Origin of the sequence: Aeromonas australiensis (genome assembly GCF_000819725.1) — a bacterium.
Classification (GTDB): domain Bacteria; phylum Pseudomonadota; class Gammaproteobacteria; order Enterobacterales; family Aeromonadaceae; genus Aeromonas; species Aeromonas australiensis.
In genome coordinates this window covers 1-46,426 of the sequence record NZ_CDDH01000111.1, presented here as the reverse complement: position 1 = coordinate 46,426, position 46,426 = coordinate 1, and the positions used below count along the sequence as shown (strand labels likewise).

Sequence of the window (46,426 nt, the reverse complement as noted above, 5' to 3'; positions counted from 1 at the left end):
GTTTGTCAGCAGTCTGAGACGCCCTTGAGGCGTCTTTTCTTTTCTCAATCGTTTGCGCTACACATCTTCTTTTTTCGAACAGCTTTTTCGCCACCTTGCCCCTGTCATATGTGACAGGGGCATTTTTGCCATCCCGCACTAGGCTCTCTTATGCCAATTGAGCCTGCTGTCAACAGCGGCTCGTGGCTGGGGGGAGGGCTGATCCAGTTACAGATAGCTGCACAAACAGGTCCATAGTTATCGCGCCAACCGGCAGTGATGACACCCCGGTGGAGACCGGAAACCACTTGAATCAACGGGGCGCAGCCCGAACGGCCAAACGAGTCGGGACCATAGAGCACGGAGAGTTTGATATGTCAGAACAAGCAGTGTTGGTGGGTGGATGGACCGCATATCACAAGCTGACCGCCGAAGATCAGGCGGTATTTGATCAGGCGCTGAAAGGATTTGTCGGGGTGCAATATGTACCCTTTGAAGTCTCCACTCAAGTGGTGGCTGGCACCAACTACCGCTTCAAGTGCAAGAGCACTGTGCCGCTCGCCCAGCCGATCCATGGCGAAGCCGTGGTGCAGATCTTCCAGTCTCTGGATGGCTCGGCCCATATCACCTCCATCACCCCGATCTGATCGGGTTGCGGGCAAGGCGGGGAGGGGGAGATCTCCTAACCAGTTGGCTCTAACAACTAGCAATAGAAAAGACGCCCGAGGGCGTCTTTTCATTTTCCAATTGTTTGCGAGAAAATTTTGCTGTTGGTGCAGGGGATGGAGGCCATGTTGCCAACGTTGTCGTGATGAGTGCCCGAGTCGAACGGCAGAGCGCCATCTATCGCGTCCACATAGGGTGGCAGGCTGTGGTTTCTCTGGGCAGGGGAGGGAGTACGAGCTCTGTTCATCAGGATCCGTTTGGAGTAATTGCTTCGGATGCCTCCCGCTTTGATTCTCCATCTTGATGCAAGAGGGTGATGCGAGCTGCTGATACGCACCCAAGATGGGGTAATTTCTTGATCTGGCTTGGGAAACGCCCACCTTTCTCTTTTTCTTGCCTCTCACGCTCGCTAGGATAGTAGTCTGGATATGGTCTCTTTGGAGTCGCCTATGAACCAGATCAGAGATACCACATGGGTCAAAGGCAGCAAACTGGAGGCTGTCGGGCGGTAGCTTGGGTGTAATTCGGCTCTGGCGCCAGCACTGTGATGCCACAGCGGATAGAAGCGTATATGGTCTGACACCAGTGACTGTTTGCTAATGTCATGATTTAAAATGATTTTTTTAGGTGGTTATGAAGATGACGCGGAGTTATACGGAAGGCTCTGATATTGGATGAGTACCGCTTTCCATCTAATCACTGTTAACTCTCTTAAGCTAGTGCAAGGAATCACCAGTGTCGTTTGAACAAACATCAGAGAATAATCCATATAACATCACGAAACGCCAGCATTACCACATGCAGGCAATCCTCAAGAAGTTTGCCGTGAGCGATCAAATACAGATCACATCTAAATCAGATAAGCAATCTCGCTTTACTGACTCTATGGATCAATGTTTTATGGGGCGTCGAGCTTGGTCAGAAGAGTGCGAAAAACATATTAGTCATCCCATTGAGAGGAGGTTTCTAGCTCAAGTCAGGCGAATCGAAAACGCCGAGAGCATTTGTGACCATAAAGCTATTTCTGAGTATCATTTGCTATGGTATTTGCGCTATCACTTCTCGAAGAATGAGGTTGAAGATTATGACCTCTTTAAGAACCTCCAATGTGGCAGCTTGGATCGAGAAGTTGAGGAGTTAGTTGAGTCATGGGGAAAAGTGCCAGTAAGATCAGGAGGGAAAATTGCTGGTCGATTCAAGGCCACAATTGATATAAAGGAATTGTTGATCAGTAATGAACATGTCTATAGAAAATATAAATGGCAGGTCGTAAAGTCTAGTTTGAGAAACTTCATTTCTGCAGACTGCTATGGTGAAACTTTAACTATGGCTGTAACACCAAAAATATTTCTTATTGGTGGTGAAAATATCAATGAGGCAGTTTGTTTAGCAACGAGTGACGAGGTGGAAGAGCTAAATGAAAAAACAATAAAATGTGCTAGAGAGTTTTATTTTGGAATTAACTAAAAAGAGTTAATAATCGCACTAGCTAGGATGTTCGCAAGCTAGCATCTATTACGCGGGTGTTAGGTACAACAAGATCGAGGTTTCAATGGCTCACGAAGTATTCCTAAATCTGAATGAAAAAATTGTTCTTCACAAGGACGTTGAAGTTGAAGTAAAAGCCGACGGTGCGAAACTCGGCACACTTCTTATCAGCAAAGGAAATATAGAGTGGCTCCCTGTAGGGAATTCAGTAAACAAGCATCGCCTTACTTGGAAGAAATTCGCTGAACTGATGGAAACCCAAGGCAAACCAGCCAGGGTTAAGAAAGGCAGTGCCTAACTGTACAGATCTAGTTATCACCTGACACCGGCCTCAAACCGGTGTCTTGTTTACGCTACTTTAGTGCGCACTTCCTTCGGTATCAATTTCAGACCCTTCTTGAACATGCGGTAGGGGGTCTGACCCTCCATCATCCTGCCCTGATGTGGCCGCTGGGTGTTGTAGTGTTCCAGCCGACATTCCGCACCTGATTTAGGAATAAATTTGCCGATAGCGCTCACCCAATACCTCCAAAATGATCTGCTGGTCTCCTGTTAGCTCCGTTACTTGTGGCGGAGCGTCTCCCAGTCGATATTCATGGATGCCACCAAAGCGCAAAAAGATCCAACGGGCCGTCGGCTGCTGGGTCGGCTTCTTTTTCATATCCGCCACGCTGCGGTTTTGCTCCACTAATCCTTGCCGGATACGATGCTCCAACGCGGCGTAAATCATCAGGCTACAGGTCATAGAGATACCTAGGACACCCATCTTTTTGGTTCGGGCTATGCTACGCCTTGCTCAAAAAGGTGGGTGTCCCAGATTTGTTCACAAACTGCCGAATGAGATATCAAATAGCGGATAGTCGACTTTGGCGCTTTGCCTATCCTCGTGGATCAGGATGAAATGTTCCTTGATGCTGTCGATATCCATGCTTATGTCACTCAAAAAGTGAGCATAAGATCACACCACGATCTTCGGAGTCAACAACTGGAGAAATTTGAACAAAAAACATTCATGATCTTGCCTTGGGAGCCACAGAAGATGCTCTTCAAGCAGCTAATAATTTTCATGAATGGTTGAGGCATAGCATGCTGGTGTGTCAGGCACATGTAATCTCGTCACCAACCTTGTACTCGATTTCGTTAAGTCGGATTCCTGCACTCAAACACCATGTAATCAAAAGCTTTCTAGGAATGGATGAGGCCAGTACATGGGTGGCAGAAAAATTGGCGAGTGAGACCAATGAGTGTAACAGCGGACGATAGTCGCTTGTGCTGAACATGTTGTTTGGACACGGACATAATATCTATAGATGAATGGACTTAAGTCATGAAGGAAGGAGCACTATATCGATAATTTTTCGAACGATGCTTTGCATGAAAAATAGCACATGTGACCGCTTGACGATGTGAGCACAACACTGATATATATCTCGCAATTTTAACAACCATGGATGCATTAACTCCACCGTGAACAGTCAACCGTCATCTGTCCCCCCCGATTATATCAAGTGTAACTTAACTTTGTTGTGGAGGACGTGGTGATAGAACCAATCCTCTCCCTCCTGCTGGGGATCTTGATCATCCTCGCAATCATCGCAGCCAATGGCTACTTCGTAGCTCAAGAATTCGCCTACATGGCGGTTGACCGCACGAGGCTTGCAGCTCGGGCTGCGGAAGGTGATTTGGCGGCAAAGCGAGCGTTAGCCGTTACTAAACGTACCAGCTTTATGTTGTCTGGAGCGCAGCTGGGGATCACAGTTACAGGTCTTATCATCGGCTTTGTTGCCGAACCACTTATAGGTAAGTCGCTCGGGGCCATTCTTGGTGGAATAGGTATACCTACTGAGGTTGGTGTAACAATAGGCACTGTACTGGCCCTGGTCGCTGCAACAATCATCCAGATGATTTTCGGTGAGCTGTTCCCGAAAAATCTCGCAATTGCGAACTCAGAGCCACTGGCTCGGGGATTGGCTAACTCAACCCTGATTTACCTTACTGTGTTTGGATGGCTTATCGGTTTCTTCGATAAATCAGCCAACTTATTGCTGAAAGCACTGCGCATTGAGCCAGTCCATGACCTAGATGTCAGCGTGTCAGCTGACGACCTTCCCCATATCATTGCAGATTCTCGTGATAGCGGAGATCTCCCTGTTGAGCTCTCACTGATGATGGATCGGATCCTGGACTTCCCACAGCGTGATGTTGAGCATGCAATGATCCCGCGTTCACAGGTGGATTGGCTCAGCCCGACAACCACACTAGGTGAACTGCGCGAGATGATGGCCCAGGGTCATACTCGTTACCCAGTCGTTGATGATGATACGCCAGTCGGCGTTGTACATCTGGCTGACGTACTTTCAAACCTGTCTAAAGGTGGTGCTGATCTACCTGTATCAGCAGTGATGAGAGACGCCTCTGTTGTCCCTACCTTGATGCCATTACCAGATGCACTCGGCCAGTTGCTCCGCACCAATAACCAACTTGCATGCGTTATCGATGAGTATGGTGGTTTCGCGGGTGTTCTAACTCTGGAAGACCTGGCAGAAGAGATTGTCGGTGAGATTACAGATGAACATGATCTGGAACTTGGAGATCCGGTTACTCAAAGTGAAGAAAATGTCTGGTTGATGGATGGTGATGTTCACCTGGATGAAGCCGAGCGAGCCATTGGTTATGAGCTTCCCCGCAATGATGTTGAAACTGTGGCTGGGATGCTTATTGCCGAGCTCGGGGCACTACCGGTTAAAGGTGACTCTGTGACTATCGTATTGCCTGTAGATCCTGCTGAGCTGGTTGCAGATGAACCGCTCCAGAGGAAGTTGATCGTGGATGTTATAGAAGTCGAGCGATACGTCCCAACGGAAGTCCGTGTACGGTTGGTCGAAGAAGCAATGAATGAGGATGACCGATGAACGACCCACTGCTCGTAACCTTAGCAACCGTTGCTTTAATCGTACTCAGCGGCCTATTTGTGATAATCGAATTTGCTCTTCTCGGCGCTCGCAGGCACCGTTTGGAGGAGCTGGCAGTGAATAGTCGCTCAGCCAGAGCCGCATTGCGTGGTATGAACGATTTAACGTTAATGCTTGCTGGCGCACAGCTAGGCATCACGTTTTGTACTTTCGCGTTGGGTGCGATCACCAAGCCTGCCGTTGATAACTGGCTCGAACCACTGCTCTCCGCTTGGGGAATGCCTGTATGGATTGCAGGTGGCGCATCATTTGCAATCGCGCTTTTTGCTGTCACATTTTTGCACTTGGTGATCGGTGAAATGGCACCAAAATCCTGGGCTATCGCACACCCAGAAAGGTCTGCCTTAGCGATTGGTATCATGGCTCAAGCCTATATATGGCCATTACGTCCTTTGATGCGTTGGGTAAATAGCTTGGCAAACCGTCTTGTGAAAGCCGCTGGTGTCGAGCCAGTTGAGAGCGCTGCTGTGGGGGGGCAGGATATCGCCACCATACGCCAACTGGTTGAGCATTCAGCCAAGACGGGAACACTCGAACCTCAAGTTCAGCAGCAGATCTCCAGCCTCATAGATCTGGGGACTGTTCAGGTGAAGACTCTGCTTGCGGAAAACAGCGAACCTACATATGTCAATGTGGGAGCGAAGGTTGCCGATGTTCGTAATGCTGCGCAGAAATCGGGTCATCTACGAATCCTTCTTCTAGGTGCAACTGAATCAACACCGTTAGTAGTACACCTAAGGGATACTCTGATGGAAAGTGATGACCGTCCTGCATACGAAATCGCACGTCCAGCATTCATCCTTGATGCCAAGACGCCTGTCTATGAGTCACTAGCCCGCATGCGCAAATCAAGCGTTCAGTTTGCGGTTGTGATGGATGGCCTAGATATGTGCGGCGTAGTAACCCTCAACGATATTTTGAAGAAGGTTTTGCCTGCTGCATCCTCATAGAAGAATGTTCACAAGTTAAATTAGTCTCTGCTAGTTTAGCTTTTTCATAGCATCTGATATGTTTACATCAACAACCCTCTTTTAATGCTTACAGTTATGTAAGTCGAGAAAGAGGGTCGTTCGGTTACATGAATCCTCTGCTTTATGTGGAGTACCCACGCATTATGAACAGATGATTAACAGCAGGGACAATGGAGCAATCTGAATGGCAAAGTTTGGGATGTTCATAATATTAATGATGGCATTTCTATTCGTAATGCAAATCCCACGTTTGAATAACACTCCCAATGAAAAACCTCTAATTCAAGATGGCACAAAGAAAAAGCATATAGCTCCCGAAGATATTACGAGTGAAAAGATGCTATACACGTACATTACAGCTAACATTATTTATTGGGAGGGCCATATTTGGCACTTGGTAAACAAGCCAGATGAGCATCATGGAACTATAGAGTCGCTAAAAGAAATAAATGAAGCATTTAACGAAGTAAGTTATCCAGAGTGCTTGAACCCTATAGATAATTTATTGAAAAAGCATTCAAGTGAGACAATAAAAAATCTGTCAAATCAGCATATTCAGGATTTTGAAGTTGCTGTGAGTCGTGCAATCAGAGAGAAGATTGAACTAAAGCCAAAATTAATGGAGACCCTCGTATCTTGCCAGCTAAAGTTACCATCATTGCTCTGATATGAAGTAATATGTAGCCATATTAGCACCATTTCATAACTGCATGACAAACGAAAAATATCATTCATAATTTGGATTTTCAATGGACTACTTTCAATCAGTTTTTCTAGCCTTAGTTCAAGGATTAACAGAGTTCCTTCCTATATCCAGTTCGGCTCACTTAATATTACCAGCAAAAATATTTGGTTGGGATGATCAAGGTCTTGCATTTGATGTAGCAGTACATGTGGGTACGTTAGCTGCTGTCATAATTTATTTCAGAAAAGATGTCTTATCCCTCTTACACGGCCTCATATTACATGGCAAGGGAGAACGAACAGAAGATGGCCGCATAGCCTTATTGTTGATCTTGGCGACAATCCCAGCTACGTTGCTTGGCTTTCTTGGAAAGGATATTGTTGCAGGTGCTGCACGAAGTACACTTGTCATAGCAGTGACAACCATTACATTTGGATTACTGCTTTGGTATGCAGATAGAACATCATCCTTACAAAGAAAATTAGACAGTCTCAATTACAAAGACGCTATTAAAGTTGGCCTTGCTCAAGCTGTAGCATTGATACCAGGAACATCTCGTTCAGGTATTACCATGACTATGTTGCTTTTGCTTGGTTTTGATAGAAAAACAGCGGCTAAGTTCTCATTCCTGCTTTCAATTCCAATTATTACACTTGCAGGTATATATTTGAGCTATCAACTTATTGTGAGCTCAATTCAGATTGATATCATTGAATTACTTATTGGGATGCTCGTAAGTTTTGTATCAGCGTATCTGTGCATTCACTATTTTTTGAAAGTGATTGAAAAAATGGGCATGCTTCCATTTGTTGTGTATAGATTGTGCCTCGGCGTGGTCTTGCTGTTTTTCTTCGTTTGAATATGGAGGTTAAATGAAGGCAACATCACTAGAGAATAAAGCATTTCTCCTGACGCTCATTATTGTGAGTTGTTTCTTTATCTGGATCTTGCTGCCTTTCTTTTCTGCTGTGTTTTGGGCATGCATCATCGGCGTCCTGTTCGTTCCTGTAAAAGAGTTAATATCGGAGAGAACCGCTCTAGGTAAAAATATATCCTCATTGCTCACTTTGCTGATATGCATTGTTATCCTAGTTGTGCCATTACTCTTCATTGGATGGTCTTTTGGTAAAGAGATAAACAGTCTCTATAGAACGATGCAGGAAGGGAGAGTCAACTTTGGTGAGTATTTAGATACGATCAAGGTATCCTTCCCTGGGCTACAGGACTTCATGGCCTCCATTGGTGTTGATTACGAAGATATTAGAAATCAACTGACCAATGCAGCAGTGTTTGCTACAAGATTCATCGCTCAGCATGCATTTGTACTTGGACAGGGTGCCTTCAAAGTCATCCTGGATGTATGCATTATGCTATACATCGCATTCTTCATGATTAGGGATGGGAGATATCTAGTTCAGAAAGCTATTGAGACGCTACCGCTAGGTGATGACCGAGAGAAGCTCATGCTTGAAAAATTCTCAGAGGTAGCCAGGGCTACGCTTAAGGGGAATTTTGCTGTCGCTTCGCTGCAAGGCTTTCTTGGTGGATTAATCTTTGCAGTTCTAGGCATACAAGGCCCTGTGATATGGGGTGTGGTCATGACTCTGCTTTCATTAATTCCTGTTGTGGGGGCAGGACTAATATGGGGGCCAGTTGCAATATATCTATTTGCCTCTGGGAATATTATGGATGCAGTCATCTTGACCACATTTGGTGCATTCGTCATTGGCTTGGTAGATAACATTATTAGACCTATATTGGTTGGTCGTGATACCAAAATACCTGATTACTTAGTGCTTCTTTCTACATTAGGGGGCATTGTAGCATTTGGTCTTAATGGTTTTGTTTTGGGGCCAGTTATCACCGCCTTATTCATCACTACGTGGTCAATATTTGGTGATGACATAAGTTTTAGAAAAGAATTCAATGACAGTAACTAAGTGCTTAGAGTAACGCATTGGGCTCCTTTAAGATAAGGGAGCCCAAACATAAGGAGTTTGGGATGCAATTCTATAAACGCATGCTAGTGGTGTTGAGCTCAGATATCAATGATGTGTCTGTATCAGCATTAGGTCAGGCTATTAAAATCGCTAAAGCAAATAACTCAAAAATTACGATACTAAAAATCATTCCACACTTCTCGTCCTTCCTGATAAGCAGTACGGACGAAAACATTATAAAAAACAACTTTATTGTAGGGGAAAAGTCTGAACTGCTTAGATTATCAGGCTTATTCGGAAATGAGGTGGATATAGATACGGTGCTGTCAATTGGTGATCACGATATCGAAATAAAACGACAACTGAGTAAATATGAGTATGGATTGATAATTCAGTTTGTTGATGGGGATTCCTGGTTTAATCAAATTATAAGTGATGAACATTACAATTATATCCTCAGTGCGTCCAACCCACTTTTACTGGTAAATAGCAGAGCGAAACGCTTGTTTGATAAAGTTATTGTGATGGCCCTTGATGCTAAAACCTTTGAGAGCATAGAGCTGGTATTGCCTATATTAAGTCTCTCGAATAAACCATCAGAAATTTGCATTGCAACAATAAAATTAAATGCTGTCATCCAAGATGAAAGCATCGAATCCAAGTTGAAAGCAATAGCAACAGAGTTTCATGTTATAAATAGCTATCACGAAAGAGAAGTATTAAAGCTGATCTCATCATTAGAGAGTGATGTGCTCGTGATAAGTGGAGGTGAATCTTCCATTCCTCTCGAAAAAATAATTCAAAAGGTACTATCTGAGTCAGACTGTTCAGTTCTTGTCATGAAACCATCATTCCGCACCTAATTTTTGCATTTTAAATGGTGATGACGTTCACACAAGCAGAATTTAATTGAGAAAACCAGCGAGTGAAAAATGGGACACCCACCTTTCTGAGCGCCGCGTAGCGGTCAATAGTGCCGTAGGGTGCAATAAAATTGCACCTCTACTTTTGTTTCTCATACCTTGCCCAAAAGCCGCTCTGCAAACGGTGCGCTGCGCTTATTGCACCCTATGTGTTTCGTCAATTCGATGGGGCGGTGTTGCTGAGCGCCATGCCCCGTCACCAAGGCAACAAAAGGGGCGAACTGCGTCCCGAATTCTTTATAATGCCCCCCTTTCAAATCGCCGGACCCGGGTTCGGCGCGCGCTGATGGCTGGCTACGTCATCAGGCAGATCATCAGGATTGAGAAACGGTTATGCATACTCTGGAACAGCTGCGCGCAGGTGAACTGTGCGGTGCCCGCCATCTGAAGCTCTCTGAAAACCTGACGGAGTTCCCCACCGAGATTTTGAGCCTGAAAGAGACGCTGGAGGTGCTGGATCTCACCGGCAACCAGCTAAGCGCGCTCCCCGACGAGCTGGCCGGGTTTGGCAAACTGCGCATTATCTTCTGCTCCGAGAACCGCTTTACCGAGCTGCCCGAGGTGTTGGGGCGTTGCCCGGCGCTCACCATGGTGGGTTTTAAGGCCAACCGGATTGCTACCGTCTCGGCCAGGGCGCTGCCCGCCGGTTTGCGCTGGCTGATCCTGACCGATAACGCAATTGAGCAGCTGCCCGATGAGCTGGGCCAGTGCGACGCCCTGCAAAAGTTGATGCTGGCGGGCAACCGCCTGCGCGAGTTGCCGGCCAGCCTTGCCAACTGTCGCAATCTGGAGTTGTTGCGTATCGCTGCCAACCGCATCGAACGTTTCCCCGAGTGGCTGCTCTCGCTGCCTCGCCTTTCATGGCTTGCCTACTCCGGCAACCCCTTTAGCGAAGGGGAAGAGGCGCGGGCCATCGATGATGCCCATGTCGCGCCCCTTGCTTGGGAGACGCTGGCGCTGGGCGAGCTGCTGGGGCAGGGAGCATCCGGCGTTATCCATCGCGCCACCCTTGGTAATACTGCTGATGAAGTGACTCAGGCCAGCGACAGAGGCGATGGCAGTCAGGTGGCGGTCAAGCTGTTCAAGGGGGCGGTGACCAGCGACGGGCTGCCCCGCTGCGAGATGGCGGCATCGCTGGCGGCAGGCACTCATCCCAACCTTATCAAGGTGATAGGCAAGGTGACGGATCACCCCTCCGGCATTCCGGCGCTGGTGATGGAGTTGATCGACCCGGCCTTTGCCAATCTGGCCGGGCCGCCGAGCCTGGACTCCTGCACCCGGGATGTCTATCCCGAGGGGCTGCACCTGAGTGTGCCAGATGCACTGGCGATGGCCCATGGCATCGCCTCGGTGGCGGGCCATCTGCACCGCGCGGGCATCATGCACGGGGATCTCTACGGTCACAATATTCTGTTTACCCGCGGGCCTGACACGCCGGCTCGCGCCCTGCTGGGGGATTTTGGTGCCGCTTCCTTATATGAACGCAACAGCGATGAACGCAGCGAGCGCGAGCGGGCTGTGGGCCTTGAACGACTGGAAGTGCGCGCCTTTGGTTGCCTGCTGGAAGAGCTGTTGGCCCATTGCGATACGCAAGACTCAACGCTTGATGGGTTGCATCAGCTCAAAGCGGCCTGCCTCTCGGAACTCCCCGCCGAACGCCCTGATTTTGCTTATATCGAGCGCCAGCTGGCGGCCGCTCGCGCCACGTTGTCGTGACCTTTCTGGCGTTGGCAGGCACGGTTTGGCCTGCCAATGCCATTCCTTTCATTGATTCATTCATTGCCATACACCCATGACGTTTTTGCATGGGTTGGTATGCCTTGTCCGTTATAAACGCAGCCAATTGCGAACATTGCGACAGCGAGGCGCACGGCAAGGTGACGTCCCGTCATTCGCCCGATAACACCCAGAGGCTGCGCGGCAAAAAGGGGAGGGCAGAGGGTTGCGCGGTGCCGGTTAAGTTGTGATATTGAGGCATCTTTAGTACAGAAGGGTAATAACGATGGAAGCTGCGTTTTGGCATCAGCGTTGGGAAGAGAACCGGATTGGCTTTCATCAGGCGGACTTCAACCACTGGCTGCAATCCTGGTGGGCGGCCCAGCAAGCGGACGAGCCGGTGCTGGTTCCCCTGTGCGGCAAGTCTCGCGACATGCTCTGGCTGAGCGCTCAGGGTCATCCGGTCGACGGTTTCGAGCTATCGAGCCTTGCCGTCAGTCAGTTCTTCAGTGAAAACCAGCTTGCCGCGACCGTGAGCGAGGTGGGCCCTTATCAGTGTCATCAGGTGGACAGCCTGCACATTTTTCAGGGAGATTTTTTCGCCGCCCCCACGCTGGGTCGCCGTTACCGGCTGGTCTATGATCGCGCGGCACTGATCGCCCTGCCGACCGCGATGCGTCGCCAGTATGCGGCTCTGATCAGTTCGCTGGTCGAGACCGGTGGCCAGATCCTGCTGGTGACCCTCGAATATCAGCCGGAGCAGCAGAGTCAGCCCCCCTTCTCGGTGGGGGAGATGGAGGTGCGAGCCCTGTTCGAGCGGGATTTTCGCATCGAGGTGCTGGGGCGGGCTGCCGAGGTGGATCATCCGCGGGTGCTGGCGGGTCAGCTCTCCTACTTCGATGAGGTGGCCTACCGGCTGGTTCGCCGTGACTGAGTCATCATGCATGTCGCAATAAGCCAAGAGAAAGCGTGATCCAACCCGACAAATCTGTGGGCTGTGCGCACTTCGCTACCTCCTTTGACGTAGATCAACGTGACTGGCGGGGGGAGTGCCTAATATGAGGCTGTTTCTCAATCACTGTTGGCATTGCAACGCAAGTATCGGGTTTATCCCGCTTGCTGATCAGCAACTCAGTGTCTGATTTTCACGCTCATGTTCACTTTTGGCGGCTTTGGTCGCAATTGTTATGGTTTTTCCAGCCGACCCTGATGGGTCGGCTTTTTATTGCCTGCGATTTGCCGTGGGCAGGAAAAAGGGGGGCGAGGCCTGATCAGGCCTCGAAGGTGGCGGCATTGAGCCGAAATGCCTTGGGGTCATCGATAAACTGACCGGTGATCCGCTCGTCATGTTCGTGGCCCTGACCATAGCTGCAGAGGATCAGCCGATCGGAGGTGCGCGAGCGCAGTTGGGTGATAAAGCGCACCAGGTCGGCGCGGCTCAACTTGCCCACCTCATCGCAGACCCGTTCCCGCTGATCAAACCCCAGATCCTTGTTGCCGATGCTCACCCACAGCCGCTGACCGCGACTGCGCAGGTTGGCATCTCGCTCGCTCAGCTGGGCTTGCAGCCCCGCCTTGCTCTCCTGCCACTGCTGCTCGGTAAATTCGAGCATGGCGAGCGGGAAGATATCGATAAATTCCTCCACCGCATCGAGCAGGATCTGCGGCCCCGCTACTGGCGACTGAATGTAGAAGATGAGGCCCGGGTGGCGATTAAGGGGCAGGTTGCCGGCGCCCACCACATAACCGAGCTGCTGGCGGGTGCGCAGTTCATGGAAGAAGGTGGAGGACATAATGTGGTTGGCCAGGGTAAAGCAGGCGAGATCCCGCGCCCGGGTGGTGCGGGACTGGTAGTAGACCAGCAGTGCCGAGTCTTCGTGATCGCAACCCTGCTCGCGAATAAGGGTGCCCCTGTCCTGAATGGAGATGAGCGGGCGGCGGGTCTCGCTGCTCGGCTTGCTGCTGGTGCCATTGATGTCGCTCAGGTGGCGCTCCATCAGGGCGGCCAGCTCCAGCGCTTCGGTGGCAGTCCAGTCGCCGTGCACCAGCGCCTCGACATGCACCTCGCCAAACAGTTGGGCCACGAAGCCGGGCATCTCGGAGAGCTCGACGGTGCGCAGGTGGCGCAGCAGCTGTTCGAACGGCGGGTTGTTCGGTTGCAGCAAACTGGTGAGCTGGTTAAAGAGCTGGGAGATGGGGCGCGCCTTGGACTGGTTGTCCCAGTTGCGGATCAGCGCCTCCTTGATTTCGCTAAAGCGAGCTGGGTTCGGGTAACCCAGGGTGCGGTTGCTGAGGATCATGTCGAGCAACAGCGGCTGCTTGTCGGCAAAGCCGCTCAGGTTGATGGTAAAGCCCCCCTGATGGGCATAGATCTGGTAGCCCAATCCCGCCAGCTCCGCCGGATAGGTGAGGGCGTTGAGATGGTCGGCCAACAGCTCCACGGCGAGGCGCGCCATGGCGATATTGCGCGGATTTTTGACCGCATGCTCGCTGTCGATGGAGATGTAGAGATTGCCCTTGGGCACGCTGAACAGGTGCTCATGGAGGTGCCAGAGGCGAAAACCGGGGCGCTCGATAAGGCAGGCGGGCATGTCGGCGGTAAGCTCTGGTGTGCGCGGATCGAGCCTACTGCTGATAAAGGGGTTGGGCTTGGGCAGCGCCAGTGCCGAGTCCGGTTCGCTCTGCTGCCAGCGAATTTTCTCGGCCTCGGTAATGGTCGTCACGCTGTAGGGGGTCTGATACCAGCGGGCCAGTCGATCGGTCGCCACTTCCGGCGCAGTGATGGTGATACGCAGGTTGTACGGGGTGAGTTTGGCGAGGAAGCGGCGGATCAGCCCCTCGTCATATTCGCGCATCATGTAGTCGCCGTAGAGCAGATCCTCAGGTTTGTAGCTAAAGAGGTTGAGCACCAGTCCCGACACCGTATCGAGGGGGCGGCCGCGCTCCTGAAAACGGAACGCCGATTCGAGCACGGTCCGCTTTTCGTCATAGCGCCAGCTCTGCAGCCCTTCGCGGCCAATCAGTTTCAGATAGCCAAACAGGGCGGCGAGGATGTCGTCCACATGTTCAAGGCCCAGAGGGGTGAGGCCGAAGTTGACGCCAAAATCCTTGAAGTTGGCGCCGCTGATGCCACCGCCCGCCGAGAGCTGGTTGACCCAGCCTTTCGCCTTGAGCAGGGAGAGCAGGCTGCCATCCCCCTCGTAGCCAATCAGATGGCTCAGGAAGGTGAGGGGCTTTTTGTCGTAAAACTCGTCCACATTGGGCAGGGGGAAGCAGAGCGACAGCTTGCGGGTCTCCTTGACCGGATTGATGTGGATGCGCACGCCGAGATCATCGAGCCGGTAGAGCGGCATGGTGAGGGTCGGGGTTCCCAAATTGCGATTCAAAATGGGAGCAAAGTAGCGACAGCACCACTGCAACTGGGTGTCGATGGATTGTGGCGAGATCATCACCAGCGCCATGCGATCCGCGCTGTAGTGGCTTTCGTAAAAACGGATAAGGTCGGCGCGCAGATCCCGTCCCGGCAGATCGGCCAGGGTATCGAGGTTGCCCACCGAGAACTTGGAAAAGGGGTGCGCCGGGTTGACCGTCTCTTTATGCACCTGATAGCTGCGGCGCATGTCGTCCTGCAGCTTGAGGCGATACTCGGAGTCGACCGCGTTGCGCTCCTTGTCCACCCACTCCGGATCAAAGGTGGGACAGATAAAGAACTGGGAGAAGCGATCCAGCCCAGCTTCGAAGAAGCCGTTGTCGATCTCGAAGAAGAAGTTGGTGAATTCGGTGCCGGTCCAGGCGTTGTTGCTGCCGCCATGACGGCTCATAAATTGCTGGTACTCACCAGGCTTGGGGTAGGTGCAGGTGCCGAGAAACAGCATGTGCTCCAGAAAATGGGCCATTCCCTGACGGTCGGCGGGATCGTCAAAATGGCCGGTATTGACCGCCAGCGAGGCGGCAGATTTGTCGGTGTCGGGATCACAAATCAACAAGACCCTGAGCCGGTTGGCCAGCTCCAGAAAATGGTATTGCCGATGGTCATTGGGACTGGCATATGGGCTCATTGGCGTGTGACTCACGTTGGATTTATTTGAATTTAAACATGATTATCGACCCCGCTATCCCGTCAGGCAAACCCTTTTCTGAGAGGTAGCGCAATTGTTTCCACACCCGTGGCGGGGTAAGATCCCCCGGCTATCAAAACAGGCCCGTTGGGCGAGGTTGTAATGAAGATCTATATCATGCGTCATGGCCAGGCTGGCATGAATGCGAAAACAGATGAACAGCGTCCATTGACCGAGCAGGGTATTGAAGAGTCTATCCAGATGGCCCGCTGGCTGGCGCCTCAGCTGATTGGCCCGCTGGATCGGGTGATCCACAGCAACTATCTGCGGGCACGTCAGACTTGGCAAGCCATATGCAGTGAATTACCTGACGCAGCAGCTGTTGAAGAGAGTGGTGACATTACCCCTTACGGCGATCCCGCTTTCGTGGCCAGCTACCTCACCACTTTGGCGCAGCAACATGACCAGATCCTGATGGTCAGCCATCTGCCGCTGGTGGGTTATCTGGTGCAAAGCCTCTGCCCGGCAGCAGGAGCACCCATGTTCGCTACCTCGGGCATCGCCTGTATCGAGTGGCTCGATGGCAAAGGAGCCTTGCTCTGGCTCGAAGGGCCGCATACAATAGGCTAAAAGTTAATAAAAAGTTATAGATTGAATTTTTTGGGAAGAGATGGGCGAGTTTTCCGGATTTTTATAAATATTTTACGGAATTAATTCGCAGAAGCTGCTGTCATACGGATACAACTGCAAGAGGTTGCAAACGATGAGAGTGTTCAAGAAGTACCTGCCACTGATGGTGGCAAAGCATGTCAAAACCTTCTTTAAAGGTCGGATTTACATTCATGGTCGGGGGCGGTTTGATTTCCAATCCGGTTTGTTGCTTATGCCGAATCCGGCGGATATTCCCCACCGCCAGACAGTCATCGAGGTCAACGAGCTGATCTCCAGACTGCACATGGATGCCGCGTGATGCGCTTCTGAACCTGTTTCTGCACTGATATGCCCGCACTTATGCTTGCACTTATGCCCGCACTTTGCGGGCATATTTGTTTCTGGCGGCTGGCGCCACTGCTTGCCTATTAAGGCTTGCTCCTTTGTTTATCTCCCATCGCCCCCTATACTGGCCCGCTGTTGTCTCTTCGGTCTGGATCCTCTCATGCCCCTTGCTTTTATGTTTCCCTTCTCCTGCATTGCCATCTGGGCGGGCAATGGCATCGTCAGCAAATTGGCGGTCGGCGTGTTATCCCCCGCGGCCATGGCCTGGTCGCGCTGGGTGGTGGCTGCGTTGGTATTAAGCCCGTTTCTGGCCCGTCGGTTATGGCGTGCGCGTGCCCGCATTCGTGCCGGCTTTTGGCAGATCGCCATGCTGGCGCTCCTTGGCATGGTGCTCAACCAGACCTTTGGTTACTACGCTGCACAGACCATGGGCGCCACCGAGATGGGGTTGATGATGGGATTGACGCCACTGTTAACTGTGTTGCTCAGCATCTGGCTATTGCGCGAGCGGCCCACCTGGGGTGCCGTGCTGGGGGCGCTGCTCTCCATCCTTGGCTTGTCTATCTTGCTGGGGCAGGGAGATCCGACCCGGCTGTTTACCCAGGGTATTCATATTGGTTCTGTCTATATGCTGCTTTCTGCAGCCACCTATGCCCTTTATAGTGTGCTGCTCAAGAAGTGGGATCTGGGGCTCGATAACTGGTCGCTGCTATACGGTCAGGTGCTCTGCAGTGTGGTGATCCTGACCCCCTTTTTTCTGCTGGTGGATGGTCAATTGCCCGAGGGCCGCGCGCTCTGGCTGATCTTCTATGCCGGGATCCCCGCGTCAGCACTCTGTCCCTGGCTCTGGATGCAGGGGATCACCCTGCTCGGCGCTAATCGTACCGCTATTTTTATGAACCTGTTGCCAGTGATGACGGCTGGCCTTGCCATCACCCTGCTGGGAGAGCAGTTGACCAGTTATCACCTGATTGGCGGGGGATTGACCCTGCTCGGGGTCTTGCTGGCGCAGCTGCTGATCAAGCCTATGGTGCTGACGCGCCGAGCAAGAGGAGCTATGGTGCCTTGTCCTGAGAAGTGAGTCGATTCACGGCTAAAGCAAGGCTACCAGTAAAAAAGCGCCTGCGTTACTGCAGGCGCTTTCATAGGGTCAACGAGCGTTGGCGTGATGGTTTACTGTGCGATCAGATAGAGATCCTTGCTATACACCACATCTTGCGGATTGTGGTGTGGATACCCCTTGACGAAGGGCTTGAGCAGCCGCGATTTGACCGAGAAATAGATAGGCGCGATGGGGGCATCGGCGTCGATCACGGCTTCTGCCTGCTGGTAAAGGGCATTGCGCTCAGCCGGGTCGAGTGCATCGTGAGCCTTGGCCAGCAAGGCATCATACTCTTTGTTAAACCATTTGCCGCTGTTGGCGCTGCTGCTGGATGTCATGATATCGAGGAAGGTCGAGGCATCGTTATAGTCCCCGTTCCAACCATAACGGCTTACCCCGAAATCCCCCTCATTGAGTGCAGACACCATGGTCTTCCACTCCATATTGTTAAGTTTGGCGGTGACCCCGAGGTTGTGCTTCCACATAGAGGAGATAGCCAGCGCTATCTTCTTGTGGCTCTCATTGGTGTTGTAGAGGATATCTACCGTCAGGGGCTTGCCCGGGCCATAGCCTGCTTCTTGCAACAAGGCTTTGGCCTGTTTGATCCGCTCATCACGACTGAGCAGCTGACTGGCCGGTTTTTTTAATTCAAAACCGTCCACGATGGGCGGGGTGAAGCTATATGCGGCGATTTGTCCCTGTCCCAGGATCTTGTCGGTAATGGTTTCCCGGTCGATCGCCAGTGAGAGCGCCTTGCGTACTTTCGGGTCATCGAACGGTTTGCGCTGGGTATTGAAGACATAGTAGTAGCTGGCCAGGGTGGGGACGCTAACCAGCTCGTCCGGGCTCTGGTTCTTGAGCTGTTTGTACTGCTCAAGGGGGTAGGTGGTGTAGTGCAACTCACCAGTGCGGTAGCGATTATAGGCTGCTGTTTCTGAGGTGATCTCCAGATAGACCACCTTGTTGATCACGGTATTGTCATTATCCCAGTAATGGGGATTACGCTCGGAGGCCAGCCGCTCGTTGGGGGTCCACTCCTTGAGCACGAACGCACCATTGGAGACGATATTGCCGGGCTTCACCCACTCCTTGCCAAATTTTTCAATGGTGGCCCTGGGGGCCGGAAAGGTGGTGTAGTGGGAGAGGGTCTTCAGGAAGAAGGGAACTGGCGTTTTCAAGGTCACCTGCAGGGTGTGGTCATCAAGCGCCTTGATGCCCAACGCATCCGGACTCATCTTGCCCTGGGTCACCTCGCTGGCATTGGCAATTCCCATCAATTCGATAAACCAGGCGTAGTTGGAGGCGGTCTTGGGGTCGGCCGCCCGTTGCCAGCCGTAGACATAATCGGCGGCGGTGACCGGCTCGCCGTTAGACCACTTGGCCTCGGGCCTCAGTTTAAAGGTGTAGATGGTACCGGTGTTGTCTACTTCGTAGCTGACGGCGCCAGCGGGCTGGGTCTTGCCTTTGCCATCCAGTACATAGAGTCCTTCAAACAGATCGTTGACAATGGCGCTCCCGGCGCTCTCTTCCACCAGCTGGGGGTCGATGGTGGCGGGTTCGGCACCGATATTGGTTACATAGATTTGTTGGGCGTCCGGCAACAGTTTGGTGCCAGCAGGGACCTGGGCAGCCCAGGCGGGAAGGGTAAACAGTCCGGCTACCATGCCGGCAATGAGAGTCTTTTTCATTGATAATCCTTGAGTTTTATTTGCTTCCAAAGCGAAATCAGTGTGCTGGATTGGTGAGCGGATCTCAAGAGGCAATGGCTGGGGGATGAGCAGTCCCACCAGACTCCATTTTCACTGTTCACAGGCCAGTCAGGGCGTGGTTTGCAGCAGATTATTACCACGAATTAAGATGCGAAAAGTTATCGAATGAAGCCCGTTAAAGCGCGCCGGTTACCATCAATCCGGGTGGGGGTGTCTATTTATTAAACCGCTTAATTCGCTGCAAAAACAAAAAACAGGCGTTACATTAGGTTACAAATCAAGGCCGCCGGTGATCGGCATTTTTTTTGCTGACGCCTGCAAACGTTTTCAATGCCAACGGATGCGATCTAAAGGAACAAAAATGCGAAACATGATCACCATGGGTGAGTTCATCGTCAAAAAGCAGGCGGAGTATCCTACCGCGACCGGCGAGCTGACCTCGCTGCTCAGCTCGATCCGCCTGGCTGCCAAGGTGGTGAACCGGGAGATCAACAAGGCGGGGCTGGCCGATATTATCGGTTCCATGGGCGCTGAAAACGTGCAGGGGGAAGTTCAGCAAAAGCTGGACGTCTACGCCAACGAGCGTTTCAAGGCTGCGCTGGAAGCCCGTGGTGAGGTGTGCGGCATGGCCTCTGAAGAGGAAGAGGACTTCGTGGCCTTCGACTCACCACTCTCCCAGAACTCCAAGTACGTGGTACTGATCGACCCGCTCGATGGCTCCTCCAATATCGATGTCAATGTCTCGGTTGGCACCATCTTCTCCATCTACCGTCGGGTCAGCCCACAGGGCTCTGCCGTCACGATTGAGGACTTCCTGCAGCCTGGTAATCGGCAGGTAGCCGCCGGTTACGTGGTCTATGGCTCTTCCACCATGCTGGTCTACACCACCGGCTTTGGCGTCAATGGCTTTACCTACGATCCCTCCATCGGTTGTTTCTGCCTCTCCCACGAGAACATCCGCATTCCGGAAGAGGGCAAGATCTACTCCATCAACGAGGGCAACTACATCAAGTTCCCGGACGGAGTGAAGAAGTACCTCAAATATTGCCAGGAGCGCGACGAAGCCACTCACAGGCCCTACACCTCCCGCTATATCGGCTCCCTGGTCTCCGATTTCCATCGCAATCTGCTCAAGGGGGGGATCTACATCTATCCGTCCGGCACCAACTCCCCGAACGGCAAGCTGCGCCTGCTTTATGAGTGCAACCCCATGGCGTTTCTGGTGGAGCAGGCTGGTGGCAAGGCCTCCGATGGCTTTGGCCGGATCATGGATATCCAGCCCACCGCGCTGCACCAGCGTACCCCTTATTTCGTTGGCTCGACCAAGATGGTGGAGCGCGCCGAGGCCTTTATGCGGGAGTTTTCCTCCCATGAAGATCCCGCCAAGGCCTGATAGTCAGAGGGGTAGGTTGGTGCTGAGCGCAGCGAAGCCCAACATTTACCTGTGCGGTGTCCTCTCCCCCTGGGATAGGGCAGGGTAAGGGGAATGGTCTTCAGTGCCTCCCTCATCCCCGACCCTTCTCCCACAATGGGGGGAAGGGAGACGCTAGTCACCAGCCAACATAAACAGAACGGGAGCCGATTTGGCTCCCGTTTTGGTTGGCGTTATCTGTTTGGCTCGCCGCTAGCACGGCAAACACTCACAGGCTGTTGTTGGCCAGATCTGCCAGCAAACCATCCACCAGTTTCAGGCGCATGGCGCGATCCTGGGTCGGCACCTGGAAACGCAGCCGGGTCGGCCCGTCCATCTTGTAGACCCGTGGCTGGCTGGAGAGCAGTTTGACCAGATAGGCCGGATTGACACGGGTCTCCTGGGTGAAGTCGAGATAGCCACCGCGCTCGCTCATCTCCACCCGGCGAATGCCAAGGGCAGTGGCACGCTGACGGAAGGCCGCCAGCTCCAGCAGGGTTTTGGTCGCCTCAGGCAAGAGACCAAAGCGGTCGATCAGCTCCACTTTCAGCTCGCGCAGCTCCTGCTCGTCCGCCGCACTGGCGATCCGCTTGTACATGGAGAGGCGCATATTGACGTCCGGAATATAGTCGTCCGGCAGCAGTGCAGGCAGGCGCAGCTCCACCTCGGTGTGCTGGCTCATCAGCTGCTCCAGCGATGGCTCCTTGCCATTTTTCAGCGCCTCGACCGCCTGCTCCAGCATCTCCATGTAGAGGGTGAAGCCGACCGATTCGATCTGGCCGCTCTGATCGTCGCCGAGTAGTTCGCCTGCGCCACGGATCTCCAGATCGTGGGTCGCCAGCGCAAAACCGGCGCCGAGATCTTCGAGGGATGCAATGGCCTCGAGGCGTTTGGCCGCATCCTTGGTCATCAGCTTGGGATGGGGGGTGAGCAGGTAGGCATAGGCCTGGTGGTGGGAGCGGCCAACCCGGCCTCGCAGCTGGTGCAGTTGGGCGAGCCCTAGGTGATCCGCCCGATCCATGATGATGGTGTTGGCGCTCGGTACGTCGATGCCGGTCTCGATGATGGTGGTACAGACCAGCAGGTTGAAGCGCTGGTGGTAGAAGTCCGACATCACTCGCTCAAGCTCACGCTCGCGCATCTGGCCATGGGCGATACCGATGCGAGCCTCGGGTACCAGCTCCGCCAGATCGGCGGCGCACTGCTCGATGCTCTCCACGTCATTGTGCAGGTAATAGACCTGCCCGCCGCGCTTCAATTCCCGCAGTACCGCTTCACGGGTCACGGCCGGCTCTTGCTGGCGCACGAAGGTCTTGATGGCGAGCCGCTTGGCAGGCGGGGTGGCGATGATCGAGAGGTCCCGCATGCCGGACATCGCCATGTTGAGGGTGCGCGGAATGGGGGTGGCGGTGAGGGTAAGAATGTCCACATCGGCCCGCAGCGCCTTGATCTTCTCCTTCTGGCGCACCCCGAAGCGATGCTCTTCATCGACGATGAGCAGGCCGAGATCCTTGAAGGTGAGCTCGGCGCCGAGCAGCTTGTGGGTGCCGATGATGATGTCCACCTTGCCCTCGGCAAGCTCTTTCATCACCGCGGTCTGCTCCTTGGCGGAGCGGAAGCGGCTCAGTACCTCGACCCGCACTGGCCAGTTGGCGAAGCGGTCGCGGAAGTTGTCGTAGTGCTGCTGCGCCAGCAGGGTGGTGGGTACCAGCACGGCCACCTGTTTGCCGCCGTGAACCGCGACGAAGGCGGCACGCATCGCCACTTCGGTCTTGCCAAAGCCGACATCGCCACACACCAGGCGGTCCATGCTCTTGGCTTGGCACATGTCCCCCAGCACCGCGTTGATGGCATTGAGCTGATCCTCCGTCTCCTCAAACGGGAAACCGGCGGCAAACTGGCGATAGGCCTCTTTGTCGTGCTTGAAGGCAAAACCGGCGCGAGCGGCGCGATGAGCGTAGACATCCAGCAACTCGGCTGCCACGTCGCGCACCTTCTCCGCCGCCTTGCGCCGCGCCTTGCTCCAGGCCTCACCGCCGAGCTTGTGGCTCGGCGGATTATCCGAACCGGTATAACGGCTGATCAGGTGCAAGCTGGTAACCGGTACGAACAGCTTGTCGCCACCGGCATATTCGAGGGTGAGGAACTCGGTCGGCAGGCCGCCGGCGTCGATGGTCTCGAGCCCCAGATAGCGGCCTACCCCGTGATCCAGATGGACCACCGGTTGGCCCTGGGTCAACTCGCCCAGATTGCGGATCACCGCATCCGAGCTTAAGTTCTTGTTCTTCTCCCGCGCCCGCTTGCTGCGGATCTTGCCGCCAAGCAGTTCGGTTTCGGTGATGAGAGCCAGCTCATCTTGTCCCGGCTCCTGGAGCAAAAAACCACGCTCCAGCGGTGCTACCAGTAGACCATGACGGGCCTTGCTGGTGAGGAAGGCGTCGAGTGATGGGAACTCTTTAGGTTGCAGCGCGCTGCGTGCCAGCAGATCGCCGAGCACCTCCCGCCGCCCTTCGGACTCCACCGCAAACAGGGTGCGCCCGGCAAAGCGTTGCAGGAACTGGTCGAGTGCCAGCAAGGGTTGCTCCTTGCTGTGATCGAGTTGCAGATCGGGCAGCGCCGAGATGGGCAGATCGTGCTGACCCGCATCACCAGCGGTGGCGGCCTCTTGCAGCCGCGCAGCACCATATTGGCCGAGGGAGGCAAAGAGCTGCTCCACCGGCAGATAGAGCTGCGCCGGTGGCAGCAGGGGGCGACTATTGTCCCAACGCCTCTCTTCATAGCGCTGGCCGATGTCATTCCAGAAGCGCTGGGCGGCGGGGTAGATATCCCCCACGGTGAGCAGCAGGGTATCTTCCGGCAGATAGTCAAACAGGGTCGCGGTTTGATTGAAGAAGAGCGGCAGATAGTACTCGATGCCGGCTGGCCAGCGCCCCTTGCTCACCTCCTGATAAACGGAGCCCTCGGCGCGAGAGATCTCGAACTGTTCCCGATATTGACCGCGAAACAGCTCGATGGCCCCTTCGTCGGTGGGAAATTCCCGGGCGGGCAACAGGCTGACCGTCTTGACCGGTTCGCTTGAACGCTGGCTCTCGGGATCGAACGGACGGATAGAGTCCACCTCATCATCGAAGAAGTCGATGCGGTAGGGACGATGGCTCCCCATGGGGAACAAGTCGAGCAAGGAGCCGCGGGCGGCAAACTCGCCATGCTCCAGCACCTGATCCACCGCCACGTAACCCGCTTCGGCCAGGCGTCCGCGCAGCTGTTGCAGATTGAGACGCTGACCGGCTTTCACCATCAGACTGTATTTGTCGAGATAGGCGCGCGGCGCACAGCGCAGCATCAGGGTGGAAATGGGGATGATGAGCACCCCATCGCCCATCTGCGGCAATTTGTAGAGGGTCTCGAGGCGCTGGGAGATGATGTCCTGATGGGGGGAGAAGGTGTCGTAGGGCAGGGTCTCCCAGTCCGGAAACAGCAGCACGGGGATCCCTTGCTCTGCCAGCAAATAGTGCAATTCCTGTTCGAGGCGAAGGGCACTTGGGGTATCGGCGGTCACCAGCAGGACGGGGCGTTTTGCCTCTTGGGTGAGGCGAGCTGCCATGAGTGAGAGACTGCTGCCGACCAGCTGGCCGAGCGTGATTTTTTGGCCCGCTTTGGCGGGCCAGGCGGGAATTGTCATTGGCATGGTTCGATTCTTTTAACGTTGACGTTATCTGTCGCTGACGTTGGTTCTGGTTAGCGCTGGCGACCCTGGGCGCGCTGCTTCAACTGTCTTGATTGCACATGGAGGCTGGCACGCACCAGCAGTTCACGATCCTCTTCGCGGATCCTGGCGTAATCCAGGGTGACCTGGATGCCGTGCTCACCCTGGTCCAGTTGCTTGACCCGGCCATAGCAGTAAATGGCGGCAGCCTCCTCGCGCAAGAAGATCTTGAGTCGCACAATTTGCTGCAGCGCTAGCGGTTTGCCGTGCCCCTGATGTGGATGCAGATAGGTGAGTTGACCGGCACCAAAGCGCAAGGTCTGGAAACGATGCTCGGGGCGATCCTGTACCGACAGCACATACCCCATGATCATGTCGATTTTGCGCGATTGCTGATTGATGATCTCAACCAGGTCATGTATCTGGTCGTTCTGATTGCGCATCAGGCGACTGGTCACCAGATCGATGGAAGTAATGGTCGAGGAGATCCGAAAGGGCTCCGGCAGCTCAGCGTCCAGCTCCTCTAGCGAAGGCAGGGTGAAGTCAGCCGGCATGGGGATCACATTGACCGGCGTGGTATGGGTGACGCTGAAGAACTGTTCCTGCATGGAGGCTATCCCTTGTTGTCATGGACGGTTTCCCTTTATTATCCGGTATCTTATTTTGTTGGCAACGTACATATCCTTGAAGACCGGACTTTTTCAGCCCCTTTCGCTGGCCATCGGCCTGCGTTATGCAGGCTCGAAGCGCAGCAATCGCTTCGTCTCATTTATCTCCCTGTTCTCTACCTTCGGCATCGCCATCGGGGTTGCCGCCCTGATGGTGGTCATTTCGGTGATGAACGGTTTCGAAGGGCAGCTCAAAGGGCGCATCCTCGGGGTGATCCCCCATGTGGTGGTGACCAATCCGGCTGGCCGCATTGATGCAGACCCGCAAGGGTTGCCGGACTTGGCCAAATTACCCCATGTGGTTGCCTCTGCGCCCATGCTCGACAGCGAAGGGATGCTGCAAAGTCCCGGCCAGCTGACCGGGGTGAGCGTGCAGGGAATCGATCCCGCCCAGTGGCCCAAGGATGACATCCTGCACTCCCAGATGCTGGGGGGGCGCCTTGATACCCTGCAGACCGGTCACTACCGCATCGTGCTGGGGCAGGGAGTGGCGCGACGCCTCAATGTCTCCATCGGTGATCAGGTTCGCCTGATCCTGACCGAAGGAACCCGTTTTACCCCGTTTGGTCGGGTACCGGCCCAACGTCTCTTTACCGTCACCGGCATCTTTGGGGTCGGCGCTGATGTGGATAACCAGATTGCGCTGATCGCGCTGGGAGATGCCCAGCGGCTGCTGCGACTGCCGCCAGAAACCGTCGGTGGTATTCGTCTCTGGCTCGATGATCCGTTTGCCGCTGATGAGGTGGTCAAGACGCCGTTGCCCGACGGATTGATCTGGCAGGATTGGCGCCGCGAGCGGGGCGAGCTGTTCCAGGCGGTCGCCATGGAGAAACGGATGATGGGGCTGATGTTGGTGCTGATCATCGCCGTCGCCACTTTCAATATCCTCTCCGCGCTGGTGATGGTGGTGACGGACAAGGAGGGCGAAGTGGCCATCCTGCGCACCATGGGCATGGGTGAAGCGGAGATCGTCAAAATCTTTATGGTGCTCGGTGCTTCCAGCGGGGTGATTGGCGCCCTGTTTGGTGGCCTGGCAGGCCTTGCGCTCTCCCTCGGGCTCAACCCTCTGCTCAATGCGGTGGGGCTCAACCTCTATATGGCGGCGGGCGGCAGTGGCCTGCCGGTGATTGTCGAACCGGCTCAGGTCATCACCATTTTGCTGGGTGCCGTGTTGCTGAGCTTCAGTGCCACCCTCTATCCGGCGGCCCGCGCTGCGCGGGTGAAACCCGCCGAGGCACTGCGTTATGAGTAATGCCGTGCATAATACATCTTCTGTTGTTACCCCCGGTGCGAGTACCGGCGTTGTTACTGGTGCCTCTGTGGTCACTGGCGTAAGTGGAGCCCCTGTTATGAATGAAGCCGTATCCCGTGAACCTCTGCTGCGCTGCCGGGCGCTCAACCATGTCTATAAAGAGGGGGAGCTGGAGACGCAGGTGCTCAAGGGGATCGATCTCTGCGTCGCGCCCGGTGAAATGCTGGCGGTGGTGGGGAGCTCGGGCTCCGGCAAGACCACTCTGCTGCATCTGATGGGGGCCCTTGATAACCCCTCCAGCGGCGCCGTGCTGTTCAAGGGGGAGGATATCCACCAGTGGGACAGCCGTACCCAGGCCCGTTTTCGCAACCGCGAGCTGGGCTTTGTCTACCAGTTTCACCACCTGCTCTCCGAGTTCAGTGCCTTGGAAAATGCGGCCATGCCGCTCTTGATCGCCGGTGAGTCGGTGGCGGTTGCCACCGAGAAGGCGACCAAGATGTTGGGGCGGGTGGGGCTCTCCCATCGCCTCCATCACCGTCCTTCCGAGCTCTCTGGCGGTGAACGCCAGCGGGTGGCGATCGCCCGGGCGTTGGTCAACGAACCGAGCCTGGTGCTGGCAGATGAACCCACCGGCAATCTGGATCACGCCAGTGCCACCGCGGTGTATGAACTGCTGTGTGAACTGAACCGTGAACTGGGGACCGCCTTTGTGGTGGTGACCCACGACTTGAGCCTCGCGGCCAAGCTCCATCGTCAGGTGACCCTAGTGAGCGGCGTGATGGCGGAGGTTGCCTGATGTTCAAACCGCTGCCCCTCTTTCTGGGCCTGCGTTACAGTCGATCCCGCCGTCGCAACGGGTTTATCGCCTTTATCTCTGCCTCTTCCCTGATCGGTATCGCCCTCGGGGTAATGGCGTTGATCCTGGGCCTCTCTGCCATGAACGGTTTCGAGCGGGAGCTCAAAGATCGGGTGCTTTCTGTGGTGCCGCAGGGGGAGCTGGACGCCGTCGAGCGGCCGCTGCCGGATTGGCCCCGCTTGCGTGACTACCTGCTGGCCCAGCCGGGCGTCGAGGCCGCCGCTCCCGTTATTCGCCTCAATGGTTTGCTGGAGCATGGCTCCGCCCTCAAGGGGGTGCAACTGCGGGCAGTGCTGCCAGAGCTGGAAGCCAATCTGTCGGATGCGGGAAAATACATGACGGGCCGCGGCCTGCGTGAACTGCAAGCCGGTGAACGTGGGGTGATCCTCGGCAAGACCATTGCCGACAAACTGGGGGTCAAGGTGGGGGATTCTGTTGCCCTGCTGCTGCCGCAAGGGGGCGATCAGGCGGGGATCAAGAATCCTCGGCGCGAAGCCCTGACCGTGGTGGGGCTGCTGGAAATTGGCGGTCAGCTCGACGGTCTGCTCGGCTTTATGCATCTGGCCGATGCGCAAGGGATCACCGGCATGGGCAGCGATGTGGAGGGCTTTAGCCTTAGGGTAAGCGATGTGCTTAATGCACAAAATATTACGATCGCCGCGGCCCAGCAGTTCCCCCATCACGTCTATATCCGCAGCTGGATGAACAGCCAGGGTTACCTCTATCAGGACATCCAGATGGTGCGCACCGTCATGTATGTGGTGATGCTGATGGTGGTGGCTGTCGCCTGCTTCAACATCGTCTCCACCCTGGTGATGGCGGTGAACGAGAAGCGCAGCGAAATCGCCATCCTGAAAACCATGGGGGCGAGCCCCGGCCAGATCCGGCTTACCTTCGTCATTCAGGGGATGGTCAACGGTGTAGCCGGTGCCCTGCTTGGCGCCCTGCTGGGCGGGCTGCTATCGAGCAAGTTGACCCAGATCCTGGGTGTCATCGAGAAGCTTATTGGCCACCGCTTCCTCAATCCGGATATCTACTTTATCGACTTTTTGCCGACCGAGTTGCATATGCAGGATCTGCTTATCGTGACGGGCGCCGCCATCCTGATGAGTCTGGTGGCAACCCTCTATCCTGCCTGGCGGGCGAGCGGTCTGGTACCGTCCCGCGAGCTGGGTCACTGATACGCTGAGCCAAGTTGCAACAAGTAACGAAGGGCCCGCCGGTGTTAAACCGGCGGGCCCTTCTGTTTTTTGTCTGTGTGTCGATGTGGTGAGCGGGCTTAGTGGGCGTTCAACTCGTCGAGCGGTAGCGAGAAGCTCGGTACAAAGATATCGATAAAGTAGCGCATTTCGTCGCTCATCCTGGCTTCCAGCATGGCTTCGAGGCGCTTGCGCGCCGGTTCAAACTCCCGGTTGCCCACGCTTAACTCCTCCAGGCATTTGGTATAGGCGCAGAGCGTGTCCGCATCCTTGACCAGCCTGGCCAGCTCCTCATCCTGAGCTGCTGAATCGAGCAGGGGGCGAAAGTCATCGACCAGTTCTGGCGGCAGCATGCCGAGCAGGCGCTGTTCGGCGGCCAGCTCAATCTTCTTGTACTCACGGGCAATTTCGGGGTTGAAGTATTTGACCGGGGTGGGCAGATCGCCGGTCAGCACCTCGCTGCTGTCGTGGTAGAGCGCCATCACGGCGGCGCGGTCGGCATTCACGTTGCCGCCAAACAGCCGGTTTTTGATGATGCCGAGGGCATGGGCCACCATGGCCACCTGCAGACTGTGCTCGGCGATGTTTTCCGGCTGGATATTGCGCATCAGGGGCCAGCGGTAGATGAGCTTCATGCGGGCAAGATTGGCGAAAAAGTGGCTGGATAACATGATGGCCTCAACAAAAGCGAATAGAAAAGGGCAGACCCTAGTCTGCCCTTTTTTTCGTTGCAGGGCAGCGTCTGCCCGCGCATTTCCCGCAGTTAGCGGATATAGCGGCCCGATTCCGCCTCCTGATTGGTCACAATCATCTGGCCGATGGGCGCCAGGCTGATGAGTGCCAGCTTGAGGTGCTGGATGCCGAACGGGATACCGATAATGGTCACGAAGCAGGCCAGTGCGGAGGCAATGTGGCCGATGGCCAGCCAGATACCGATCAGCACGAACCAGAGGATGTTGCCAATCAGCCCCAGGGAGCCGGTGCCGATATCGCTCTGACCGGTCATGGTCTTGCGGTTGACCGCCTGCTTGCCAAACGGGAAGAAGGTAAAGGTGCCAATGACGAAGCAAGCTCGTCCCCAAGGGATGCCGATGAGCGAGATAAAGCAGAGCAGACCGGCCAGCCACCAGGCCAGTCCCATAAAAATACCTCCCAGCACAAACCAGAGCAGATTGAACAAGAAGCGAAAAAAGGCCATGTGGGTGACTCCAGATCATCAAATTGGCTGCCACCATAACGAGGGAGGGGGAGGGACGCAATGGTTGATTGGTGCAATCCTTGTCTGGCCGGACAAATTAAGTCGCCATGCGGGTTCGTGGTCCGGCTGAGGTGGAAAAATGAGTGATAAAACGGCAGTTGGATGAAAAAAGGTGAGCAAATGCAAAATATTCACCTATCAATGGTTGAACTCGGGCACGGGTCTCCCCATATAAAAGGCAGTTTTGCACGAATTGTGCTTGCACTCCGCGCAATGTGGGGGATGTGTGGCTCGACTCGACCAAAGTGCGCCGCTATAATGCCGCGTCATATTTTCTCATCACAAAGACATATCGTTGTCTTTATAAACAGGAAGACTCCGGGCTTTGCCCAGGGGCAATAAAGGGTCAGCACACAGTGCTGAGTTGAACGAGGTAGAAGAATGCAAGTTTCTGTAGAGACAACCCAGGGTCTGGAACGCCGTCTTACCATCACTGTACCGGCTGCTACCGTAGACGCCGCTGTGCGTAAAGAATTGAATGGCCTGGCCAAAACTCGTCGCATCGACGGTTTCCGTCCTGGCAAGGCTCCGGTTGCCATCATCAAGAAGATGTTCGGCGCCATGGCTCACGCTCGCGTTGCTGATGAAATGATGCAGAGCAACTTCATCAAAGCCATCATCGAAAACAAACTGAGCCCGGCCGGTGCCCCTACCATGGATCCGAAAGAGATCCAAGAAGGTCAGGATTTCGAATTCACCGCCACTTTCGAAGTGTATCCGGAGTTTGAAGTTGCAGGTCTTGAGACCATCAAGGTCGAGAAGCCGGTTGCAACCGTGAAGGATGAAGATCTGGCCAACATGATCGACACCCTGCGCAAGCAGCACGCTACTTGGGCTGATGCCGATGTTGCCGCTGCCAATGGCATGCGTGTGACCATGGACTTCGTCGGTTCCATCGACGGTGAAGAGTTCGACGGCGGCAAAGCTGAAGGCTTCAACCTGGTGCTGGGCGCTGGCCGCATGATCCCGGGCTTCGAAGACGCCATCCTGGGCAAGAAAGCGGGCGACGAGTTCACCATCGAAGTGACCTTCCCGGCTGACTACCATGCTGAAAACCTGAAAGGCAAAGAAGCCAAGTTCGCTTCCAAGCTGATCAAGGTTGAAGAGCAGATCCTGCCTGAGCTGACCGAAGAGTTCGTCAAGCGTTTCGGTATCGAAAGCGGTTCTGTTGAAGAGCTGAAAGCCGAAGTGCGCAAGAACATGGAGCGCGAACTGGCTCAAGCCCTGAAAAACAGCGTCAAAGAGCAGGTTCTGAACGGTCTGGTTGAAGCCAACCTGATCGATCTGCCGAAAGCAGCTGTTGCTCAAGAGATCGATGCCCTGCGTCAGCAGGCGCTGCAGCGCTTCGGTGGTTTCCAGGGCGGCAACGCTCCCGAGCTGCCGGCTGAACTGTTCCAGGCTCAAGCCGAGCGTCGTGTACGCGTAGGTCTGCTGCTGGGTGACGTGATCCGCACCAACGAGATCAAGGCTGATGATGCCCGCGTAACCAGCATCATCGAGTCCATGGCGACTGCCTACGAAGATCCGAAGGAAGTGATCGAGTACTACCAGAAGAACGAACAGATGCTGAACGGCGTTCGTAACCTGGCAGTTGAAGATCAAGCCATCGACCTGATCCTGTCCAAAGCGCAAGTGACCGAAAAAGAAGTTGCCTTTGACGAAGTGATCAACAAGTCTGGCGCCGCTGCCTAAGAACATTTGACTTAAGGTCAAGACTGTTAAGTATAATGGCTCGTGTGATCTCCACTCGGGCCATTTTATTTTAGGGACAATGCCTTATGTACAAGAACTATAACGATATGACCGATTCTCCCAGCAATGCGCTGGTCCCCATCGTGGTCGAACAGACTGCCAAGGGTGAACGTTCCTATGATATTTACTCCCGTCTGCTGAAAGAGCGGGTGATCTTCCTGACCGGTCAGGTTGAAGATCACATGGCTAATCTGGTGGTTGCCCAGCTGCTGTTCCTCGAGTCCGAGAACCCGGACAAGGACATCTATATCTACATCAACTCGCCGGGTGGTTCGGTGACGGCTGGCATGTCGATTTATGACACCATGCAGTTCATCAAACCGAACGTCAGCACGGTATGTATGGGCCAAGCTTGCTCCATGGGCGCCTTTCTGCTGGCTGGCGGTGCCAAGGGCAAGCGTTTCTGCCTGCCGAACGCCCGCGTGATGATCCACCAGCCGTTGGGCGGTTTCCAGGGCCAGGCATCTGATATCCAGATCCACGCCCAGGAGATCCTGAAGATCAAGAATACCCTGAACGAGCGTCTGGCCTTCCATACCGGTCAGGAGATGGCTACCATCGAGCGCGATACCGACCGTGACAACTTCATGTCCGCCGAGCAGGCCGTGGCCTATGGTCTGGTAGACGGTGTCCTGAGCCAGCGTAGCTGAGCAGGGTGTCCCGGTCTGTTGTAAACTCAACAGGCCGATCCATCCTCTATTGATAAAACGAGGTTGCTGAATGACAGAGAAACGCAAGGGTGAGGGTGATAAGCTGCTCTACTGCTCTTTTTGCGGCAAAAGCCAGCATGAAGTGCGCAAGCTGATCGCTGGCCCTTCCGTCTACATATGTGATGAGTGCGTCGAGCTGTGTAACGACATCATCCGCGAAGAGATCCGCGAGATCTCCCCCAAGCGTGATGGTGACGAGCTGCCGACCCCTCATCAGATCCGCGCTCATCTCGATGACTATGTGATCGGGCAGGAGTTCGCCAAGAAGGTGTTGGCCGTTGCCGTCTATAACCACTACAAGCGTCTGCGCAACAGCGGCGAAAACAGTGGTGTGGAGCTCGGTAAATCCAACATCCTGCTGATCGGCCCGACCGGTAGCGGCAAAACCCTGCTGGCCGAGACGCTGGCTCGTCTGCTGGATGTGCCGTTCACCATGGCCGATGCGACTACCCTGACCGAAGCCGGTTATGTGGGTGAGGACGTGGAGAACATCATCCAGAAGCTGCTGCAAAAGTGCGACTACGACGTAGAGAAGGCCCAGCGCGGCATCGTCTATATTGACGAGATTGACAAGATCTCCCGCAAGTCGGACAACCCCTCCATCACCCGCGATGTTTCCGGGGAAGGGGTCCAGCAGGCACTGCTCAAGCTGATCGAAGGGACTATCGCTTCCGTACCGCCGCAAGGTGGTCGCAAGCATCCGCAGCAGGAGTTCTTGCAGGTTGATACCTCCAAGATCCTCTTCATCTGTGGCGGTGCCTTTGCTGGCCTTGACAAGGTGATCGAGCAGCGTTCCGTCAAGGGAACCGGTATCGGTTTTGGCGCCGAGGTGAAATCCAAGGATGCCAGGGCAACCCTGAGCGAGACCTTCGCCAAGGTGGAGCCGGAAGATCTGATCAAATATGGTCTCATCCCCGAGTTCATTGGTCGCTTGCCGGTGGTTGCAACCCTGACCGAACTGGACGAGGCCGCTCTCATTCAGATCCTGCAAGAGCCGAAAAACGCGCTGACCAAACAGTACGCTGCACTGTTCGATCTGGAAGGAGTGGAGCTCGAGTTTCGTGAAGATGCCCTCCATGCTATCGCTCGCAAGGCGATGGAGCGCAAAACCGGTGCCCGGGGTCTGCGTTCCATCGTGGAAGCCGTGCTGCTGGATACCATGTATGACCTGCCTTCTCTGGAAGGGGTCAGCAAGGTGGTGATCGACGAGACTGTGATCAAAGGGGACTCCGCGCCCTTGATGATTTACGAAAATCCCGAGACCCAGGCTGCTGCATCAGAGTAAATGTCTGATTTTTAATCAAATGAAAGGGGCTTTTTGCCCCTTTCATGCTTTTTACGGTTTCGGCGATTGAATCTCATCTCTGCGCCCCCATATACTCAGCCAAGCGCTTTGCCAACGGTATAACAAGCCGAGAGGACATATATGAACCTAGAGCGTTCAGAACGCATCGAGATTCCCGTCCTGCCTCTTCGTGACGTGGTGGTTTATCCCCACATGGTCATTCCACTCTTTGTGGGGCGGGAAAAATCCATTCGCTGTCTGGAAGCGGCCATGGAGCAGGACAAGAAAGTTCTGCTGGTGGCCCAGAAGGATGCGTCAACCGATGAGCCGACTGTGGAGGAGATCTTCACCGTCGGGACAGTGGCCAATATTCTGCAGATGCTCAAACTGCCGGATGGCACCGTCAAGGTGCTGGTGGAGGGTGGGCAGCGTGCCCGCCTGGAGCGGATGATCGACGACAAGGATTTCTTTGTCTGCGAGGCCCAGTACATTCCTTCTCAAGCCATGGAGGAGAAGGATCAGGAAGTGCTGGTTCGTTCCGCTATCGGCCAGTTTGAAGGCTATATCAAGCTCAACAAGAAGATCCCGCCCGAGGTGCTGACCTCGATCTCGGCGATCGACGATGCTGCGCGTCTGGCTGACACCATGGCGGCCCACATGCCGCTCAAGCTGGAAGATAAACAGAAGGTGCTGGAGATCGTCTCGGTTTCCGAGCGCATCGAATTCCTGATGGCGATGATGGAGTCGGAAATTGACCTGCTGCAGGTCGAGAAGCGCATCCGTACTCGCGTCAAGAAGCAGATGGAGAAGAGCCAGCGCGAGTATTACCTCAACGAGCAGATGAAGGCTATCCAGAAAGAGCTGGGTGAGCTGGAAGATAGCCCGGATGAGTTTGAAGCCCTCAATCGCAAGATTGAAGAGGCTGGCATGCCGATCGACGCCCGGGAAAAGGCCCAGGCCGAGCTGGCCAAGCTGAAGATGATGTCTCCCATGTCCGCCGAGGCCACCGTGGTTCGCAGCTATGTGGACTGGATGGTACAGGTGCCGTGGAAGGCGCGCTCCAAGGTCAAGAAAGACCTTGGCAAGGCGCAAGAGGTGCTGGATGCCGATCACTATGGCCTGGAGAAGGTCAAGGATCGCATCCTCGAATATCTGGCAGTACAGGCTCGGGTGAACAAGCTCAAGGGCCCCATCCTCTGTCTGGTTGGGCCTCCCGGTGTGGGCAAGACCTCGCTGGGCCAATCCATCGCCAAGGCGACAGGCCGCAAATATGTGCGGATGGCCCTCGGTGGGGTACGTGACGAAGCGGAGATCCGTGGTCACCGCCGTACCTATATTGGTTCCATGCCTGGCAAACTCATCCAGAAGATGGCGAAAGTTGGCGTGAAGAACCCGCTGTTCCTGCTCGACGAGATCGACAAGATGAGCTCGGACATGCGCGGCGATCCCGCCTCTGCCTTGCTGGAAGTGCTGGATCCGGAACAGAACAACAGCTTCAACGATCACTATCTGGAAGTGGATTATGACCTGTCGGACGTGATGTTCGTGGCCACCTCCAACTCCATGAACATCCCGGGGCCTTTGCTGGACCGGATGGAGGTGATCCGTCTCTCTGGTTACACCGAAGATGAGAAGCTCAACATTGCCAAGCAGCATCTGGTTGCCAAGCAGATCCAGCGCAACGGCCTGAAAGAGTCCGAGATCACCATCGATGACTCAGCCCTGGTCGGGGTGATCCGCTATTACACCCGTGAGGCGGGGGTACGTAGCCTGGAGCGGGAGATCTCCAAGATTTGTCGCAAGGCGGTCAAGCGCATCTTGCTGGACAAGAGCATCAGGCATGTTCAGGTCAATCAGGAGAACCTCAAGGAGTTCCTTGGGGTGCAGCGTTTCGATTACGGCAAGGCCACCGACCAGAACCAGATTGGTCAGGTGTGTGGTCTGGCGTGGACCGAAGTGGGGGGCGATCTGCTCACCATCGAGACCACCAACATGCCGGGCAAGGGTAAGCTCACTTATACCGGCTCCCTCGGTGAAGTGATGCAGGAGTCTATCCAGGCGGCTATGACGGTGGTGCGTACCCGTGCCGAGAAGTTGCGCATCAACGCCGACTTTTACGAGAAGCGTGATATCCATGTGCACGTACCGGAAGGGGCAACCCCGAAAGATGGTCCGAGCGCCGGTATCGCCATGTGTACCGCCCTGGTCTCCAGCTTGACCGGTAACCCTGTTCGTGCTGATGTGGCAATGACAGGGGAGATCACCCTGCGTGGCGAAGTGCTGCCTATCGGTGGTCTTAAGGAGAAGTTGCTGGCAGCTCATCGTGGCGGCATCAAGCGAGTGCTTATTCCGAAAGAGAACGAGCGTGACCTTGAGGAGATCCCGGCAAACGTCAAACAAGACCTTGAAATTTATCCGGTTCGCTGGATTGACGAGGTGCTGGAATTGGCGTTGCAGGACAATCCACAAGGGTTCGAGCGCGTTTCTGTCGTGTAAATGTTGATGCGCCGCAAATTTGGCGCATTCGGCAGGTGGTTAAGGCTTGCATGCGTCTGATAACGGCAGTAGCCTTGACCACCGATCGGGTACTCGTGATGAGTCGCAATGCGTTGTGTGGCGCGGCTTTGCGCCAGATTGTCACTTGCAACTGATCAGGAGGCTTGCTATAAAACCTCCACTTGTTGTGGCCAGGGAAATCAGCGCCGCAGCGGTGTTTGATAAAAGGGGAATATAAGAGTGAATAAATCTCAACTGATTGACAAGATTGCAGACGGTGCCGATATCTCCAAAGCTGCCGCTGGCCGTGCGTTGGATGCCTTCATTGATGCTGTTGGTGAAGCGCTGAAAGAGGGTGACCAGGTTGCTCTGGTTGGTTTCGGTACTTTCGCTGTACGCGAGCGTGCAGCCCGTTCCGGCCGTAACCCGCAGACTGGCGCGACCATCGAAATCGCTGCCGGTAAAGTTCCTGCCTTCAAAGCCGGTAAGGCCCTGAAAGACGCTGTTAACTAAGTCGGTCGCTGATATCCGTCGGCTACCGTCCTTGGTCGCAGACCAGACAAGTTAGAGAGTCCTCTCTCATACTGATTGACCAAGGCGCATCGCAATCGGTGCGCCTTTTTATTGTTTACGCCCATCGAGTTCGGGAGCATAAGTACAAACATGATGTTGGATAAACTACGCGAAGGGGCGCAGGGCAAGGTAGCCAAGGTTATCTTGGGCCTGATCATCCTCTCCTTTGCCTTGGCTGGTGTAGGTAGTTACCTGACTGGCCCGGCCCGTACCGCCCCCGCCACCGTGAATGGCACCGAGATCAGTGCAGCGGCACTGGAAAATGCCTACCGCAACGAGCGCGCCCGCATGGAATCCCAGATGGGAGAGGCATTCAGTCAGCTGGCCGCGAACCCCGATTATATGAAACAGTTCCGCCGTGGCGTGCTGGATCGGCTGATCGATCAAGCCCTGCTGGACCACAAGGCCCGTGAGCTGGGTCTGCGTGTCAGTGACGAGCAGATCAAGCAGGCAATCTTCGCCATGCCGGAGTTCGCCGAGAACGGCAACTTCAATAATGACCGCTATCTGCAACTGATCCGTCGTGCTGGCATGACTCCCGAAATGTTCCGTGACTCCCTGCGTCAGGACATGGTGCGTCAACAGTTGATGAGTGCCCTGCTGGGTACCGAATTCTCCCTCAAGGGAGAAGCGGAGCAGCTCGACAAGCTCTACAACCAGACTCGCGATCTGCGGCTGGTGCGTCTGGCTGCCGCCAACTATATGGCTGACGTACAGGTCTCCGATAACGAGCTGGAGCAGTACTACAAAACCAATAGTGCCCGTTTCATGAACGACGAGCAGGTCAAGGTCGACTATCTGCTGCTCGATGCAGCCAACCTCGCCAAGGATGTCAAGGTCACCGAACAGGATGCCCAGGATTACTACGATCAGCACCAGGATCTGTTCCAGCGTGCCGAGCGTCGCCATGTGGCTCATATCCTGATCCCGTTTGGCAAGGATGAGAAAGCGGCCGAGCAGCAGGCTGAAGCCGTGCTGGCCAAAGCCAAGGCCGGTGAAGATTTCGCTGCACTTGCCAAGGCTGACTCTGCCGATACCTTCTCTGCCAAAAAAGGTGGCGAGCTGGACTGGTTCGAGAAAGGGGTGATGGATCCGGCCTTTGAGAAAGCCGCGTTCGCCCTGAACAAGGCGGGCGATCTCTCCACCGTGGTGAAGAGTCCCTTCGGTTTCCACATCATCAAGCTGCTCGGCGTTGAAGCAGCCCAGACCAAGCCGTTTGCCGATGTGAAGGACGAGACTATCACCCGTCTGCAAGCTGACAAGGCCAAGGAGCAGTTCTTTGCCGAGCAGCAAAAGCTGGCTGATAACAGCTTCGAAAACCCGGACTCGCTGGACCTGACCGCTGATGCCATGGGCATGAAGGTACAATCTACCGATTACTTCAGCCAGGCGAACGCCCCGGCCCCGCTTAATGATCCCAAGGTGCTCTCGGTGGCGTTCTCCGAGCAGCTGCGTGACGACAATACCAACTCCGACGTGATCGAGCTCGCCGATGGCAAGGCGCTGGTGCTGCACATCACCGGTCACCAGCCGAAGGCCGTCAAGCCGCTGGCTGAAGTGAAAGAGCAGGTGATTGCCGCCATCAAGCATGACAAGGCCAGTGAAGTGGCCCGTGGCAAGGCTCAGGGTCTGCTGGACAAGCTGAAGGTCGGTGAGAGTATCACTGCTGATCTGACGGCGCTCGGTCTGAAACTGGAGACCCACAACGGGGTTGCCCGCTTCGATCGTGAGCTGGATCAGAACCTGATTGCCCAGGTGTTTACACTGCCGCATCCGATCGACGGCAAGCCGAGCGTAGCCCTGGTTGCCGAGACCAATGGTGACCGCGTTGTGGTTGCGCTGGACAAGGTCAACGTCCCTGCCGCCGCGTCCGGCATGGCCGCCATGCTGCAAGCTCAGCTGGGTCAGGGCAAAGCCCAGGTGGATTACAAGTCTCTGATCGACGAGCTGCGCAAAACGGCCAAGATCGAGTACTTCACCAGTGTGGAAGCGACTGTCGAGTAATCGGCACTGCGCAACCCATTGAAAACGGCTCCTTGATGGAGCCGTTTTTTTATCTGTGGACAAGAGAGTGAAGACTCAAGCTCTGCTCTTCGGGTCGCGGCGAATATCCGTTGTTTTAAAAACGGGATAAAAAAACCGGCACATGAGTGCCGGTTTTTGATTGCCAACTTGCGCAGGGCTGGGGGTTATACCACACCCTGGGTACGCAGGTAATCCTCATAAGTACCGCCGAAATCGCGGATGCCATCTTCGGTCAGCTCCAGGATGCGGGTCGCCAGAGAGGAGACGAATTCGCGGTCGTGGGAGACGAAGATCAGGGTACCTTTATACATCTCGAGGGCCAGGTTCAAGGATTCGATAGATTCCATGTCCAGGTGGTTGGTCGGCTCATCCATGATCAGGATGTTGGGGCGCTGCATCATCAGCTTGCCGAACAGCATGCGGCCCTGTTCACCACCGGAGAGCACCTTGACCGGCTTCTTGATGTCGTCCTGGGAGAACAGCAGACGGCCGAGTACGGAGCGCACAGCCTGCTCGTCTTCGTTCTCCTGTTTCCATTGGGCCATCCAGTCGAACACATTGAGATCAGTGTCGAAATCTTCGGCGTGATCCTGGGCGTAGTAACCGATCTGGGCATTCTCGGACCACTTGATAGTACCGCTGTCCGGTGCCAGCGCGCCAACCAGAGTCTTGATCAGGGTCGATTTACCGATACCGTTGGTACCCAAAATGGCGACCTTCTCACCCACTTCCAGCATCATGTTAAGGCCCTTGAACAGGGGACCCTCACCATAACCCTTGGAGACGCCTTCAATTTCCAGAATGTTGCGATAGAGCTTTTTGTCCTGCTCGAAGCGGATGAAGGGGTTCTGACGGCTGGAGACCTTCACTTCCTCAATCTTGATCTTGTCGATCTGCTTGAGACGGGAGGTGGCCTGGCTGGACTTGGAGGCGTTGGCACTGAAACGGGAGACGAAGGATTGCAGATCGGCGATCTGGGCCTTCTTCTTGGCGTTGTCGGCCAGCAGGCGCTCGCGGGCCTGGGTGGCGGCCAGCATGTAGTCATCGTAGTTGCCCGGATAGACGCGCAGCTCGCCGTAGTCCAGATCCGCCATATGGGTGCAGACGGAGTTCAGGAAGTGACGGTCGTGAGAGATGATGATCATGGTGCTTTCACGTTCGTTGAGCACCTGCTCCAACCAGCGAATGGTATTGATATCCAGGTTGTTGGTCGGTTCATCCAGCAGCAGGATATCGGGGTTGGAGAAGAGGGCCTGTGCCAGCAGCACCCGCAGTTTCCAGCCCGGCGCCACTTCACTCATCGGGCCGTTGTGCTGCTCGATGGGAATACCGGCACCCAGCAGCAACTGACCGGCACGCGCTTCGGCGGTGTAGCCGTCATATTCGGCAACCAGCCCTTCCAGCTCGGCAGCCTTCATGTAGTCGTCGTCGGTGGCTTCCAGGTTGGCGTAGATGGCATCGCGCTCGGCGATGGCCGCCCACAGCTCGGTGTGGCCCATCATCACCACGTCCAGGACACGGGTATCTTCGTAGGCGAACTGATCCTGACGCAGCTTACCGATGCGCTCGTTGACGTCCAGGCTCACATTACCGCCAGTGGGCTCCAGATCACCACCGAGGATCTTCATAAAGGTGGACTTGCCACAGCCGTTGGCGCCGATAAGGCCATAGCGGTTGCCGCCGCCAAACTTGACGTTGATGTTCTCAAACAGCGGCTTGGCGCCGAACTGCATGGTGATGTTGTTGCTGCTTAACAAGGTAGGTGTCCTGATTGGTCTGTCAAATGGCGCGCATTATGGCACAGATCCCCCGAAAGTTTTAGCGAGAAGTGTGATCTGGCTCCTGTCCAGCAGGGGGCAGCCCCTCCTTGGCTTGTCACTATTTGAGTCCTTTTTCAATCACTTAAGACTAAAGTCGTGATTTCGCGGCAGAAAAGTGCTGCTAGATTGGTGTCGAAACATTTCATTAACAAAAGGAGTTGGGAAATGGCATTCGAAAGCGACGAGAAGGCGAAAGCCTACTGGCGGGAGAATCTCTCTCTGATGCTGAAGCTGCTGGCAGTCTGGTTTGCGGTCTCCTACGGTGCGGGGATTATCTTTGCCGATTGGCTCAATCAGTTTCACTTTTTTGGTTTCAAGCTCGGGTTCTGGTTTGCCCAGCAGGGGGCCATCTATGTGTTTGTCCTGTTGATCTTCGTTTACGTTCACCAGATGAACAAACTGGATCACAAATACGATGTGCATGAAGGGTGAGGTTTGATATGGAATTGCAAACACTGACATATATCGTTGTTGGCCTGACCTTTGCCCTCTACATCGGCATTGCCATCTGGGCCCGAGCCGGTTCAACCAAGGAGTTCTACGTGGCTGGCGGCGGGGTCAACCCGGTGGCTAACGGCATGGCCACCGCTGCTGACTGGATGTCTGCGGCCTCGTTCATCTCCATGGCTGGTCTTATCTCCTTCATGGGATATGACGGGGCTGTGTATCTGCTGGGCTGGACCGGGGGCTATGTGCTACTGGCCCTGTGCCTCGCCCCCTACCTGCGCAAGTTTGGCAAGTTTACCGTGCCCGACTTCATCGGTGATCGTTACTATTCCCAAACGGCGCGCACCGTGGCCGTGGTGTGTGCCATTCTGATCTCGTTCACTTATGTGGCAGGGCAGATGCGCGGGGTCGGGGTGGTCTTTTCCCGCTTCCTGGAGGTCGACATCACCACCGGGGTCATCATCGGCATGGCGGTGGTCTTCTTTTATGCGGTGCTTGGCGGCATGAAAGGGATCACCTACACCCAGGTGGCCCAGTACTGTGTGTTGATTTTTGCCTACATGGTACCGGCTTTCTTCATCTCCATCATGATGACGGGCCACATCCTGCCGCAAACCGGTTTCGGTGCCACCCTGACCAGTGAACCGGATGTCTATCTGCTGCAAAAGCTGGATCAAATCTCGGTGGACCTGGGCTTTGCGCCCTATACCGAGGGGGTGAGATCCAAGCTCGACGTCATCGCCATCACCTGTGCCTTGATGGTGGGCACCGCCGGGCTGCCCCATGTGATCGTGCGTTTCTTCACCGTGCCCAAGGTGCGTGATGCGCGTATCTCTGCCGGTTGGGCATTGCTGTTCATCTCCTTCCTCTATACCACGGCCCCTGCCGTTGCCAGCTTTGCCCGGGTCAACATGGTTGACACCATCAACGGCAGCGATGGCAAGGGAACTGAATATGCCCAGGCACCCCAGTGGATCAAGAACTGGGAGAAGACCGGTCTCATCACTCATGACGACAAGAACGGCGACGGACGCATGTTCTACTCCAACGATGAGCGTAACGAGATGAAGGTGGACCGAGACATCATCGTGCTGGCCAACCCCGAGATCGCCAAGCTGCCCAACTGGGTCATTGCCCTGGTCGCGGCAGGGGGGATTGCGGCGGCCCTCTCTACGGCGGCCGGTCTGCTACTGGTGATCTCGACCTCGATTTCCCATGACCTGCTCAAGCGCAATCTGATGCCCAACATCAGTGACAAGTCGGAGCTGCGCTATGCGCGGGGAGCCGCTGCCGTAGCGATCATGGTGGCCGGTTATCTGGGGATCAACCCGCCGGGCTTCGTGGCTGAGGTAGTCGCCTTTGCCTTCGGCCTGGCCGCTGCCAGCTTCTTCCCGGCGATCATTATGGGGATCTTCTACAAGCGGATGAACAAGGAGGGGGCCATCGCGGGCATGCTGGCGGGTATGGTGTTCACCGTGGGTTACATCATCTACTTCAAGGGGATCTTCATCACCCCGCTGGCGGCCAACGTACCGGAAAACTGGCTGCTCGGCATCTCGCCCGAAGGGATTGGGTCGGTGGGCATGCTGATCAACTTCCTGGTGGCTTTCGTGGTGAGCAAAATGACGGCGGTTGTGCCCAAAGAGGTGCAGGATATCGTGGAGAGCATCCGTTTCCCGAAAGGGGCTGGCGAGGCTCATGACCATTGATGTGATAACGGGAGGGGCTTGCCCCTCCCCAGGAGTGTGTAATGGAAGTGGCAGAAGTAAGCCGATTTCTGGCCCGGACCACCCCGTTTAGCGGGGTGGGTGCCACCCTGCAAACCGAGCTGGCTCGCGCCATCTCGGTTTACTATTTTCGGGCCGGTGAAATGGTGAAAAGCAGTGAAGATCGCCTGCTTATCGTGCGCACCGGCCTGTTTGCCCGCCTGGATAGCCAGCAGCAGTTGCTGGAAAAACTGCAGGAGGGGGATTTCTATGGCTATCAGGCTGCGCAGCCGGGCGAGCAACTGATGTGCGAGGAGGATGGTCTGGTTTACTGGCTGGCTGCCGACGCCTTTGCCAGAGCGCGGACCCGCCTGCCCGAGCTCGACCGGTTTTTTCTGCACCTGGCTGCCCGGACCCTGCATCAGCAGCAGCGCCTGCCGGATGAGGGCTACTTTACCCTCAAGGTGGGGGATCTGGTACGTGCCCACAAAATTGTGATCACACCGGCGCAGACGGTACAGGAGGCCGCCAGCCTGATGAGCGAACGGCGCGTCTCTTCCCTGCTGGTCGAGATGGAAGGTGCCCTGCAGGGCATCATCACTGATCGGGATCTGCGCAGCCGGGTCGTGGCCCGGGGCTTGCCCGCCACGACCCGGGTGGGCGATGTCATGACGCGGGAGCCGAAAACCATCGAGCGGGATGCCTATCTGTTTGAAGCGTTGCAGCAGATGGGGCAGTGGCGGGTACACCATCTGCCCGTGCTGAGCCAGGGGAGGGTGGATGGCATGATCACGGTGACGGATCTGGTGCGCGCCCAGCAGGAGCACCCTGTCTATCTGCTCACCGACATTCACCGCCAGCCTGATCTCGACAGCCTGGTCCACGCCAGTGCCCAGACGGTGAAGCTGGCCCGGATCCTTGGCCGTCAGGGCGTACCGGCCCATGAGGCAAGTCATATTCTGGCCACCGTAGGGGACGGATTGACCCAGCGATTGATCGAGCTGGCGCAGGGAGTGCTGGGACCAGCCCCCTGTGACTTCAGCTGGTTGGTATTTGGCTCCTTTGCCAGGCGGGATCAGGGGCTCAATGCCGATCAGGACAACGGCCTGCTGCTGGCCCAGCCCCCGGAGGGCGAAGTGGGGCGCTATTTTGCCGCGCTGGCGCGCTTTGTCTGTGATGGCTTGGCCCGCTGCGGCCTGCCTTATTGCACAGGCAACATCATGGCGACCAATCCGGCGCTCTGTCTTGATCTGACGGCCTGGCTCGCTCGCTTCAAGGGCTGGATAGATACCCCTACCCCCCAGGCCCTGCTCAATGCCAGCGTTTTTTTTGACTTGCGCATGGTCGCGGGTAGTGCCCCGCTGTTTGCAGGGCTGCAGCGCCAGATTGTGGCTGACGCCCGTGAACAGCCGCTCTTTCTGATGCATCTGGCACAAAATGCCCTTGAGCGCAGCGCCCCCCTCGGGCTGTTTCGCCACTTTATTCTCGAGCGGGATGGTCAGCAGCAGAAGGGGCTGGATCTCAAGGTGCGGGGGATCAGCCTTATCACCGATCTGGTGCGGGTGTACGCCCTGGCGAGCGGCATTGCCGACATCAACACCCGTCAGCGACTGTTGCGACTGGCACAAGAGGGGGGAATGGACACGACCCAAAGCCGCAATCTGTGCGATGCGTTCGACCTGCTGGCCCAACTGAGATGGGAGCACCACCTCGCCCGCCAGCAGCAGATTGACGCGCAAGGGGAGGGTCAGGTTTCCAACCACCTCGATCCGGCGACCCTGTCTGGCTTGCAACGACATCAGCTCAAGGACTGCTTTGGCGTGATCAATGAGGGGCAAGCTTTACTCAAATACCGTTTTTGCCGAGGGCTGTGACGGTGGGTGGCTGGCTTGACACCTCCTTGACGTTGGCGCGGCGCTGGTTGCGACCGGTATCGCAGGCGCCGGGTCTCACGCTCGCCCAGCAACCCTGCCTTGCCATCGATCTGGAACTGACCGGGCTGGATCCCCGTCGCGATCACATCGTCAGCATGGGCTGGGTGCCGGTGGTGGGGCGTGAAATTCGCCTGGCCGAGGCTTGCCATCTGTTAATACGTCCCCCCGTGAGTGTCGGACAAAGTGCCATCTACCACGGCGTTCATGATCGGGATCTGGCCAGTGCCTGCTCCCTGGCCGAGGCGATGCAGGCATTGGCAAAGGCGGCGGAGGGGGCCGTGCTGGTCGCCCACCACAGCGCCCTGGAGCGTGCCTTTTTGGCACGGGCCTGCCGTCAGGTATGGGGGCAGGACTGCCCCTGGTCTTTTATCGACACCTTGCGCATTGAGCTGCATCAACTCAGACAGGGAGACCGCGAACCCAGTGAGGATGGTCTGACCTTGTCCCGTTGCCTTGACCGTCACCGGTTGCCGCCGCTGAACCAGCATCATGCGCTGGAAGATGCCTATGGTTGTGCCTTGCTGCTGCTTGCCCAGACCCGTGCCGATACTCCCCTGGCACACCTGCTGTCACGCTCGCGCTAAGCGGGTTGTAACACTCACTTAACCTTTCCCTTGTCACCCTCATCCACCATGGATATGCTCTGTGGTATGACCAGTTAAACCAAGGAGAGGAGGGCGGTGATGGAAAAACCAAGGGTTAAGTGCGAGATCCACGACGGGATTGCCGAGGTGATGCTGGCACGGGGGGACAAACTTAATGCGCTCGACCGCGCCATGTTCAGCGCCATCGATGACACCCTGATCCGGCTCGCGCAGCACAAGGGGCTGCGAGCGGTGATCCTGCACGGGGAGGGGCGGGCGTTTTGTGCCGGGCTGGATGTGAAATCCATGCTCAAGCAGCCGGTGGCGGCCCTCGAGATCCTCAAGCGCGAGGCGGACGAGGCGACCAATCTGGCCCAGCGGGTCGCCTACGGCTGGCACCAGCTGCCGGTGCCGGTGATTGCGGTGACCCAGGGGGTCTGTTTTGGCGGCGGCCTACAGATCGCCCTTGGCGCCGATTTTCGCTTCAGCACCCCCGATTGCCGCTTCTCGGTGATGGAGATCAAATGGGGCATCATCCCCGACATGAGCGGCAGCGTCACCATGCGCAACCTGATGGGAGTGGATATTGCCATGGAGCTGGCCATGAGCGGCCGCGAGCTCGATGCCATCGAGGCCAAATCCCTCGGGATGGTGAGCCGGGTCTGCGCCGATCCGCTGGCAGAGGCCCGGCAATTTGCCAGAACGCTCATCACCAAATCACCGGATGCGCTGGCGGGGATCAAGCAGCTCTACAGCCAGGCCTGGGCTCGTAGTGATGAGGCGATGCTCAAAGAGGAGACCCGGCTACAAAAGCAGATCCTGGGTCGCCCCAATCAGTGGCGTGCCACCTTCAACAGCCTGTTTCGCTGGCGTCTGCCCTTCGGGCCGCGCCGTAATCCCCTTTGACAGGCTGGGATGAAAAATGAAATAGCATCGACTCTGGTACCAAGGCCATTAGGGCCCCAGCCTCGGAGCAAACTGTTCAGGCGTCATCTCTTCATTCTCAGGCTTAAGTTGACACACAGGGGGAGCGAGACTCGCCCTGGCTGGCCAGGAAGCTGAACAATGTGGCGCTCAGGCCGCCAGTCAGTTCGTACTTAGGGGGGTAACATGGAGAGACCCAGCGGCTTGCAGGTGCCGATGATCTGCCCCTTGTTGCTTAACCAAGATGCCACCCTGTTTCGGCGCAAATAGTTCCTCAACGGCGCCCATATGGCGTTCATCTTCTACGCCACCGACCCGAACATGGATGACGACACCGAAGAGGAGATGAAGGAGATGATCGCCAGCAGCAAGGGGGTGGGGAATTTCCGCTCCATGTTCGTCACGGACGGCAAGCCCGATAGGGGCTTTATTAGGCTTTATTAGGACACCCATCTTTTTGATTACTGATTGCAACATGGCGCGAGCGGCTGTACTCCATCAGTTGGTTTGTGCGATTGCTCAATGAAAATCTGGCGCGCCAGGCCAATTTGGAAGATGGCTGCAAGGGCCACTTCTGGGAAGGGTGACTATTTATTAGGACACCCATCTTTTTGA

At 55.5% G+C, this 46,426-nt stretch carries 36 protein-coding genes and 4 pseudogenes; 31 read left to right on the top strand and 9 right to left on the bottom strand.

Annotated features, from left to right (window positions below; translation table 11 throughout):
* The first annotated feature begins 353 nt into the window (after window positions 1–353).
* The 3 genes from BN1117_RS18100 (at window position 354) to BN1117_RS18090 (ending at window position 2,431) form a co-directional block, all read left to right on the top strand.
* Window positions 354–626 carry a hypothetical protein gene (locus BN1117_RS18100; protein WP_040099652.1) on the top strand — a complete coding sequence of 91 codons (273 nt, stop codon included), beginning with the start codon at window positions 354–356 and terminating at the stop codon, window positions 624–626.
* A 754-nt stretch (window positions 627–1,380) separates the two neighbouring features.
* Window positions 1,381–2,112 carry a hypothetical protein gene (locus BN1117_RS18095; protein ID WP_040099650.1) on the top strand — a complete coding sequence of 244 codons (732 nt, stop codon included), beginning with the start codon at window positions 1,381–1,383 and terminating at the stop codon, window positions 2,110–2,112.
* Window positions 2,113–2,197: 85 nt separating this feature from the next.
* Window positions 2,198–2,431, top strand: a complete 234-nt coding sequence (locus tag BN1117_RS18090) for a hypothetical protein (protein WP_040099648.1) — start codon at window positions 2,198–2,200, stop codon at window positions 2,429–2,431.
* Window positions 2,432–2,481: 50 nt separating this feature from the next.
* Here the strand turns inward: BN1117_RS18090 and BN1117_RS19585 are convergent.
* Window positions 2,482–2,604, bottom strand: a pseudogene (locus tag BN1117_RS19585) (IS481 family transposase); the annotation flags it as partial.
* 19 nt (window positions 2,605–2,623) lie between these two features.
* A pseudogene (locus tag BN1117_RS18085) lies at window positions 2,624–2,884 on the bottom strand (IS1634 family transposase); the annotation flags it as partial.
* 787 nt (window positions 2,885–3,671) lie between these two features.
* Between BN1117_RS18085 and BN1117_RS18075 the strand changes: the two are divergent.
* From BN1117_RS18075 to BN1117_RS18040, 8 genes are all read left to right on the top strand, one after another.
* On the top strand, window positions 3,672–5,045 hold the full coding sequence (locus BN1117_RS18075) for a hemolysin family protein (protein ID WP_040099643.1): 1,374 nt from the start codon (window positions 3,672–3,674) through the stop codon (window positions 5,043–5,045).
* Window positions 5,042–6,055: a hemolysin family protein gene (locus BN1117_RS18070; protein WP_040099641.1), complete on the top strand. Its 1,014-nt coding sequence runs from the start codon at window positions 5,042–5,044 to the stop codon at window positions 6,053–6,055. The genes BN1117_RS18075 and BN1117_RS18070 overlap by 4 nt, the downstream gene beginning before the upstream one ends.
* A 205-nt stretch (window positions 6,056–6,260) precedes the next feature.
* Window positions 6,261–6,743 (top strand): hypothetical protein, encoded by a 483-nt coding sequence (locus tag BN1117_RS18065; protein ID WP_040099640.1) that lies wholly within the window; start codon window positions 6,261–6,263, stop codon window positions 6,741–6,743.
* A gap of 82 nt (window positions 6,744–6,825) precedes the next feature.
* Window positions 6,826–7,620, top strand: coding sequence for an undecaprenyl-diphosphate phosphatase (locus BN1117_RS18060; RefSeq protein ID WP_040099639.1), 795 nt, complete (start codon window positions 6,826–6,828; stop codon window positions 7,618–7,620).
* 13 nt (window positions 7,621–7,633) lie between these two features.
* Window positions 7,634–8,701, top strand: coding sequence for an AI-2E family transporter (locus BN1117_RS18055; protein WP_040099638.1), 1,068 nt, complete (start codon window positions 7,634–7,636; stop codon window positions 8,699–8,701).
* A gap of 62 nt (window positions 8,702–8,763) precedes the next feature.
* Window positions 8,764–9,564, top strand: coding sequence for an adenine nucleotide alpha hydrolase family protein (locus BN1117_RS18050; RefSeq protein WP_040099637.1), 801 nt, complete (start codon window positions 8,764–8,766; stop codon window positions 9,562–9,564).
* A gap of 393 nt (window positions 9,565–9,957) precedes the next feature.
* Window positions 9,958–11,340: a leucine-rich repeat-containing protein kinase family protein gene (locus BN1117_RS18045; protein ID WP_040099636.1), complete on the top strand. Its 1,383-nt coding sequence runs from the start codon at window positions 9,958–9,960 to the stop codon at window positions 11,338–11,340.
* A gap of 286 nt (window positions 11,341–11,626) precedes the next feature.
* Window positions 11,627–12,274 (top strand): thiopurine S-methyltransferase, encoded by a 648-nt coding sequence (locus BN1117_RS18040; RefSeq protein WP_040099635.1) that lies wholly within the window; start codon window positions 11,627–11,629, stop codon window positions 12,272–12,274.
* Window positions 12,275–12,611: 337 nt separating this feature from the next.
* Here the strand turns inward: BN1117_RS18040 and BN1117_RS18035 are convergent, their stop codons facing one another.
* Window positions 12,612–15,398 (bottom strand): insulinase family protein, encoded by a 2,787-nt coding sequence (locus BN1117_RS18035; protein WP_040099634.1) that lies wholly within the window; start codon window positions 15,396–15,398, stop codon window positions 12,612–12,614.
* A gap of 162 nt (window positions 15,399–15,560) precedes the next feature.
* Between BN1117_RS18035 and sixA the strand changes: the two genes are divergently transcribed.
* From sixA to BN1117_RS18020, 3 genes are all read left to right on the top strand, one after another.
* Window positions 15,561–16,028 (top strand): phosphohistidine phosphatase SixA, encoded by a 468-nt coding sequence (gene sixA, locus BN1117_RS18030; RefSeq protein ID WP_040099633.1) that lies wholly within the window; start codon window positions 15,561–15,563, stop codon window positions 16,026–16,028.
* A 133-nt stretch (window positions 16,029–16,161) separates the two neighbouring features.
* Window positions 16,162–16,368 carry a DUF1107 domain-containing protein gene (locus BN1117_RS18025; RefSeq protein WP_040099632.1) on the top strand — a complete coding sequence of 69 codons (207 nt, stop codon included), beginning with the start codon at window positions 16,162–16,164 and terminating at the stop codon, window positions 16,366–16,368.
* 186 nt (window positions 16,369–16,554) lie between these two features.
* Window positions 16,555–17,475: a DMT family transporter gene (locus BN1117_RS18020; RefSeq protein WP_040099631.1), complete on the top strand. Its 921-nt coding sequence runs from the start codon at window positions 16,555–16,557 to the stop codon at window positions 17,473–17,475.
* A 92-nt stretch (window positions 17,476–17,567) separates the two neighbouring features.
* Here the strand turns inward: BN1117_RS18020 and BN1117_RS18015 are convergent, their stop codons facing one another.
* Complete coding sequence (locus tag BN1117_RS18015; RefSeq protein ID WP_040099630.1) at window positions 17,568–19,184, bottom strand: peptide ABC transporter substrate-binding protein; 1,617 nt, start codon at window positions 19,182–19,184, stop codon at window positions 17,568–17,570.
* 382 nt (window positions 19,185–19,566) lie between these two features.
* Between BN1117_RS18015 and fbp the strand changes: the two genes are divergently transcribed.
* Entirely contained in the window at window positions 19,567–20,598 is a 1,032-nt protein-coding gene (gene fbp / locus BN1117_RS18010) for a class 1 fructose-bisphosphatase (protein WP_040099629.1), read from the top strand.
* 247 nt (window positions 20,599–20,845) lie between these two features.
* On the opposite strand, the gene mfd is transcribed toward fbp, so the two are convergent.
* A complete protein-coding gene (gene mfd / locus BN1117_RS18005; protein WP_040099628.1) occupies window positions 20,846–24,298 on the bottom strand; it encodes a transcription-repair coupling factor in 3,453 nt (1,150 codons plus the stop codon).
* A 56-nt stretch (window positions 24,299–24,354) separates the two neighbouring features.
* Window positions 24,355–24,930, bottom strand: a complete 576-nt coding sequence (locus BN1117_RS18000; protein WP_040099627.1) for a hypothetical protein — start codon at window positions 24,928–24,930, stop codon at window positions 24,355–24,357.
* A 76-nt stretch (window positions 24,931–25,006) separates the two neighbouring features.
* Between BN1117_RS18000 and BN1117_RS17995 the strand changes: the two genes are divergently transcribed.
* The 3 genes from BN1117_RS17995 to lolE all read left to right on the top strand — a co-directional run bounded on the left by BN1117_RS17995 (window position 25,007) and on the right by lolE (window position 28,279).
* Window positions 25,007–26,242, top strand: coding sequence for a lipoprotein-releasing ABC transporter permease subunit (locus BN1117_RS17995; protein WP_040099626.1), 1,236 nt, complete (start codon window positions 25,007–25,009; stop codon window positions 26,240–26,242).
* Window positions 26,243–26,339: 97 nt separating this feature from the next.
* A complete protein-coding gene (gene lolD, locus BN1117_RS17990; RefSeq protein WP_040099625.1) occupies window positions 26,340–27,038 on the top strand; it encodes a lipoprotein-releasing ABC transporter ATP-binding protein LolD in 699 nt (232 codons plus the stop codon).
* The gene (lolE, locus tag BN1117_RS17985) at window positions 27,038–28,279 is read left to right on the top strand and encodes a lipoprotein-releasing ABC transporter permease subunit LolE (protein WP_040099624.1); all 1,242 of its coding nucleotides are present in this window, start codon (window positions 27,038–27,040) and stop codon (window positions 28,277–28,279) included. The genes lolD and lolE overlap by 1 nt, the downstream gene beginning before the upstream one ends.
* 98 nt (window positions 28,280–28,377) lie before the next feature.
* Here the strand turns inward: lolE and yfbR are convergent, their stop codons facing one another.
* Together yfbR and BN1117_RS17975 are read right to left on the bottom strand one after the other, a co-directional pair.
* Window positions 28,378–28,968, bottom strand: a complete 591-nt coding sequence (gene yfbR / locus BN1117_RS17980; RefSeq protein ID WP_040099623.1) for a 5'-deoxynucleotidase — start codon at window positions 28,966–28,968, stop codon at window positions 28,378–28,380.
* 92 nt (window positions 28,969–29,060) lie between these two features.
* On the bottom strand, window positions 29,061–29,495 hold the full coding sequence (locus BN1117_RS17975; RefSeq protein ID WP_040099622.1) for a YccF domain-containing protein: 435 nt from the start codon (window positions 29,493–29,495) through the stop codon (window positions 29,061–29,063).
* Between the two features lie 441 nt (window positions 29,496–29,936).
* Between BN1117_RS17975 and tig the strand changes: the two genes are divergently transcribed.
* The 6 genes from tig to ppiD all read left to right on the top strand — a co-directional run bounded on the left by tig (window position 29,937) and on the right by ppiD (window position 38,375).
* Entirely contained in the window at window positions 29,937–31,247 is a 1,311-nt protein-coding gene (gene tig / locus BN1117_RS17970; protein WP_040099620.1) for a trigger factor, read from the top strand.
* Between the two features lie 86 nt (window positions 31,248–31,333).
* Window positions 31,334–31,957 (top strand): ATP-dependent Clp endopeptidase proteolytic subunit ClpP, encoded by a 624-nt coding sequence (gene clpP, locus BN1117_RS17965; protein ID WP_040099619.1) that lies wholly within the window; start codon window positions 31,334–31,336, stop codon window positions 31,955–31,957.
* Window positions 31,958–32,027: 70 nt separating this feature from the next.
* On the top strand, window positions 32,028–33,302 hold the full coding sequence (gene clpX / locus BN1117_RS17960; RefSeq protein WP_040099617.1) for an ATP-dependent protease ATP-binding subunit ClpX: 1,275 nt from the start codon (window positions 32,028–32,030) through the stop codon (window positions 33,300–33,302).
* 141 nt (window positions 33,303–33,443) lie between these two features.
* Entirely contained in the window at window positions 33,444–35,798 is a 2,355-nt protein-coding gene (gene lon, locus BN1117_RS17955; protein WP_040099615.1) for an endopeptidase La, read from the top strand.
* 240 nt (window positions 35,799–36,038) lie between these two features.
* A complete protein-coding gene (gene hupB / locus BN1117_RS17950) occupies window positions 36,039–36,311 on the top strand; it encodes a nucleoid-associated protein HU-beta (protein WP_005315375.1) in 273 nt (90 codons plus the stop codon).
* Between the two features lie 150 nt (window positions 36,312–36,461).
* Window positions 36,462–38,375, top strand: a complete 1,914-nt coding sequence (gene ppiD, locus BN1117_RS17945) for a peptidylprolyl isomerase (RefSeq protein ID WP_040099613.1) — start codon at window positions 36,462–36,464, stop codon at window positions 38,373–38,375.
* A gap of 185 nt (window positions 38,376–38,560) precedes the next feature.
* On the opposite strand, the gene BN1117_RS17940 is transcribed toward ppiD, so the two are convergent.
* Window positions 38,561–40,153 carry an ABC-F family ATPase gene (locus tag BN1117_RS17940; RefSeq protein ID WP_040099611.1) on the bottom strand — a complete coding sequence of 531 codons (1,593 nt, stop codon included), beginning with the start codon at window positions 40,151–40,153 and terminating at the stop codon, window positions 38,561–38,563.
* A 228-nt stretch (window positions 40,154–40,381) separates the two neighbouring features.
* Here BN1117_RS17940 and BN1117_RS17935 point away from each other — a divergent pair, with 228 nt between their 5' ends.
* The 7 genes and pseudogenes from BN1117_RS17935 to BN1117_RS19925 form a co-directional block, all read left to right on the top strand.
* Window positions 40,382–40,648 (top strand): DUF4212 domain-containing protein, encoded by a 267-nt coding sequence (locus tag BN1117_RS17935; RefSeq protein WP_040099609.1) that lies wholly within the window; start codon window positions 40,382–40,384, stop codon window positions 40,646–40,648.
* 8 nt (window positions 40,649–40,656) lie between these two features.
* Entirely contained in the window at window positions 40,657–42,372 is a 1,716-nt protein-coding gene (locus BN1117_RS17930; RefSeq protein ID WP_040099608.1) for a sodium:solute symporter family protein, read from the top strand.
* Window positions 42,373–42,413: 41 nt separating this feature from the next.
* A complete protein-coding gene (locus tag BN1117_RS17925; RefSeq protein WP_040099606.1) occupies window positions 42,414–44,243 on the top strand; it encodes a DUF294 nucleotidyltransferase-like domain-containing protein in 1,830 nt (609 codons plus the stop codon).
* Window positions 44,244–44,245: 2 nt separating this feature from the next.
* The gene (locus BN1117_RS17920) at window positions 44,246–44,887 is read left to right on the top strand and encodes a 3'-5' exonuclease (protein ID WP_052441555.1); all 642 of its coding nucleotides are present in this window, start codon (window positions 44,246–44,248) and stop codon (window positions 44,885–44,887) included.
* A gap of 99 nt (window positions 44,888–44,986) precedes the next feature.
* A complete protein-coding gene (locus BN1117_RS17915) occupies window positions 44,987–45,793 on the top strand; it encodes a crotonase/enoyl-CoA hydratase family protein (protein WP_040099604.1) in 807 nt (268 codons plus the stop codon).
* 249 nt (window positions 45,794–46,042) lie between these two features.
* Window positions 46,043–46,231: pseudogene (locus tag BN1117_RS19250) on the top strand (hypothetical protein); the annotation flags it as partial.
* Between the two features lie 44 nt (window positions 46,232–46,275).
* A pseudogene (locus BN1117_RS19925) lies at window positions 46,276–46,395 on the top strand (alpha-amylase family glycosyl hydrolase); the annotation flags it as partial.
* Between the last annotated feature and the right edge of the window lie 31 nt (window positions 46,396–46,426).

Coding starts and splice junctions, on each gene's coding strand:
- BN1117_RS17930 (WP_040099608.1), top strand. CDS start 40,657: ATGGAATTGCAAACACTGACATATATCGTTGTTGGCCTGACCTTTGCC.
- BN1117_RS18000 (WP_040099627.1), bottom strand. CDS start 24,930: ATGCAGGAACAGTTCTTCAGCGTCACCCATACCACGCCGGTCAATGTG.
- BN1117_RS18050 (WP_040099637.1), top strand. CDS start 8,764: ATGCAATTCTATAAACGCATGCTAGTGGTGTTGAGCTCAGATATCAAT.
- BN1117_RS17915 (WP_040099604.1), top strand. CDS start 44,987: ATGGAAAAACCAAGGGTTAAGTGCGAGATCCACGACGGGATTGCCGAG.
- BN1117_RS17935 (WP_040099609.1), top strand. CDS start 40,382: ATGGCATTCGAAAGCGACGAGAAGGCGAAAGCCTACTGGCGGGAGAAT.
- BN1117_RS18055 (WP_040099638.1), top strand. CDS start 7,634: ATGAAGGCAACATCACTAGAGAATAAAGCATTTCTCCTGACGCTCATT.
- clpP (WP_040099619.1), top strand. CDS start 31,334: ATGTACAAGAACTATAACGATATGACCGATTCTCCCAGCAATGCGCTG.
- clpX (WP_040099617.1), top strand. CDS start 32,028: ATGACAGAGAAACGCAAGGGTGAGGGTGATAAGCTGCTCTACTGCTCT.
- BN1117_RS18100 (WP_040099652.1), top strand. CDS start 354: ATGTCAGAACAAGCAGTGTTGGTGGGTGGATGGACCGCATATCACAAG.
- BN1117_RS18070 (WP_040099641.1), top strand. CDS start 5,042: ATGAACGACCCACTGCTCGTAACCTTAGCAACCGTTGCTTTAATCGTA.
- lon (WP_040099615.1), top strand. CDS start 33,444: ATGAACCTAGAGCGTTCAGAACGCATCGAGATTCCCGTCCTGCCTCTT.
- BN1117_RS17925 (WP_040099606.1), top strand. CDS start 42,414: ATGGAAGTGGCAGAAGTAAGCCGATTTCTGGCCCGGACCACCCCGTTT.
- BN1117_RS18045 (WP_040099636.1), top strand. CDS start 9,958: ATGCATACTCTGGAACAGCTGCGCGCAGGTGAACTGTGCGGTGCCCGC.
- BN1117_RS18065 (WP_040099640.1), top strand. CDS start 6,261: ATGGCAAAGTTTGGGATGTTCATAATATTAATGATGGCATTTCTATTC.
- lolD (WP_040099625.1), top strand. CDS start 26,340: ATGAATGAAGCCGTATCCCGTGAACCTCTGCTGCGCTGCCGGGCGCTC.
- BN1117_RS17975 (WP_040099622.1), bottom strand. CDS start 29,495: ATGGCCTTTTTTCGCTTCTTGTTCAATCTGCTCTGGTTTGTGCTGGGA.
- BN1117_RS18015 (WP_040099630.1), bottom strand. CDS start 19,184: ATGAAAAAGACTCTCATTGCCGGCATGGTAGCCGGACTGTTTACCCTT.
- ppiD (WP_040099613.1), top strand. CDS start 36,462: ATGATGTTGGATAAACTACGCGAAGGGGCGCAGGGCAAGGTAGCCAAG.
- yfbR (WP_040099623.1), bottom strand. CDS start 28,968: ATGTTATCCAGCCACTTTTTCGCCAATCTTGCCCGCATGAAGCTCATC.
- BN1117_RS18035 (WP_040099634.1), bottom strand. CDS start 15,398: ATGAGCCCATATGCCAGTCCCAATGACCATCGGCAATACCATTTTCTG.
- BN1117_RS18040 (WP_040099635.1), top strand. CDS start 11,627: ATGGAAGCTGCGTTTTGGCATCAGCGTTGGGAAGAGAACCGGATTGGC.
- BN1117_RS18020 (WP_040099631.1), top strand. CDS start 16,555: ATGCCCCTTGCTTTTATGTTTCCCTTCTCCTGCATTGCCATCTGGGCG.
- lolE (WP_040099624.1), top strand. CDS start 27,038: ATGTTCAAACCGCTGCCCCTCTTTCTGGGCCTGCGTTACAGTCGATCC.
- BN1117_RS18060 (WP_040099639.1), top strand. CDS start 6,826: ATGGACTACTTTCAATCAGTTTTTCTAGCCTTAGTTCAAGGATTAACA.
- BN1117_RS18025 (WP_040099632.1), top strand. CDS start 16,162: ATGAGAGTGTTCAAGAAGTACCTGCCACTGATGGTGGCAAAGCATGTC.
- tig (WP_040099620.1), top strand. CDS start 29,937: ATGCAAGTTTCTGTAGAGACAACCCAGGGTCTGGAACGCCGTCTTACC.
- sixA (WP_040099633.1), top strand. CDS start 15,561: ATGAAGATCTATATCATGCGTCATGGCCAGGCTGGCATGAATGCGAAA.
- BN1117_RS18090 (WP_040099648.1), top strand. CDS start 2,198: ATGGCTCACGAAGTATTCCTAAATCTGAATGAAAAAATTGTTCTTCAC.
- fbp (WP_040099629.1), top strand. CDS start 19,567: ATGCGAAACATGATCACCATGGGTGAGTTCATCGTCAAAAAGCAGGCG.
- mfd (WP_040099628.1), bottom strand. CDS start 24,298: ATGACAATTCCCGCCTGGCCCGCCAAAGCGGGCCAAAAAATCACGCTC.